The sequence below is a fragment of the Acidobacteriota bacterium genome, assembly GCA_039030395.1.
Classification (GTDB): domain Bacteria; phylum Acidobacteriota; class Thermoanaerobaculia; order Multivoradales; family JBCCEF01; genus JBCCEF01.
In genome coordinates this window covers 1-57,671 of record JBCCEF010000015.1, presented here as the reverse complement: position 1 = coordinate 57,671, position 57,671 = coordinate 1, and the positions used below count along the sequence as shown (strand labels likewise).

48 protein-coding genes and 1 tRNA gene (1 of these 49 running past the window's edge) are annotated in these 57,671 nt (G+C 66.5%); 14 read left to right on the top strand and 35 right to left on the bottom strand.

The window, feature by feature from the left end; all coding sequences use genetic code 11:
- From AAF481_14270 to AAF481_14260, 3 genes are all read right to left on the bottom strand, one after another.
- Positions 1-4: the 5' end (the start) of a cyclase family protein gene (locus AAF481_14270; protein ID MEM7482338.1), read on the bottom strand. Its footprint begins 785 nt before the window's first position; 4 of the gene's 789 nt are visible here — the first part of the coding sequence; the start codon lies at positions 2-4; the stop codon falls past the left edge of the window.
- Between the two features lie 293 nt (positions 5-297).
- Entirely contained in the window at positions 298-2,928 is a 2,631-nt protein-coding gene (locus tag AAF481_14265; GenBank protein MEM7482337.1) for an ABC transporter permease, read from the bottom strand.
- An 11-nt stretch (positions 2,929-2,939) separates the two neighbouring features.
- Entirely contained in the window at positions 2,940-3,263 is a 324-nt protein-coding gene (locus AAF481_14260) for a PadR family transcriptional regulator (GenBank protein ID MEM7482336.1), read from the bottom strand.
- 80 nt (positions 3,264-3,343) lie between these two features.
- On the opposite strand from AAF481_14260, the gene AAF481_14255 reads away from it, so the two are divergent.
- Complete coding sequence (locus AAF481_14255) at positions 3,344-3,865, top strand: pyridoxal-phosphate dependent enzyme (GenBank protein MEM7482335.1); 522 nt, start codon at positions 3,344-3,346, stop codon at positions 3,863-3,865.
- A 9-nt stretch (positions 3,866-3,874) separates the two neighbouring features.
- On the opposite strand, the gene AAF481_14250 is transcribed toward AAF481_14255, so the two are convergent.
- The 4 genes from AAF481_14250 to AAF481_14235 form a co-directional block, all read right to left on the bottom strand.
- The gene (locus tag AAF481_14250; GenBank protein ID MEM7482334.1) at positions 3,875-4,249 is read right to left on the bottom strand and encodes a hypothetical protein; all 375 of its coding nucleotides are present in this window, start codon (positions 4,247-4,249) and stop codon (positions 3,875-3,877) included.
- A 23-nt stretch (positions 4,250-4,272) separates the two neighbouring features.
- Positions 4,273-4,617, bottom strand: a complete 345-nt coding sequence (locus AAF481_14245; protein ID MEM7482333.1) for a DUF2628 domain-containing protein — start codon at positions 4,615-4,617, stop codon at positions 4,273-4,275.
- Positions 4,618-4,734: 117 nt separating this feature from the next.
- Positions 4,735-5,166, bottom strand: coding sequence for an SRPBCC domain-containing protein (locus AAF481_14240; protein ID MEM7482332.1), 432 nt, complete (start codon positions 5,164-5,166; stop codon positions 4,735-4,737).
- Positions 5,167-5,313: 147 nt separating this feature from the next.
- On the bottom strand, positions 5,314-8,127 hold the full coding sequence (locus tag AAF481_14235) for a winged helix-turn-helix domain-containing protein (protein MEM7482331.1): 2,814 nt from the start codon (positions 8,125-8,127) through the stop codon (positions 5,314-5,316).
- 491 nt (positions 8,128-8,618) lie between these two features.
- Between AAF481_14235 and AAF481_14230 the strand changes: the two genes are divergently transcribed.
- Positions 8,619-9,698 carry a hypothetical protein gene (locus AAF481_14230; GenBank protein MEM7482330.1) on the top strand — a complete coding sequence of 360 codons (1,080 nt, stop codon included), beginning with the start codon at positions 8,619-8,621 and terminating at the stop codon, positions 9,696-9,698.
- 130 nt (positions 9,699-9,828) lie between these two features.
- On the top strand, positions 9,829-10,065 hold the full coding sequence (locus AAF481_14225; GenBank protein ID MEM7482329.1) for a DUF2191 domain-containing protein: 237 nt from the start codon (positions 9,829-9,831) through the stop codon (positions 10,063-10,065).
- Between the two features lie 432 nt (positions 10,066-10,497).
- On the opposite strand, the gene AAF481_14220 is transcribed toward AAF481_14225, so the two are convergent.
- From AAF481_14220 to AAF481_14195, 6 genes are all read right to left on the bottom strand, one after another.
- Entirely contained in the window at positions 10,498-11,607 is a 1,110-nt protein-coding gene (locus AAF481_14220; protein ID MEM7482328.1) for a nitronate monooxygenase, read from the bottom strand.
- Entirely contained in the window at positions 11,604-12,083 is a 480-nt protein-coding gene (locus AAF481_14215) for a hotdog fold domain-containing protein (GenBank protein MEM7482327.1), read from the bottom strand. Before AAF481_14215 ends, AAF481_14220 begins: the two co-directional genes overlap by 4 nt.
- Positions 12,084-12,223: 140 nt before the next feature.
- Entirely contained in the window at positions 12,224-13,267 is a 1,044-nt protein-coding gene (locus tag AAF481_14210; GenBank protein ID MEM7482326.1) for a DUF2911 domain-containing protein, read from the bottom strand.
- Between the two features lie 167 nt (positions 13,268-13,434).
- A complete protein-coding gene (locus tag AAF481_14205) occupies positions 13,435-15,360 on the bottom strand; it encodes a TRAP transporter fused permease subunit (GenBank protein ID MEM7482325.1) in 1,926 nt (641 codons plus the stop codon).
- 62 nt (positions 15,361-15,422) lie between these two features.
- Positions 15,423-16,481, bottom strand: coding sequence for a TAXI family TRAP transporter solute-binding subunit (locus tag AAF481_14200; protein MEM7482324.1), 1,059 nt, complete (start codon positions 16,479-16,481; stop codon positions 15,423-15,425).
- A gap of 38 nt (positions 16,482-16,519) precedes the next feature.
- Positions 16,520-18,121: a PQQ-binding-like beta-propeller repeat protein gene (locus AAF481_14195; protein ID MEM7482323.1), complete on the bottom strand. Its 1,602-nt coding sequence runs from the start codon at positions 18,119-18,121 to the stop codon at positions 16,520-16,522.
- Between the two features lie 77 nt (positions 18,122-18,198).
- Between AAF481_14195 and AAF481_14190 the strand changes: the two genes are divergently transcribed.
- Entirely contained in the window at positions 18,199-19,254 is a 1,056-nt protein-coding gene (locus AAF481_14190) for an alcohol dehydrogenase family protein (protein MEM7482322.1), read from the top strand.
- Between the two features lie 37 nt (positions 19,255-19,291).
- Here AAF481_14190 and AAF481_14185 read toward each other — a convergent pair whose 3' ends face one another.
- On the bottom strand, positions 19,292-20,623 hold the full coding sequence (locus AAF481_14185; protein MEM7482321.1) for a mechanosensitive ion channel family protein: 1,332 nt from the start codon (positions 20,621-20,623) through the stop codon (positions 19,292-19,294).
- A gap of 111 nt (positions 20,624-20,734) precedes the next feature.
- Positions 20,735-22,105 (bottom strand): NAD-dependent succinate-semialdehyde dehydrogenase, encoded by a 1,371-nt coding sequence (locus tag AAF481_14180; protein MEM7482320.1) that lies wholly within the window; start codon positions 22,103-22,105, stop codon positions 20,735-20,737.
- A gap of 335 nt (positions 22,106-22,440) precedes the next feature.
- Between AAF481_14180 and ruvB the strand changes: the two genes are divergently transcribed.
- The gene (ruvB, locus tag AAF481_14175; protein MEM7482319.1) at positions 22,441-23,478 is read left to right on the top strand and encodes a Holliday junction branch migration DNA helicase RuvB; all 1,038 of its coding nucleotides are present in this window, start codon (positions 22,441-22,443) and stop codon (positions 23,476-23,478) included.
- 51 nt (positions 23,479-23,529) lie between these two features.
- On the top strand, positions 23,530-25,680 hold the full coding sequence (locus AAF481_14170) for an acetate--CoA ligase family protein (protein ID MEM7482318.1): 2,151 nt from the start codon (positions 23,530-23,532) through the stop codon (positions 25,678-25,680).
- Here the strand turns inward: AAF481_14170 and AAF481_14165 are convergent.
- The 3 genes from AAF481_14165 to AAF481_14155 are packed head-to-tail and all read right to left on the bottom strand — an operon-like array spanning position 25,669 to position 30,100.
- Positions 25,669-26,580: a glycosyltransferase family 2 protein gene (locus AAF481_14165; protein ID MEM7482317.1), complete on the bottom strand. Its 912-nt coding sequence runs from the start codon at positions 26,578-26,580 to the stop codon at positions 25,669-25,671. The genes AAF481_14170 and AAF481_14165 overlap by 12 nt on opposite strands.
- Positions 26,571-28,817 carry a hypothetical protein gene (locus AAF481_14160; protein MEM7482316.1) on the bottom strand — a complete coding sequence of 749 codons (2,247 nt, stop codon included), beginning with the start codon at positions 28,815-28,817 and terminating at the stop codon, positions 26,571-26,573. Before AAF481_14160 ends, AAF481_14165 begins: the two co-directional genes overlap by 10 nt.
- Positions 28,814-30,100, bottom strand: coding sequence for a hypothetical protein (locus AAF481_14155; protein ID MEM7482315.1), 1,287 nt, complete (start codon positions 30,098-30,100; stop codon positions 28,814-28,816). The genes AAF481_14160 and AAF481_14155 overlap by 4 nt, the downstream gene beginning before the upstream one ends.
- Before the next feature lie 129 nt (positions 30,101-30,229).
- Here AAF481_14155 and serS point away from each other — a divergent pair, with 129 nt between their 5' ends.
- Positions 30,230-31,513 carry a serine--tRNA ligase gene (serS, locus tag AAF481_14150; GenBank protein MEM7482314.1) on the top strand — a complete coding sequence of 428 codons (1,284 nt, stop codon included), beginning with the start codon at positions 30,230-30,232 and terminating at the stop codon, positions 31,511-31,513.
- A gap of 10 nt (positions 31,514-31,523) precedes the next feature.
- Entirely contained in the window at positions 31,524-31,985 is a 462-nt protein-coding gene (locus AAF481_14145; GenBank protein ID MEM7482313.1) for a GNAT family N-acetyltransferase, read from the top strand.
- A gap of 1 nt (position 31,986) precedes the next feature.
- Here the strand turns inward: AAF481_14145 and AAF481_14140 are convergent, their stop codons facing one another.
- The 8 genes from AAF481_14140 to AAF481_14105 all read right to left on the bottom strand — a co-directional run bounded on the left by AAF481_14140 (position 31,987) and on the right by AAF481_14105 (position 40,957).
- Positions 31,987-32,859: a decaprenyl-phosphate phosphoribosyltransferase gene (locus tag AAF481_14140; protein ID MEM7482312.1), complete on the bottom strand. Its 873-nt coding sequence runs from the start codon at positions 32,857-32,859 to the stop codon at positions 31,987-31,989.
- 6 nt (positions 32,860-32,865) lie between these two features.
- Positions 32,866-33,681, bottom strand: a complete 816-nt coding sequence (gene rph / locus AAF481_14135; protein MEM7482311.1) for a ribonuclease PH — start codon at positions 33,679-33,681, stop codon at positions 32,866-32,868.
- Between the two features lie 4 nt (positions 33,682-33,685).
- Complete coding sequence (murI, locus tag AAF481_14130; GenBank protein ID MEM7482310.1) at positions 33,686-34,543, bottom strand: glutamate racemase; 858 nt, start codon at positions 34,541-34,543, stop codon at positions 33,686-33,688.
- Between the two features lie 7 nt (positions 34,544-34,550).
- Complete coding sequence (locus AAF481_14125; GenBank protein ID MEM7482309.1) at positions 34,551-35,186, bottom strand: GerMN domain-containing protein; 636 nt, start codon at positions 35,184-35,186, stop codon at positions 34,551-34,553.
- Positions 35,183-36,694: an N-acetylmuramoyl-L-alanine amidase gene (locus AAF481_14120; protein MEM7482308.1), complete on the bottom strand. Its 1,512-nt coding sequence runs from the start codon at positions 36,692-36,694 to the stop codon at positions 35,183-35,185. Before AAF481_14120 ends, AAF481_14125 begins: the two co-directional genes overlap by 4 nt.
- A gap of 109 nt (positions 36,695-36,803) precedes the next feature.
- Positions 36,804-37,682, bottom strand: coding sequence for a hypothetical protein (locus AAF481_14115; GenBank protein ID MEM7482307.1), 879 nt, complete (start codon positions 37,680-37,682; stop codon positions 36,804-36,806).
- Positions 37,683-37,772: 90 nt separating this feature from the next.
- A complete protein-coding gene (gene ftsZ / locus AAF481_14110; GenBank protein MEM7482306.1) occupies positions 37,773-39,263 on the bottom strand; it encodes a cell division protein FtsZ in 1,491 nt (496 codons plus the stop codon).
- A 119-nt stretch (positions 39,264-39,382) separates the two neighbouring features.
- Positions 39,383-40,957, bottom strand: a complete 1,575-nt coding sequence (locus AAF481_14105) for a sulfatase (GenBank protein MEM7482305.1) — start codon at positions 40,955-40,957, stop codon at positions 39,383-39,385.
- A 336-nt stretch (positions 40,958-41,293) separates the two neighbouring features.
- Between AAF481_14105 and AAF481_14100 the strand changes: the two genes are divergently transcribed.
- The 3 genes from AAF481_14100 to AAF481_14090 all read left to right on the top strand — a co-directional run bounded on the left by AAF481_14100 (position 41,294) and on the right by AAF481_14090 (position 47,028).
- Positions 41,294-42,508, top strand: a complete 1,215-nt coding sequence (locus AAF481_14100; GenBank protein MEM7482304.1) for a GDSL-type esterase/lipase family protein — start codon at positions 41,294-41,296, stop codon at positions 42,506-42,508.
- Between the two features lie 415 nt (positions 42,509-42,923).
- Complete coding sequence (locus tag AAF481_14095; protein ID MEM7482303.1) at positions 42,924-45,647, top strand: glycosyltransferase; 2,724 nt, start codon at positions 42,924-42,926, stop codon at positions 45,645-45,647.
- Positions 45,648-45,657: 10 nt separating this feature from the next.
- Positions 45,658-47,028: a hypothetical protein gene (locus AAF481_14090; protein ID MEM7482302.1), complete on the top strand. Its 1,371-nt coding sequence runs from the start codon at positions 45,658-45,660 to the stop codon at positions 47,026-47,028.
- Between the two features lie 32 nt (positions 47,029-47,060).
- Here the strand turns inward: AAF481_14090 and hutI are convergent, their stop codons facing one another.
- The 7 genes from hutI to AAF481_14055 form a co-directional block, all read right to left on the bottom strand.
- Positions 47,061-48,329, bottom strand: coding sequence for an imidazolonepropionase (hutI, locus tag AAF481_14085; GenBank protein MEM7482301.1), 1,269 nt, complete (start codon positions 48,327-48,329; stop codon positions 47,061-47,063).
- Positions 48,326-49,024 carry a nucleotidyl transferase AbiEii/AbiGii toxin family protein gene (locus AAF481_14080; GenBank protein MEM7482300.1) on the bottom strand — a complete coding sequence of 233 codons (699 nt, stop codon included), beginning with the start codon at positions 49,022-49,024 and terminating at the stop codon, positions 48,326-48,328. Before AAF481_14080 ends, hutI begins: the two co-directional genes overlap by 4 nt.
- A 7-nt stretch (positions 49,025-49,031) precedes the next feature.
- Complete coding sequence (locus tag AAF481_14075) at positions 49,032-49,319, bottom strand: hypothetical protein (protein ID MEM7482299.1); 288 nt, start codon at positions 49,317-49,319, stop codon at positions 49,032-49,034.
- A complete protein-coding gene (locus AAF481_14070; GenBank protein ID MEM7482298.1) occupies positions 49,316-49,816 on the bottom strand; it encodes a DivIVA domain-containing protein in 501 nt (166 codons plus the stop codon). Before AAF481_14070 ends, AAF481_14075 begins: the two co-directional genes overlap by 4 nt.
- A 143-nt stretch (positions 49,817-49,959) precedes the next feature.
- Complete coding sequence (locus AAF481_14065; GenBank protein MEM7482297.1) at positions 49,960-50,736, bottom strand: YggS family pyridoxal phosphate-dependent enzyme; 777 nt, start codon at positions 50,734-50,736, stop codon at positions 49,960-49,962.
- 5 nt (positions 50,737-50,741) lie between these two features.
- On the bottom strand, positions 50,742-51,500 hold the full coding sequence (locus AAF481_14060) for a hypothetical protein (protein ID MEM7482296.1): 759 nt from the start codon (positions 51,498-51,500) through the stop codon (positions 50,742-50,744).
- A gap of 118 nt (positions 51,501-51,618) precedes the next feature.
- Positions 51,619-51,691, bottom strand: a tRNA-Ile gene (locus AAF481_14055).
- A gap of 289 nt (positions 51,692-51,980) precedes the next feature.
- Here AAF481_14055 and AAF481_14050 point away from each other — a divergent pair.
- On the top strand, positions 51,981-52,577 hold the full coding sequence (locus tag AAF481_14050; protein MEM7482295.1) for a hypothetical protein: 597 nt from the start codon (positions 51,981-51,983) through the stop codon (positions 52,575-52,577).
- A 9-nt stretch (positions 52,578-52,586) separates the two neighbouring features.
- The gene (locus AAF481_14045; GenBank protein MEM7482294.1) at positions 52,587-53,099 is read left to right on the top strand and encodes a hypothetical protein; all 513 of its coding nucleotides are present in this window, start codon (positions 52,587-52,589) and stop codon (positions 53,097-53,099) included.
- On the opposite strand, the gene AAF481_14040 is transcribed toward AAF481_14045, so the two are convergent.
- Positions 53,078-55,306, bottom strand: coding sequence for a transglycosylase SLT domain-containing protein (locus AAF481_14040; protein MEM7482293.1), 2,229 nt, complete (start codon positions 55,304-55,306; stop codon positions 53,078-53,080). The genes AAF481_14045 and AAF481_14040 overlap by 22 nt on opposite strands.
- Before the next feature lie 21 nt (positions 55,307-55,327).
- Positions 55,328-57,211, bottom strand: coding sequence for a hypothetical protein (locus AAF481_14035; GenBank protein MEM7482292.1), 1,884 nt, complete (start codon positions 57,209-57,211; stop codon positions 55,328-55,330).
- Between the two features lie 237 nt (positions 57,212-57,448).
- On the opposite strand from AAF481_14035, the gene AAF481_14030 reads away from it, so the two are divergent.
- Positions 57,449-57,671, top strand: a 223-nt coding sequence (locus AAF481_14030; protein MEM7482291.1) for a hypothetical protein, incomplete at its 3' end; no start/stop codon positions are given.

The following is a 57,671-nucleotide window of genomic DNA, read 5'->3' as shown; positions in this document are numbered from 1 at the left end:
GCATGTATCACCTCCTGAACTCGCGATGGGTGTCGCAACGTGGTCTACCGGCTTGCTGATGGGGCCGGTGGTGCCTAGTTTAGAGGGTACGAAGCTGACCGTGTAGGGATTGCCGGCTCAGCGGGCGAGTTCGCGCCACTGCGAAGCCGGGGCGAGGGTTCGCTTTAGGAGCGATGGTGGGGTGGCCCGGATCCGCAAAGGCGAGGATCGACGCCGGGACGCCGCTTTCGCAAGGGCTGGCGGCCTTTGAGTCGGGACGGAGTTTGAGTGGAGGAGAATCGCCGATCGAGCCGTCCCTCATTCCGCCCGGAGGGCAGCCATCGGATCCATGCTGGCGGCGCGCTGGGCCGGTAGCCAGCTAGCGACCAGCGCTGTGACCAGGAGCAGGAGTGCTCCGGCGGAGAACGCGATGGGGTCGAGCGGAGCCACTTCGTGAAGCGCTCCCGCCAGGGTCCGGGTCGCTGCGATGGCGCCGAGAAGTCCCAGCCCAATGCCGATCGTCGCCACTCGGGCACTGAAGCGAAGGATCATCGTGACCACGTCGACACGGCGGGCGCCAAATGCCATTCGAACGCCGATCTCGCGAGTTCGCTGGCCGGCCACGTAGCTCATCATGGCGAAGATTCCCGCGGCGGTGAGGATCAGAGCGGTCAACGCGAAGGCGCCGAGCAGTGCGAGCAGGAACCGGCGGTCCAGGACTTCGGCGCCGACGAGTTCAGCCATCGTCCGCTCGCTGTAGATCGCCATGGTGGGGTTGGCTTCCCAGATCGCCTTCCGGCCGGACTCGAGTAGGTCCGCCGGTTTCCCCTCCCCCCAGATCACGAAGGCATTGGTGCCGGTGGGTGCCTGCATGTGCGGCAGGAACACTCCTGGCACTGCGGATTGGTGAAGCGCGAAGTGACGAACGTTGCTGACGACGCCGACGACCTCGCGGGTCACCGGAGCGCTCCCCCAAAACTGCAGGGTGATGCGCTGGCCGATGGCGTTCTCCTGCGGCCAGTAGCGGCGGGCCAGCGCTTCATTGACCATCGCCACGGCGGGGGCGTCGGCGTGATCGCGGGTATCGAACCGGCGGCCGCTTCGCAGACCGATACCCAGTGCCTCGAACACGCCGGGGGTCACGATGGAGAAGTGGGTCTCGGGAGCTTCCACTCCCGAGGGCGGCGGCTGGCCTTGGACGACGAGAGGGCGATGGTCGGCGCCGAAGCTCTCCATCAGGGGAACCGACGACGTCATCCCGACGGCGCGGACTCCGGGGAGCGCGGAGAGACGCTCGACCGTCCGCTCGACGAAGGCCACCTTCTCATGGGGCTCCGGCTTCAGGTTCCAGCTTTGAACGGCCAGCACCACCACACCCTCCGTCCGGAAGCCGCGGTCCTCGCCCATCACCGAGAGGAAGCTGCGCAACAGGAGGCAGGCCGCGACCAGCAGCACGAGCGAGATGCCCGCCTGCGCGACGATCAGCCCACCCTGCGAACGGGAGACGAGCCGCCCGCCGGTCGCCCGCGCCTCGGTCGGAACGAGGGAACTTCGTAGCTTGGTGAAGAACAGCGGCGCCAGGCCTGTCACGAGAGCGACCACCAGGCTGACGGCGGCGGCGAGAAGCATGACCTGGCCATTGATCTGGAGCTTCTCGAGTCGAGGAAGGTCGGCTGGCGCAAGGATTCGAAGGCCTTCCATCAAGAGCACCGCAACCCCGACTCCAAGAGCCGCTCCGCCGAGTCCCAGCAGAAAATTCTCGGCGAACAACTGGCGGACCAAACGGCCCCGGCCGGCGCCGAGGGCTCCGCGCACCTGAAACTCCATCCTGCGACTGGTGGTGCGGGCGAGCTGCAGGCTGGCGATGTTCGCGGCGGCGATGGCGAGAACCAAGGCCACCGCGCCCAGCAGCAGTAGAAGGCTCTTTCGGATCTTTCCAACCATCTGCTCCCTCAGGGGGACGAGGGCGATATCCGTACGTGCGTTGGTGGCCGGGTGCTCCGTGGCGAGCTGGCCGGCGATGGCGGTCATTTCCGCTTGGGCGCGTTCGCGAGAAATCCCTGGGGCGAGGCGGCCGAAGACCGCGTAGAAGCCGCCGCTCCGTGCCCTTCTCTCCCAGCCTGTCCACACTTTGGGTGCCCAGAGCATGTTGTCGCTGGGGAACGCGAAGCCCTCGGCCATGATCCCGACCACCCGGAAGGGCTGCGCGTCGAGGATCAGGGTCTGGCCGACGATGGCGGGGTCGCCGGCGAAGCGCTCCTGCCAAAGCTGATGGCCGATCACGACGACCGCTGCCTGCCCGGCGGTGTGCTCTTCCTCGAAGAAGGTTCGGCCGTGGAGGGGAATTGCGCCGAAGACATCGAAAAACCCTTCGCTGACCAGGCCGGTGGAAAGGTAGATCGGCCCGTTTGGGCTCTGCCAGTCGAGCCCGACGGGTTCCATGGCCGCCAGCGGTTCGAAGGATTGGCTGCGCTCACGCCAGTCGAGGAAGTTAGCCGGCGACACCTCTTCGAGAGCGGAGTGTGCGAGGTCGTTCTGCATCACGGCCATGACGCGCCCGGCATCGGGGACCGGCAGAGGAGTGAGAAGAATTCCCTCCACTGTGCCGAACATCGCCGACGCGGCACCGACGCTGAGCCCGAGAATCACCAGGACCATGCCGGTAAAGAGGGGCTGCCGAGCGAGGCTTCGAAAGCCGAGACGAGTGTCGCGCATCAGGTCGTCAACGTGGCGCGTACCCCAGGTGTCCCGGCACTCTTCGCGAACTCGCTCCTGGGCACCAAAGGCTACGTGTGCTCGGCGCCGGGCTTCGTCCTCGCCTAGGCCGAGCCGACGAAGCTTGTCGACCTCCATTGCGAGATGGAACCGTATTTCATCGTCCAGCTCGTCATGGATCCGGCGACGGGTGAAGAGGGTTCGGATCAGCCGCGCTAGCCGTTGCAGGGGCATATCGGTACCTCCTAAGCTTCCTGAAGTACTCGCCCGACGGCGGCGGTGAATCCTTCCCAGTCCGACACCTCGCGCTCAAGCTGTAGCCGACCCGCCTTCGACAGGCGGTAGAACTTTGCTTTGCGTCCGGCCTCCGACACTCCCCACTCGGCATCCAGCCAGCCGGCGGACTCCAGTCGGTGGAGGGCCGGGTACAGCGACCCTTGGCCGATCCTCAGGTAATCCTCGGAGAGTTCCTGCAACCGCTGCGCAATCGCCCAGCCGTGCATCGGCCGGGGATGGAGGGTACGGAGGATCAACATGTCGAGAGTGCCCTGGAGGCGATCATTGCCCATCGCTCTTTCCCTTTCCCTGGAAGACTTTTGCACGGTTGATGACGACCGTCGACAACAACTGTAGACAATCTTGTTGTCGATTGTCAACAACAAGGCCTTCGGCGAAGGATCTCGAACTCTTCCGTGCGGTGGAGGGAATCGACGCGGTGTACGTTCCGGTCGGTCTGGGTTCGGGCATTTGCGGCATGATCGCGGCGCGGGACGCGCTCGGTCTGAGTACCGAGATTGTAGGGGTGGTGGCGGATCAGGCTCCGGCCTACGCCATGTCCTTCGCACAGGGCGAGATGATTTCGACTCCCACGGCCGACACCTTTGCCGACGGCATGTCCGGTCGAGTTCCGCATCCGGAGGCCATGGCGGCGATCTGGAAAGGTGTGGGGCGTATCGTGACGGTCAGCGAGAGGGAGATCGCGGAGGCCGTCCGCGTGTACGTCGCCGATACCCACAACCTCTCCGAGGGAGCGGGCGCGGCGAGCTTGGCCGCTCTCCTGAAGGACCGTGATCGCGTTGCCGGTAGGCGGGTCGCGGTGGTGCTCTCCGGAGGCAACCTCGATGCGAGCCGTCTGGCAGAGATCCTGGCCGGTTCGGTGCCCGCGCCCTGACGAGGCCGGCTAGTGGACCCACACCAGGAAGGCGATGGCGAGCAGAACGATCCACCCCGGGTGCCGCCCCTTGGTCCCGTAGAGGACCAGCAGGGAAGTGGCGAGCATGGCGAAGGCGATAACCGTTTCGACGAATCCCTGTGAGGCGCCACCGGGCGTCGCGAGCCGGAAAAGAATCGCGCCGAAGGCCCAGCCGAAGACCGTCAGACCGTGCCAGGTGGCCCACAGAATGCGCACATGTCGCGCTCGTAGCACCGTCCCGCCGTCCGAGGGAACGAGCCGGCCGCGGCGCATGCGCCGGAACAACAAGACCTCACCCAGCGCCGAGTGCACGATACCGAGGCCAAGGGCCAAAATGCCGGCGATCGAAAGCAAGGGTTCCATAGAGCGTGTCTCGGGCGCCCGGGCTATTCGATGGGCCAGTTGTTGCGCAGTCGAAAAGCCTTCTCGGCGTCCTGGGCGCTGGTCGCGGTGGACACTTCTTGGAAACCGAAACCGAGGCTCTTGAGGCGCTCTTCGCGCAGCCGGTTGCCGTTGAGGCCCAGCCAGATGCCGATTCCCAGGCCGATCAGATTGAAGATCACCCTGACCGCGAGCAGAACATCCGGATCGGACGTCTCTCGGATCCCCGCCACGAAGAGGCCCATCAATACGGCGAAGAGGAACAGACCCAGCGCGAGGAGCCACATGCGCTTGACCAACGCCCACGCCAGGCCGAAGAGAAAGGCCGGCCAGTTCCAGCCACTCTTCACCGCTTGGACTCCGCCGTGCGGATGCGCGTAGACGATGTACTGTTTCATCGTGAGTAACAGTCGGTGGGGTGGGTGAGTCGTTTCACCCTGATTGGATCCACAGGCCGATGAACTCGCTCAGGCGTCCAGGCGATCCTCGTAGGGTACGACCTCGCCGTATTCCAAATTCCGTCGCAGGATTCTCAGGTACATCGCCCAGCAGTTGCAGGAAATCCGGTAGTGCTCGTTCACCTCGGGCCAACCGGTGTGGTGAAACCTGAGCCACGTCTTGCCGCCTCGGTCCTCCAGCCCAAAACCCACCCGCGTGCCGGCCCAGTCGTCGTCGGCTTGCACCATCTCCAGCTCGAACTCGGAATCAGCGACTGAGCGCGTGACCCTCGCGGTCCAGAGATAGCCCGGTCCGAAATCCAGTTCGTACTCGGAACCTACGGTGGGCATGCCGGTGGATGCCTTCGTCCACCAGAGATCGAGACCCTCGGGGGTGCTGATGGCCCGGAAGACCCGCGAGAGCGGGGCTTGGATCGGGAGATCGTGGAGGATTTCGAGCATGGTGGCTCCGGGTAGAGATCGACAAGGTCGGCACCTCGGCGGACGGTCTTCCGGGTTCTCGGCATCGTATCGTAGGGGCGTCCTCCCGTGGATCGAGGTCATGCCGGAGAAGCCGAGGAGGCGGCCCCGGGTTGTGGCCGTAGAACGCTAGCGATGGAGGACGATCGCGGCCATCGCCTCGCCGGAGCACTTGGCAGCCAGGGCCTCGGCCTTCTCGGCCGTCCGGGACCAACCACGTGTTCGGGCATCCAGGGTGAGGGTGGTCATCGCCATGGCCATGTGGGACGGACACGATGCCGCGGATGCTTCTAGCTCTCCCAGGGCCAGGCGGGTCTCCGCAACCATTCGCCACCCGCCGCGCTCGACCGCCCATGCTTCGTTGGCCAGCAACCTCGACCGAGCGCTCTCGATCTTGCCGCCGGCCCCTGCGATCAACATCTCGAGGTTCTGCACTTCGCGCGCCTTGAGTTCTTTCCCACCGGCGACGAGAGCTTCGACAGCCGCCCCTCGTTGCAGCGCTTGGCTCGCGTCATCGAGCGCACCTTGTCGATAGAGAATTTCGGCCAGCAGGAGCCAGTGGTCGTCGGCCGCGTTCTCCGCCTGAACCGCCCGCCGAGCCTTCAGCTCCGCCGACGCAAAGTCGCCGGACTGAAGGTCCAGCCACGACCGCAAGGCCCAAACACGGCTCATCAGGTCTCCATCCCCTTGCTTGGCGGCGAGCTCAGCCAGCTTCTCCACCGCGCCGTGGGCGCCTGGTACGTTGCCTCGCTCCTGCTGCGCCAAGACCTGCAGGGAGTAGGCTGCCATCTCCAAATCCTGAGAGCTCCTGCCGACGGAGGCGTCCTCGAACTGCCGCAGCGCCGTCTCGACCACTGCGAGATCGCCGGCTTGCCAGGCCGACCAGGCGAGGCCGACCAGGACACGTACCGCCTGGGCGTAGCGTCCGATGGCTTGCGCTTGCGCTGCCAAAGTCTGGAAGCGGGTCTGCGCCTCGGTGACGTGGCCAAGATTGAGCGCCAGCCATGCCAGGTTCTCCTCGACCATCGAGGCTGAGAGGCCATCCCCCACCTCGTGAAACCCCGCCGCTGCGTCCGCCCAGAGACGTGTCGCCAGCGCGCTCTCGCCATTTCTCGCCGCGCGCACGCCCAAGCACGTGTCGACGCGGGCATTACCCGCGACATCGCCAAGTCGGGAGAATGTCTGACGAGCTTGCTCCAAATACCGAGAAAACTCGGCACGATCGCCACTGGCTCGCGCCAACAATCCCCGCGCCATCGCGATGTCTGCCTCGAAGGCCGGATCCGGGTAATCCCGGACGATCGAGCGGGTTTCGTCGAGCAGGCCCTGCGCCAAGTCGACTTCGCGGCGCTCTACCAGCTTGACGGCAAATCGTGCCAAGACCCGACCGGTGCTGACCAGATCACCGGACTCGGCAAACAGCTGGCGTGCGTTTTCGGCGGCGACCAACGCCTCGGGCAGGCGCCCGGCCGAGAGCAGCGAATACGCTTCGGCTTGATGTGCTCGCCCCGCCAGGTGGGTAGCGCCGAGCGCCGAAGCCAAGCTCGTTGCCTTGCGGGCAGCTTTCGCCGCCGCCTCGTGCCGCCCCATCTGTTCGGCGGAGGCAGCGGCGATCAGCTCGATCCGGGGGTCCTGCTGGGCTGCAGGGTTGCTGCGCAGGCGCTCGACGCTGTTGAGCGAAGCCTCGAGCATCCCGGCGCGCAGCTCGGCCTCGGCGGTTCGCAAGCCGTACTCGAGACTCTCCGGCGACAGCAACCAGAGCGCCCGATATCGTTCGAGAGCCGCTGCCCATGAGCGCGCCGCCCGGGAAGCGCCGGCCTCGACCCAGAGACGTTGCTCGTTGGGCAGGCCCGGGGCGAGCTCGAGCGCGGTTGCCGCGGCTCGCCGCGCCTCGTGGTAGTCGCCGAGCTCCGACCAGGCTTCGGACAGCGCCAGGTATGCCAACGGTTGGGACGGGTCTTCGGCGATCGACGTTTCCAGCTTGACGCGGGCCGCCGCGGCTCGATGACGCTGCAGCAGCCACTGACCCTCGTGAAACAGGCGCGCGGCCATGGAGGAACGGGAGCGAGCGTGTTCGTCGCCGAGCGGCCGTCGGATCGTTTCGCCACCCAGCCCCAAGCTGGCCCGCAGCCGAGCGCCGACCAGGGCCAGCGTCTCGAGCAGCTCATCAGCGGGGCGTTCTTCGATCAACACCTCCTGCAAACCGCCCGGCGCCGAGGTGTCCTTGACCCACACGTTGATGCGGAGAGCTTCCTGCTCCCCTTGGCCGTCGGCCAAGAACGAGCCGAAGACCACGAGATCCACGCCCAAAGCTGCTGACAGATAGCGATGCCCTCGCTCCTCGTTCGAGGGATCGGCCGACAGCTTTCGTTCGACGCTGCGCACCGCCGCCGTCGGCACGACCCGCAACTCCGGAGCCGCCGCCAACTCGGCCGACAGGCTCTCCGCGAGCCCGGTGGTCATCCAGTCATGCTCCGCAGCACCGGTCAAGTTCTCGAATCCCAGCACCGCAACCGTTCGTCGCGCTGCCATCGGCTCGTTCGAGACTTCGGTGGACACCGCGGCCCGTCCGTTTTCCGTTGCCGGGATGAACGGAGCGCCTCTCTTCAGCAGTCCGATGACGCCCCAGGCGCCTACCAGGACGAGCAGCGCCAGCAGCGCCGCGACCCAGGGAGACCGCCGTGGCCTTCGCTCCTCGGATGGCGCCTCGAGGGCCGCGGGGCTCTCGACGACGGCGACCAGGCGATAGCCGCGGCGCCGCACTGTCGCGATGTACTCCGGATTCTTTGCGCTGTCGCCCAGGAGCTGGCGCAGCTCGGAGACGCAACGCGCCAGAGCCCCTTCTTCGACCTCCGCACCTCGCCAAACCGCTGCCAGCAACTCAGCCTTGCTCACCAGCGCACCTGGACGGGCGCAAAGGAACACCAGCAGATCCATCTGCATGGGGCTCAAGGCCCGATCCTCACTTCCGCGTCGAATGCGCAGCTCGCGCGGTTCTACGGACCAGTCACCGACGGTGAAATCACTCGCTAACAGCGGTTTTTTCGTTACGAGCGCAGACATGAGGTTCGAACGACGATTCGCGGGCCTCGCCTGGTTTGGTGGACAGTGTCGACGTCGATCCTAGGATATCTCGAAGGATCTATTCGCTGCCCGGGACCCCGGCAGAGGGCGAAGCAAGGCGCGAAGGTCGGGCGAAGAAACCGCGGAGGAATCGCGAAGCGGAGGCGAAGGACCCGGCGGCTCCCATGAAGCCACAATCGAGCCCAGAACGCAATAAGGAACCGCGGACGTCGTTTCTCTTTCAGAGCCGACGTCCCCAATGACCTTCGGCGCTACCAAGGACCCGTGCAGCCAAGCGACCTCGACCCGCGTGATGCTGGCGATGTCGATGGAGACGGGATCGCACGCCGTAATCCACGCAGGAGGAAACCGTGAAGAAAAGAACCTGGATCGCTTGGAGCTTGTTCTTGTGTATCGTGCATCTGGCCGCGCAGGCCGAAGCCCAGACGATCATCGACCTGGGGCCAAACGCGATCGTTTCCGGGATGAGCGACGACGGCCAAGTGGTCGTCGGCTCCTTCGGGCTCGGCGGCTCTGCCTTTCGCTGGACCCAGGCCTCCGGCCTGCAAATGATCGGCGGCAGCGCGACGCCCTACGTGTCCGGCGACGGCTCGGTGATCGGTGGCACCATCATGGATGGCGCGATCGAAAAGGCGGCGATGTGGGTGAGCGGTACAAACTGGGAGCCGCTCGGCGAAGTTCCTGGTGGGGCGCCTTGCGACTCGTTTAGCACCAGTGTCTGGGGGATCAACGGGGACGGGTCGGTGATCGTAGGTTTGGCCTGGCACGACTGCGACAGCGCTCGAGCTTTTCGCTGGGACGAGGTCGACGGCATGGTCGACCTCGGTGCCGTGGGCCAAAACAGTCGAGCCAACGGCGTGTCGGAGGGTGGCACAACGATCGTGGGATGGGATGCGAACCCCGACACGGGGATATGGGAAGGTGTTCGCTGGGTTAACGGTATAGAAAGCCCTCTGAGCGCTGGCGAGGCCGTGGGAGAAGCGACGGCGACCAATTCGGACGGTTCGATCATCGTCGGCGGACGCGGCGGGAAACAATCCGACCAGGCGTACCGCTGGACCAGCACCACCGGTACGCAGCTGATCGGGGTTCTCCCCGACCTGGGCGGTAGCGCGCGGGCAAGAGATCTCAGCGAGGACGGCAACCTGATCGTAGGATGGAGTGGCGGGTCGCCCATCGAGCGCGCTGGCTTCGCCTGGACCCCAACGGACGGTATGGTCCGACTCGACGACTACCTGACGATGAAGGGCGTCGAGGGGCTCCAGCCCTGGTCGTTGGATACGCCCATCGCGGTTTCTCCGGACAAACGCTTCATCGCCGGCTGGGGCATTCGCAACGAGGCGTTTCATGGCTTTTTGGTCGACCTGAGCCTGTTCGCCGACGGCTTCGAGAGCGGCGACACGTCCGCTTGGAGCACAGTGGCTCCCTGAACCGGCCGACCTTGCAACGACGTCGCTGCACCGGCCGGCGCGGGCGGCGCCGTCGTTGCTCTCGGCGATCATCGGATGGTAATCATGGGTGCTCATTTCTAATGTTGTGGTCTCCCAGATGAAAACTACTGTGGAAATCTCCGGCGAACTCTTTGACCGCGCCAAGGAGACCGCGCAGGACGAGCCGACGACGCTGCCCTCGCTTATCGAACAAGGTCTGAGGCAGGTGCTCGAAGGCCGCCGTCGTTCTCCGGAATTCGAGCTGCGCGATGCCAGCGTGGACGGTGAAGGGCTCGCTCCGGAGTTTCGAGAAGGCATCTGGGAGCGGAACCGCGATGCCAGCGACTACTGGCGCGTGCTCGAATGAGTCCTCGCCACCGGCCAGTTGACCGGACCGGAGGTGCGCGACGCCCGGATCGCTGCCCTGTGTATCCACCACGGTGTTCGAGAACTTTGGAGCGCTGACCGCGACTTCGGAAGGTTACCCGATTTACGAGTTCGGAATCCGCTTGTCGGTTTTCGATTCCAGAGCCTGTCCCTGGGTATTTCGTGACGGCGGTTCTGCCAATCCTTGTCCTGATTCTTGACTCTGATTTTTGGGCCTACCCGGCCGCCGCCGCTCACCAAGGTCAGGGGGTGCGCCCGCGAGCGGAGCGCAGCCTGTCCGAGCTGAGAAGAGCTGAGAATCGGTCGATCTCGCCGGACTCACGACAGCGCCCTTCGGCGAGGTGAGGATCCGGCGAGTTCGAGCACCGTCCGCGGGCGCACCCCTCGACCGCTGACCGGTGTTCATTCGCCGTCAGTCGGAAGCGACCCCCTTCGCCGCCCCCGCAAACCGCTGAACGATCTCCCCCGCCGGCTCGATCTCGCGCACGCCATCGGCGCTCTTGCCTGCTTGCCAGTACTCGCGGCTCGCCTCCTCGTCCAGTGACGCCTTTTTGAGCTGGCGGATGGACTTCAAGGCGTAGAAGGTACGCATCCAGTGTTTGCGCTTGCGGCCGCGCAGCATCCAGCGGGCGAAGGGGCCGGCTTTGAGGCCCATCTTTTCGATGTAGGGGGTGTTGATCACCGCCACCGGCACGCCGGTGATGCGCTCGGAGAGGACGATGTCGTCGGCGTCGGCTTCGAGGATGGCTTGTTTGTAGGCGTCGGCGGCGCGGCACTCTTCGGTAGCGATGAACCGGGTGCCCATCTGGACGCCGGCGTAGCCGAGCTTTAGGGCCTCGACAAAGTTTTGCTCGGTACCGATGCCGCCGGCGCAGACCACCGGCAGGCCGAGGTCGGCGACTTCGTCGAGAAGTTCCGCCGGGGTGCGCTGGCCGGCGTGGCCGCCGGCCCGGTTGTTGACGGCGATCAGGCCGTCCACCCCTCCGGCGGCACCCTTCTCGGCCCATTTGCGCTCGGTGACGTCGTGGTAGACGACGCCGCCTACGGCGTGGACCTTCTCCACCACCCAGGCGGGGTTGCCGAGGGAGGTGACGAAGAACCGCACTCCTTCCTCCAGAGCGATGTCGATCCACTGCACCATGCGCTCGTGGTAGAGCTTGGAGGATTTCTCGATCAGCGCGTTCATCCCCACCGGCCGGCCGCCGGCGAGTCTGTGGATCAGACGCACCCCTTCCCGGAAGTCGTGACCGTGAACGTAGGTCAAGGAGATCGGCTGCAGGACTCCCATCCCCCCGGCGGCGGAGACGGCGCCCACCAGATCCGGGTTGCTGCACGGGTACATGGGGCCGCAGATCAGCGGTACTTCGATCCCCAGGTGGTCCGCCAGGGGGGTGTCGAGGAGCGGGTATTCGTCCGACCGATAGCGCACCGGGACGATCCTCTGCGTGTCGATCTGGTCCGGATCGACCACCGAGGCGTCCCCGGTAACTGCTTTGGCGTCGGGCTTTGGAGAGTCGCTCATTTGGGGGCCAGCCTCCAGTGAGTGGTCACCCGAGCCACCACCTCGTCGTCGGCGTTGCGGATCTCCGCCACCACCGGGTAGTCGGCCGTCTCGCGCACTTCCGGTGGACGGCATTGGCAATCGGCCATCAGCCGGCCGCGCGCTTTCTTGATGAACTCGCCGGAGAGTTGCGTGACGATGCCGCGCACACTGGTGGGCAGGCCGGTCAGCATCGCCAGGCCGCTGGTGAACTCTCCCAGGTTGATCAACGCCACGGCGTGGATCGAGGCGAGATGGTTGCGCACCCTGCGGCGATCGCGCAGAGACACCACGACGTGTCCCGGCTCGAGGGACTCGACCTTCGCTCCAATGGAGCCGGTGTAGGGGACGGTCAGGGAAACGAGACGGCTGTAGAGCCATTTACCGCCGGGTCGCCGGCTCAGGCGCCGCCAGGACTCGAGCGCCCGGGCGCCCGGTGAGGGATTCGCTTTGGCCATGGTGCGGCCATCATCCCCTAACCTTTCCATCTCGCCAAACCTCTGCGACCAGACGTCGGGGCATGGGGAGCTGGTGAGCGGACTCGCGGGCTCCGGAGCGGCGGCGCCGAAGCCCGCGAGTCATGGCTTCCGGAGGCGAACTACGACATGTTGTCGAGAATGCCCTGGATGCGAGGCTTCTGCCCATCCGGGGCCATTTCCAGGGCTTTCGAGTAGAGGTTCCGGGCCCTCTGGGTGTCGCCCTTGGCGGCGTAGGCCTCGCCCAGACTGTCGTAGACATTCCACGACTCCGGGTGGTCGTCGACGTTCTTCTGGAAGATCTCGATGGCTTGGTCGTAGTCCTCGGCCTGCATGAACTGGTAGCCGAGGAAGTTGACCTGGCCTTCATTGCCCAGCGGCACCGCTTCCACCATCATCGCCTCGGCTTCGGCCTCTTGCCCCATCATGCGGAGCACCCGCGACTTGGTGAATACGGTGGCGAAGTTGCGCTGCATGCCGAGCGCCTGGTCCGCCCAGGCGAGGGCCTGCTCGTGCTCGATGTCGTTCTGGACGAGGTAGTTGGCCGCGGAGGTGAAGCCGAGGAAGTTGAATCCTGCCCGCGAGCGGAGTTGGTTCTGCATCGATGCCAGGGCCAGCCCGTGGGTGTCGAACTCCACTTCGAAGGGAATCTTCGTTTCGGCCCACTGCAGGAACACGGTGGCCGAATCGTTGTCCAGGTTCTCGAAGTCGAAGGTCAGGCGCTCGGTGAAGGGCGCTTTGGAGGCGGTGGTGGTGACCCGCAGGGCGTCCTCGGCCTGGTCGTAGGAGAAGCTGCCCCAAGAGGTCGAGTTGTTGCTGAAGATGATCGTCCAGTCGTTGCCCTCGGGGATCATGTGCAGGCCGTAGGTGCCGGCGCCGATGCTCTGGCCCTGCACCTTGGCCGGCGCACTGAAGGTGATGGTGGTGTTCTCGTTGGCGCCGGCCCGCCACACGCCGCCGTCCGGCACCAGGGCGCCGAAGATGTCGCGGTCGTTGACCGCCGGGCGGTGGTAGGCGATCTTGATCTTCGCCACGCCGACGACCTGGGTTACATGGGCGTCGGGGCTGACTTCCGGCATGCCCCGGACCTGAGCGGACAGGGGGGTGGCGACCAACGCGATGAGCAGCACGAGGGCTGCGGTTCCTGGGTAGATTCTCTTGCTCATGGATTCGCTCCTCTTCGAAGGAAAGGTCTCGGAGGCCTCGCGACGGGTATGACGACGGATGGGGCGTGGGGTAGTGCCATCAGCCCGGGTGCGGCCGCGAGGCCCGCGAGAAAATCAGGTGACCCGAGGCTGATACGCGAAGGACGCCCGCGAGTTTCGTCGATCTACTACGTGGGTACGAGACGGCTCTGACGCCAACTCGCGACGGCGACGGCCACGAGCAGGGCGGCGCCGATGCCGTTGGCGAGGGAGAAACCAACACCGGAAGCCGGTGGGAAGAGGGCGAGGAGGGCGGCGAGCCAGAGCGCTCCCCGCGCGGCGGGGCCGAGGAGACCGAACAGGTAGCCGGAGACCGCGGCGGCCAGCGGCACGATGGCGACGAGGGCGGCCAGTAGGGAGACGGCAACGGTGGTCGCCGAGGCCGCCTCGCCGCTGCCGGTGAGCATCAGCAGGCCCGGCCGGAAGACGAACAGGTAGGGCAGGGTGAAGCCGGCGAGGGCGAAGCGGAAGGCCGCCAGCCCGCTTTCGAGCAGGCCGGAGCCGGAGATGGAGCTGGCGGCATAAGCGGCCAGGGCCACCGGCGGAGTGACCATCGACATCATCCCGAAGTAGAAGATGAACAGATGTGCCGCTAGCGGCGGCACGCCGAGTTGCCCCAGAACCGGCCCCACCAGCGTTGCCAGCAGCAGGTAGCAGACCGCCGACGGCAGGCCCATGCCGAGAATGATGGCGGACACCATGATCGCCGCCAGGGCGAGCAGCAGGTGGTCCGCCGCGAGCGGCAGGATCATCGCCGGCAGGCGGGTACCGAGGCCGGTCAGGGTGACCACGCCGATCACCACCCCGACGGCGGCGGCGGCGGTGATCAGGGCGACGCCGGCGCGGGCTCCCCCGTCGAAGCAGCGGGCGAGGCCGCGCCAGCGGAAGCGGGTGCGCCGGTGGAAGAAAGAGAGCAACAGAACGCCCGCCAGCGCCACCGTGACCGAGCGGAAGACGCTCACCCCGGAGAGCAGAAAGCCGATCAGTAGCCCGAGTCCGGCGAGGAACAGCAAGCCCTCGTAACGCCACAGGCTGTCGCGGGAGTCCTCTTCGGCGGAGTCGCCCTCTTCGGTTTCGTCCTCGGCGAGGTCGAGGCCTGAGGCCGGTGGAGCATCGGAAGCGATTTTCTCACCCTTGAGGGCCAGCCGCTTCGAGTAGCCGTCGACGATCAACAGGAGCGACAGGTAGTAGAGCACCGCCGGCAGCAGTGCCGCCCGCAGGATCTCCACGTAGGTCACCGGCGGATCGATGATCTCCAGCATCATGTAGGCGCCGGCGCCCATCACCGGCGGCATCAGTGCTCCTCCGGAGGAAGCCGCCGCTTCGAGGCCCGCCGCCACCTTGCGGCTGAAACCGCCGGCGCGCATCATCGGGATGGTGAAGGTGCCGGTGGTGGCGGTGTTGGCGACGGCGCTACCGGAGAGGGAGCCCAGGAGTCCGCTCGACAGCACCGCCACCTTGGCCGGCGCGCCGGCTCGGCCGCGGAACAGCCGCCGCACCCCCTCGAGCACCCAGCGGGTGGCGCCGGTGGCTTCGAGCACCGCGCCGAAGATCAAAAACAGAAAGACATAGCGAAACATCACCTGCAGAGCGACACCGAAGACCCCCTGGCTCTGCAGGAAGGTCTGGCCGACGATGCGTTCCCAGGAGTAGCCGCGATGGGGGAACAGAGCATCCGGTAGGGAGCTGCCGAAGACCGCGTAGAGCAGGAAGATGCCGGCCAGGATGGGCAGGGGCCAGCCCACCGTGCGCACCGTGGCGACGAGGATCAACAGCAGGCCGACGGTGCCGACCCAGAGGTCGATGGAGGTTTCGGCGCCGGCCCGCTCACCGAGGGTCCGGCCGGCGAGCCACAGGGGCTCGAACAGCGGTTCGCTCTGGACGAACAGGAAGAGCCCGACGGCGGCGAATAGCGCCGCTCCGACCCAGCCGACAACATGCTTCCCTTTCAGGAAGGCAATGCACACCCCGAGGGTGGCGAATGCCGCCAGCTCGCCCGGCGGGGTGAGCAGCGGGTAGTTGACCTCGACCAGGCAGAAGACCGAAAGGGCCACCGCCAGGGTCGAGGTCAGCCGTTCGCGGGGCGTGTTCGTCAGGGTCAGGAGCGATGCCCTCGTCAGGACTCGCCGGTGGGCGGATCTTCGGACTCGGAGTCACCGGTCGACGGCTCGGGCCAGATGCCGATCTCCCGGAAGTAGCGCTCGGCCCCCGGGTGGAAGGGCGTCCCGACATCGCGCACCACGATCTCCGGACGGATGGCGCGGCCGGCGGCATGGCGCTCGACCACCCGCTCGCGGTTTTCCCACAGGGTCTTGACGATGCGGTAGGCGGTTTCTTCGTCGAGGTCCGCCGCGGCGATGAGGTGCATCGAACCGACATTCAGGCCCTCGAATGCCTCCGTCTGGCCGCGGTAGGTGCCGGCGGCGATGGTGGCCGGGGCGAAGAACGGATAGTCCGTCACCAGCCGTTGCCGGATCTCCGGCGCGAAGGGCAGAAAGCGCACCTCCCGCGAGGCAGAGAGTTGGGTGATGGAAGGCGTCGGCACGCCGCCGCCGAGAAAGGCCGCGTCGGCGGCGCCGTCGGTCAACAGATCGACGGCGCCGCTCTGGGTGGCGGAGAGCGGCGTCAGGTCGTCCTGGGTGAGGTCGTGGGCCGCGAGAATGGGATTCACAAAGTGCTCGAAGCCGGCGCCGGCGGGGCCGATCACCACCCGCCTGCCGGCGAGGTCGGCGATCGTCTGAACCCCCGAGTCCGCCGGGGTGACAAACAGCGCGACGTTCGGTGCCAGGGTCATCAGCGAGCGGATCTCGAAGGGCTTTTCCCAGGCCGCCTCGCCGCGCACTGCGAAGTAGCTGATGGCGGCGTTGGCGAGGGCCAGATCCAGCTCGCCGCGATCGAGACGACGGATGTTCTCCTGGGTGCCCTTGGTGGCCTCGGCGGTCACCCGCCAGGATGCGCCACCGGACTGGTCGAGAGTCTCCGCCAAGGCGCCGCCCACCACGAAGAAGGTACCGCCCGGTGGCGCCGTGCCGACGGAGAGAAAGCGGCGTTCGTTGCTGTCGCCACCGCTGGAGTCACCGGTCGCGTTGGTATCGCCGTCACCACCGCAACCGGCCAGCGTCAGCAAGAGAGCCAGCAGAGTGGCGAAACTGAGGAAGAGAATCCTTCGGGGCATGAAACCGTCTCCTGTTGCTGAGTGAGGTTCGAATCGCACTAACCGCCAGCGGCTACGGTGGACGCCGAGGTGATCCGCTCGGGCGCGACGGGTAGTTCGTAGCAGACCGCCTCGCGGTGGTTGCGCACCAGCAAGTACGGTCCGGCGAGCGCAGGGTTGTTCCAGGTCTTGCCTTCGACGGCCGCGAGGCGGGCCAGCTCGCGATACTCCTCGGGGTCTGCCGCCACCAGCACGACCTCGCCCTTTTCGCTCACGATCACCAGCAGGTCGCCCACCAGCAAGGTCTGGCCGTGGCCGTAGCGGCCGCGCTTCCAGTGGCGCTCGCCGGTGGCCGGGTCGAGGCTCACCAGAGTGCCGTCATCGAGGCCGAAGACGGCGCCGGCGTGATGCACCAGGGTCGTGAACTTGGCCTTGAGACGCGGGCTCTCCCATTCGAGCTGGGGCGTCAGGGTACCGTCCGCACCGGCGACGATGCGGAAGAGCTTGGCGCCGATGCCGTAGCCCGAGGAGAGCAGAACGCGATCCCCCGGCAGCACCAGCGGCTGGGCGACGTTGGGCTGCGCCTTGGACCACTCCACCCGCCATAGTACGCGACCGTCCGCCGGATCGTGGGCGGTGGCGCTGGCGACATTGAAGGTCAGGATCTGCGGCCGGCCGGCGAGGGTGACGAGCACCGGCGAGGCATACCCGGAACGGCCCTCGCCGCCGCGCCAGCGGGTTTCGCCGGTGGCGGCGTCGAGCGCCATCAGCAACCCGCCGTCGCCGGCCGGCGACGTGCCCACCGGCACCACCACCAGCTCTTCGCCGGCGATCTCCATCGCCAGCGGCGAGGCGGCGACCCCCCAGTCCGGTAGTTGTGCGCCCGTTTCTCGGTAGAGATGGCGGCTCCATAGGCGGTCGCCGGTGCGGAAGTCGACCGCCGTCAGGCGACCCGTCGAGCCCATGGCGAAGACCCGCTCGCCGGCGATGGTGGGAGTGGCACGCGGTCCGTTGCCGGCCACCGGGCTCTCGTATTTCTCGGCCTCGCCGTGGGACCACACCGGTTCGCCGTTCGCCAGCTCGTAGGCGACGATGTGTTCCTCGTCGCCATACTGTTCCTGGGTGACGGCCAGCCCGCGATCCACCGCGAAGGCGGACCAGCCCTCGCCCATCGTCCGCCGCCAAACTTGCTTCGGCGGGCGCGCCTGCCAATTCGCATCGAGAGGCGGGCCGGCGAGGGTGGCGTCGCGGTCAGGGCCGAGGAACTGCGGAAAGGAGACGGTCGCGAAGTCCTGCGGATCGACGTTCCGGTCCACCGCCCGTACGGCGCTGTCGTCGTCCGCCACGGTTCTCTCCCAGCGCCAGTCGAAGATCGGCACCAGATCGCCGGTGACGCCGGTCACCCGCAGGGTGGCGAAGGCGAGAGTCGAGACGGCGACCAGGGCCACCACCCACCCGAGGCGCACCCACCAGCGCCAGCCGGAGGCGAGGAGCATCCACAGGAAGAGGGCGATGCCGCCCAACAGCAGGGCGAGCACCGACTGCGTGAACTTCTCCTGGCCGGGCCAGGGTGCGAAGAGGCGAACCCACAGCAGGCGGGCCAGCACGAGCAAGACCACCGCGGCGGGAAACCAGCGGCGAAGGGCGCGGAGAAAGCTCATCGGAAGGGGCTCATCGGAGTCGGGTCCAAGGGTAGCGAATTCACCCGCCTGGCGCTACGGCCCTGTACCATCTCCCCATGCGAGCGTTGACCTTCCAAGGGGTAGAGCGGTTGTCCTGGGAAACGGTTCCGGATCCCTCGATCCGGTCACCGGGCGATGCGCTGGTGCGGGTCGAGTTGGCCGGCCTGTGCGGTTCGGATCTTCACGTGTATCACGGTCGCGAGGCGGGCCTCGATGTCGGTACGGTGATGGGCCACGAGCTGGTGGGGGAGGTGGTCGAAGTAGGCGCCGAGGTCCGCTCCTTTCGGCCGGCAGACCGAGTGGTCAGCCCGTTCACCACCTGCTGCGGAGCCTGCTTCTACTGCCGGCGGGGCCTGACCGGCCGCTGCTCCGCCGGCCAGCTCTACGGCTGGGTGGAGGGTGGAGAGGGCCTGCACGGCGTGCAGGCAGAGTACGCGCGGATACCGCTGGCGGACTCGACCCTGGTGGCGGTGCCGGCAGGTCTGGCGCCGGAGGTGGCCCTGTTCACCGGCGACATCCTGGCGACGGGATTCTTCTGCGCCGAGCTGGCCGGTTGCCGGCCCGGCGAGGTGGCGGTGGTGCTCGGCTGCGGCCCGGTGGGCCTGATGGCGGTGGTGGGCGCCCGGGAACTGGGGGCGGAGCGGGTGCTGGCGGTGGACTCGGTGCCCGGCCGTCTCGCCCTGGCCGAAGGCTTCGGCGCCGAGGGCCTCGATCTCGGTCGCGGTGAGGAGTCGGTGGTGGCGGCGGTCGGCGCCGCCACCGAAGGTCGCGGCGCCGACGCCGTGCTCGAAGCGGTGGGCAGTCCTGGAGCGAGCCGTCTGGCGATCGATCTGGTGCGACCGGGCGGTAGCGTGGCGGCGGTCGGCGTGCACACCGCACCGACCTTCGCCTTCAGTCCGGCGGAGGCTTACGACAAGAACCTCACCTTCCGCACCGGCCGCTGTCCGGCCCGGGCCTACATGGACCGGCTGCTGAATTTGGCCGTCACCGGTCGCTACGACCTGTCGGCGATCGTCTCCCACCGCATGCCCCTGGCGCGCGGTGACGAGGCCTACGCAATGTTCGCGGCGCGGACCGAGGGCTGCACCAAGGTACTGCTGGAACCGGCCTGAGGTGCCGCCGGTGATGGAGCGAAGCCGCGCCGCGGTCCTACTCCGTCGGTCCGCTCTCGGACAGGAGATCGGTGCCACCCTCGTCGGTGGCGCGGTCTTCGGCGATCTGGCGTTCCACGTCATCGTCCGGTGTGAGGTCCGCGACGTGGTCCCGGTTGGGCGGCGCGGCCGGTGGGGTGGCCGGTTCCGGCGCGCCGCCCCGCACCATGTGGATCCGATAGATCGGCTCCGGTAGGTCCATGCCGGCCCCTTCGAGCACCTTCTTGACCCGTCGGATGGCCTCCCCTTTGACCTTGCCGAAATCCGCTTCGCGCTGGTCCACCCAGCCCCAGAAGCGCAGCGTCACGCTCGAATCGCCGAGTTCGGTGATCAGCGCCCGTGGACCCGGATCCTCGAGCACGCTCTCCATCGTGACGAGGGCGTCGACCCCGAGCCGCTGTGCCTCCACCAAGTCCTCACCCACCCCCACGCCGACGCCAAAGTCGAAGCGGCGGTTGGGGTTGCGGCTGTAGTTGAGGATCACGCCCTTGAACACCTGCGAGTTGGGAATCCGCAGGTGGTTGCCGTCGAGGGTCATCAGAATAGTCGCCCGGGAGGTCAAGCGCACCACCTTGCCTTCGAGGTCGTCGATCCGGACGTGATCGTTCGGCGCGAAGGGCTGGCGCAGGCTCATCAGGACGCTCGCCAGGTAGTTTTCCACCAGGTCGCGGAAGGCGAAGCCCAAGGCCAAGCCGAGAACGCCGGCGGCGCCGAGCACCGCGCCGACCAGAGCGGTGGCGTCGAGCAACTCCAGCGCCACCAGGATGCCGACCACCAGGATGCCGGTGCGCACCGCCTGACGCAGAATGTCCTGGGCGAAGCGGTTGTGGGCGATGCGGGCATACAGGCCGTCCCAGCGGCCCACCCAGCGGGCCAGCAGGTAGAAAAGAACGACGATCACCAGCGCGATGAGGAAGAGCGGCAGATAAGAGATCAGCGTACGCAGACGATCCGTAGCTTCATCCAGAGCCGGGGCGAGGCGTAGCCGCGGATCGAGCTCGACCTCGATCCGGTTCGAAACGCCGGCCACGCCTTCGATCTGCCGGGCCAGTTCCTCCGCCTCGAGGCGGTCCGCTTCGGAAAGCACCTTGCCGGCGAGGGTCACCACGCCGGCTTCGGCGCTCGCCTCCACGCCGGCCAGATCGTCGATCTGGTCGAAGCGCTGCTCCAAACCGCGGGCCAGGGTTTCGTCGTCGGTGGTTTCCACCTCGGCCCTGAGGGTGCCGGTGGCTGCGGCTTCTTCGCCCTGGCCGCGCGCCGTCGGTGCCTGGAGCAGGAGAAGAGCGAGGGCGAGGGCCGCCGGCAGCGGGCGGATGAAACGGTGAATCATGCGGTAGATCTCCTGAACGCTGGTCGCTGCTGGCTGGCAGGGCGCTGAAGAACTCCGACAGGCCGTTCAGCACCCTGCAATCGAGCCCACAGGGCTTTTTTCAGCAACCTGCTAGCGGACATAGACGGTTTTGGTGTTGACGAACTCGCGGATGCCGAAGCGCGCCAGCTCCCGTCCGTAGCCGCTTTGCTTGATGCCGCCGAAGGGCAGCCGCGGGTCGGACTTGACGAAATCGTTGACGAAGCAGCAGCCGGCTTCGAGTCGTTCGGTGGCGATGCGCTCGCCGCGTTCGGTGTCGGCCGTGAAGACCGCGGCGCCGAGGCCGAAGTCGCTGTCGTTGGCTACCCGAATGGCTTCCTCTTCGTCGCTCACCGGAATGATCGCGGCCACCGGCCCGAAGAGTTCTTCTTCGTAGGCCGCCATGCCGCGGGCGACATCCGTCAGCACCGTCGGCGGGTAGAAGGCGCCGTCGCCGGCGGGAATCTCGCCGCCGAGGAGGCACCGGGCGCCGGCCTCTAGGCTGCGCTCGACCTGCTCGTGCAGCTCGTCGCGCAGATCCTCGCGTGCCTGGGGGCCGAGATCCGTTGCTTCGTCCATGGGGTCGCCCATCTTCGCCTCGGACATCTCCGCAAGCAGCAGGCGCTCGAAGGTCTCCCGCACCGACTCCACCACGATGAAGCGCTTGGCGGCAATGCAGCTTTGGCCGGAGTTGATCAGCCGGCTTTGGGCGCAGATGGCGGCGGCGGCTGCGAGATCCGCGTCGGCGAGGATCAGGTAGGGGTCGCTGCCGCCGAGCTCCAGGACCGTCTTCTTCAGTTGTTCTCCGGCCTTGGCGGCCACCGCCCTGCCTGCTGGCGTGCTGCCGGTGAGGGTCGCCGCTCGTACTCGGTCGTCTTCCAGCACCGCCGCCACTTGGTCCGAGGAGATCAGCAGGGTGCGGAAGATGTGCCGTGGGAAACCCGCCCGGCGGATCAGCTCCTCGATGGCGAGGGCGCAGCCGGGTACGTTGGAGGCGTGCTTGAGCACGCCACCGTTGCCGGCCATCAGGGCCGGTGCCAGGAAGCGGAAGACCTGCCAGAAAGGGAAGTTCCAGGGCATCACCGCCAGCACCACTCCGAGCGGACGATAGGCGACGAAGCTGTGCGTGGCGTCCGTTTCGGCGTCCTCGGGCTCCAGGAATGACTCTCCGTGGTCGGCGTAGTAGTCACAGACCCATGCACATTTTTCCGCTTCGGATCGCCCTTGGGAGACCGGCTTACCCATCTCTTCGGCCATCCGTTCCGCCAACTCGCCGGCGCGTTCCCGGAGCGCCTCGCCGGCGACCCGGAGGTGCCGAGCCCGTTCGGCGAAGCGGGTGGTGGACCACTCTCTTTGGGCCGCGTCGACCTGACCCAGAATGCTCTGCACCTGTTCGGTCGAGTGCCCCGGGTAGGAGCGCACGGATCTACAGGTGGCGGGATTGACGACTTCGAAACTGGACATGGGCTCTCCTGTGTTCGAACGCGAAGCAAGGGACCATGCGGAATGCTATCTCGCGGGCTAATTGGCCTCGAAGGTGATCCTCGGCCTGCGGCCGGGAAGGCGAGGCAGTGCAGTCTGATACCGAGCAGGCCCGGTACAGAACGACTGAAGGAGAATCTACGACCGAGCCCAAAGGGCGAGGCGGCGGCTCGGCCGCCGTGGGATGGGGTGAGCCCGAAAGCTGTACCTTCGGGCGAGGGGGCGCCTAGCCCCCTGATCACAACGGTAGCAGCGCTGCTGAAAGCGTCCGCGCAGCGGTTCTTCAGCGGTCTGCTAACCGGGCTACAATGCCCTCCATGGACTACGAACGGGAGGTGCTGTCGGCGGCGGCCTTTCCGGAGGACCTGCGCAGCGAAGCCAGCCTGCGCCCCCGGGAGCTGACCGAGTACATCGGCCAGGAGAAGCTGGTCGAGAACCTCCGTATCTTCATCAGCGCTGCCCGCGGCCGCAACGAAGTTTTGGATCACGTTCTGCTGTTCGGACCGCCGGGCCTCGGCAAGACCACCCTGGCGCACATCATCGCCCAGGAGATGGGTGCTGAGATCCGGGTCACCTCCGGCCCGGTGCTCGAAAAGGCCGGCGATTTGGCGGCGGTGCTGATCAACCTCGAACCCGGCGACGTCTTGTTCATCGACGAGATCCACCGCCTGGGACCGACGGTCGAAGAAATCCTCTATCCGGCGCTCGAAGATTTCGCTCTGGATCTGGTCCTCGGCCAGGGCCCCTCGGCGAGCACCGTGCGGCACGACCTGCCGCGCTTCACGCTGGTCGGCGCCACCACCCGCGCTTCACTCATCTCGTCGCCCCTGCGGGCGCGCTTTGGCATCGTCCATCGGCTCGACTTCTACTCCTCGCGAGAGCTCTCGACCATCGTCGATCGCTCCGCCGCCATCCTCGGCGTACCGATCGACGGCGCCGGCGCCCAGGAGATTGCCCGCCGCAGCCGCGGCACGCCGCGCATCGCCAACCGCCTGCTGCGCCGGGTGCGCGACTTCGCCGAGGTCAAGGCCGACGGCGAGATCGACCGGGAGATCGCCCGCCAGGCTCTCCACCAGTTGGAGGTGGACGACTTCGGCTTCGACGATCTCGACCGCAAGCTTCTCGGCATTCTGATCGAGCACTACGACGGCGGCCCGGTGGGATTGAAGGCGCTGGCCGCCGCGGTGGGCGAGGACAGCAGCACGCTGGAAGATCTCTACGAACCCTTCCTGATCCAGGAGGGCTTTCTGCAGCGCACGCCGCGTGGCCGGGTGGCGACCCGCCGTGCCTACGAGCATTTGGGCTATCCGACGTCACCGAAAAGTCCAGGGACATCGCTGCCCCTGTTTGAGTAACTCACCTCCGGGCGCTCTCGCCCTCACAGCCCTCGAACGGAGTATTCATAGATGACTTCCCCTCGCTCGCTGGACCCCATCTTTTCGCCCCGCTCCGTCGCCGTGGTGGGCGCTTCGCGGGATCGCGGCTCGATCGGCTATTCGCTGATCCACAACCTACTCAAGGCACAGTTCGAGGGAGCGGTATTTCCGGTCAACCCCAAGGCCGGGGCGATCCACTCGCTGAAGGCCTACGGCTCCGTCGGCGAGATTCCCGAGGCGGTAGACCTGGCGGTGATCGCGGTGCCCAGGGAGCATGTGCCGGAGGTGGTGGACGACTGCATCGAGCACGGTGTCAAGGGTCTGGTGGTGGTCACCGCCGGCTTCGCCGAAACTGGCGAAGAGGGGGCGCGGATGGAGCGCGAGCTGTGCGCCAAAGTGCGCGCCGCCGGCATGCGGATGGTCGGTCCCAACTGCATGGGGGTGATCAATACCGATCCGGCGTTCTCTCTGAATGCCACTTTCGCCCCCACCCCGGCGGTGGCCGGCTCCATCGGATTCGTCAGCCAGTCAGGCGCCCTCGGCGTGGCGATTCTGAACGTCGCCCAGGAGCTGGGCATCGGCCTGACGCAGTTCGCGTCCATGGGCAACAAGGCGGACGTCTCCGGCAACGACCTGCTGGAGTATTGGGAGCACGACGACGGCACCAAGGTCATCGCCATGTACCTGGAGTCCTTCGGCAACCCTCGGCATTTCACCCAGATCGCCAAGCGGGTGAGCCGCGAGAAGCCGATCCTGGTGGTCAAGTCGGGCCGCACCAGCGAGGGGGCGCGGGCGGCCTCCAGCCACACCGGCGCCATCGCCGGCGCGGACGTCACCGTGTCCGCCTTCCTGGAGCAGTGCGGGGTGCTGCGGGCGGACACCATCGAAGAGCTGTTCCACATCGCCCGCGCCCTCGACCGTTGTCCGCTGCCGGCCGGTTCGCGGGTGGGCATCGTCACCAACGCCGGCGGCCCGGCGATCATGGCGACGGACGCTTGCGTCAACCTCGGCCTTTCGATGGCCGAGCTGTCGGCGGCCACGGAGGCCACCCTGGCGAGCTTTCTGCCGGCCGAGGCCAGCGTCCACAACCCGGTGGACATGATCGCTTCCGCCTCGCAGGAGCAGTATGCCCGCACTCTCCAGGCGGTGCTCGACGACGACTCCGTCGACCTCGCCATGGTGATCAACGTCACGCCGCTCCTGACCAACCCGATGGACGTCCTGGAATCCATCTCGGAGGTCTGCCAGGGCGCCGAAAAACCCGTTCTGGTGGTGATGATGGCGACGGAGGAGTTCTACGAGACCATCAAGCACCAGCCGCACCATCCCCCGGTCTACCGCTTCCCGGAATCCGCCGCCCGAGCGATGAAAACCCTCGCCCGCTACGCTGAGTGGCGCCGGCGGCCGGTGGTCGAGGCGCCGAAGTTCGAAGTGGACGACGCGGCCGTCTCGGAGATTCTGCGGCGCGCCGGCGAGGGCTACTTGCCCTCCGACGACGCTTTCGCCGTGCTCGACCTCTATGGCGTGCCGCGGGCCGGATCGAGCTTCATTCGCACCACCTCCGATGCCTCCGAGGACGAAGGCACCGAAGCGGTGGTGGCGGCGGCCCGGGGGCTGGGTTTCCCGGTGGTGATCAAGGCGGACGCCGAAGGCCTGGTCCACAAGAGCGACCTGGGCGGCGTGGTGGTGGGTTTGGAGGACGAAGCGGCGGTGCGCCGGGCGGTTGTCGAGATGCGGCGGTCGTTGACCGAAGCCGGCTATCCGCCGACCGGCTACCTGGTGCAGGAGATGGTGCGCGGCGGCCACGAGGTGATCTTCGGCATCTCCACCGATCCGCGTTTCGGGCCGCTGGTGATGTTCGGTCTGGGCGGCAAATATGTCGAGGTGTTCAAGGACGTGCGCTTCGGCGTCACCCCCCTGGACCGCCACGAGGCGGAGGAGATGGTGCGCGGCATCCGCGGCTTTGCGTTGCTCGAAGGGGTGCGCGGCGAAGCCGGCGCCGACCTCGACCGCCTGGTCGATACCCTGCTCCGTCTCGCCCAACTCGCCGAGCGTCACCCGGTGATCCGCGAGCTGGACATCAACCCCTTCCTCGCCGGCCCGGACGCCGACACCGCCAAGGCGGTGGATGTTCGCATCCGGGTGGACACCGCTGGCAGCGAGGGGCCGTCAAGTCCCTAGTGGAGGGTTCCCGTGCCGAAAGCCTCTCAGGCGCTTTCCGGCACGGCCCCAGCCGAGCAAGATGCCGGCGATGCGGCGGGCATTCAGGGTCGCAGCGGCCCGCACCAGGTCGCGCAAGTCCCTGGTCAAGAGTCGGGGCAGCTCGCCTCGAAAGTCCTCGCCCAAAAGCGCCGCCGCCGCCAACCAGCGGTTGCCGTGGATCCAGCGCCAGCGGCGGACGCTCATCGCGCCGCTGGTGGTGGAGCCGGCGTGAAGGGCGCGGGCCGCGGGCACCGACCGGGCGCGCCAGCCGGCCCGCCGCAGGCGCACCGCCAGCTCGGCGTCCTCGTAGTAGCTCCCGAGGCGCTCGTCGAAGAACTTGCCGTGTCGATGGGCCGCCGCATCGAGAGCCTCGCGGCGATAGAGTGCGGCGGTCGCCGACACGCCGAAGACCTTCCGCGGCGCCGTCGACTCGTCGAACGGCTCCCCGTGGCCGAGCTGAATCGCCTGCCACCAAGAGTTCCATTCGAGCCCCGCGCCATCGATGACCGCCGGTGTGTCGTAGCGAAGGTTGACCCCTTGTACCGCACCGAGGGCGGGGTCCTTCTCCAACTCGGCGTGAAGGGTGGCGCACCAGCCCGGTTGGATCACCGCGTCGTCATTGACGGTGGCGAGGAACGGCGCCGTGGCGGCGGCGATGCCGGCGTTGGTGGCGGTGGCGAATCCGGCCGGTTCGGGGAGGCGCACGCGCCGGTCCATCAGCCCTGCGATCGCTGCCGGTAGTTCGAACCCCGCCGGCAGGACCAGGACGATCTCCAGCGCCGCGCCGCCGTCCGCCCGCAGCGCTTCCAGGCATTCCGCCAGCAGCGGGCTGCGGCCGAGAGTGGGGACCACTGCGGAGATCTGCGGTGTTACGGCCACCAGGTGAACTCCACCCGGTCGAGGATCACGCCGTTCGGCCGCCCTTCCTTGTTCGGCTTGCGGGCGACGACCACCAGATCCTCGCCCGCCGGCCAGAACACCGGTCCCACCTCGATCCAGGACCACTCCCGGTCGTCCCGCGCCCGCCAGGTGTCGAGGATCACGTCGCCGGCTCGCACTTCGAGGTCGAGGGGCGCTCGTTGGTTGCGCACAAAGAGCACCTTGAGGCGTAGGGTGGCGGCCCGGCCGCCGGCGACCACCGGCGCCGTGGCCCGCTCGCCCTCGCGCAGGGTCCAGCCGCCGTCGAAGCGCCGTCGCTCGATGATCCAGCGTTCCGGGTAGACGTGGCCGCCGGATTTGGCGATCTGCGGGTCCTCGAAGTGGATCACCCGGTTCGGCAGGGTGCTGGCGGCGGTGAACAGGCCGGCGGTGAGGGCGAGCAGCGCACCGGCTCCCCACGAGGCGGGTCGCCGCACCTGGGCGCGCAGGTTCCACAGGAGCCACACGACCACCCCGCCGACGATGGGCCACAGCCAGGTAGCCGGCCGCAGTCGGATGGAACTCGGGAACAGCCGGGCCATATCCAGGCCGGTGCGGGCGGACAGGGCGTCGAGCACATAGCTGCGACCGTCGGCGAAGCTGTAGGTCCAGCCGGGCACCGTCACCCACAGCACCGACAACACCAGCGTTGCGAAACCGAGGAGGGCGAGCAGGATGCGGGCGCCGCCGTAGTGCCGGTTGATCGCTCCGGCGTGCGAACGGCGGTAGCGGTCAAAGAGTGGCACCAACAGCAGGGTGAGGAGCGGCAGGGCGACCAGGGCGTAGCGGAAGGGTGGCGACCAGCCGCCGTACCACTCGGAACGCGGCACCACGATGAACAGGTACGGGAACGAGAACACCGCCAAATCGAACAGGATGCGCCCGGTACGGTCCGCGAGCGCGGGGGAAGCGCCCGGCCAGGGAGGGTTCCAGCGCCGCATCACGGCGGGAATGAGCAGGAGCCACAGCGGCGCGCAGGCAAAGAGGCCGAAGGCGCTGTCCCAGAACAGGCCAAGGCTGCCTTTCACGTACTCGATCACTCCGTAGGCGCTGGGCTCCAGTTCGCCCCAGCTATGGATCTTCAGGGGATTGCCGTAGAGGGCTTGGTTGTAGAGCAGGATGCCCACGCCCAGCAGACCGAGGGCGCCGCCGAGGGCGAGGGCCGGCCGCATGCGGCGGCCGGAATACCACCAGGCGAGGGCCAGGAGCGGTACCGCCAGCAGCATGAACCGAATCTTCAGGAGCGGCAGCAAGAACACCGGCACGGCCAGGGCCAGCCAGCGCCGGCCGCTCCAGTGCGGCCGACGGCCCGCCAGGGCGGGAGCCCCGCCGTGGATCAGGTCGAGGGCGATCATCCCCAAGAGCGCCGCCGGCACTTCCACCCACACCTGGTAGCTGTAGAGCAGCAGCGGCGGCGCGAAGGCGAAGAGCGCCCAGGCGAGGAGCGCGCCGCCGGGGCGGTGCGGCGTGTAGTGCCGAGCGAGGCGAAGGGTAAGCCAGGCGAGGGCCGCGGCGAGGGCGGCCATCATCAAGAGAGCGCCAAGTTTTCCGTAGAGTGCGTAGGCCGGCACCAGCGCCACCGGCAGGGCCTCGTTGTGGCGCGAGAAGAGCTGTCCTTCCGGCCCCACCGGATCGCCCGGCTGCGGCTCCAGCGGGCGGTCGAGAAAGTAGCGCCAGTCGCCATCGGCATAGTTGTTGGTCAAGTCCGCGTCGAAGTCATGCGCCAGGCTGTGGGTGATCAGCAGGTAGAAAGGCTCATCGCCGTCCGGTGGCCGGTGGTGGGTAGACCACGGGATGAGCGCCGCATAGACCACCAGCGGCAGGGCGAAAAACAGCCACGAAGGCGACCCCGGCAAGCGTTCGCCTAAGAGCGGCCGCAGCGCCATTACCTGGTGGGCCACTCGGTGGACGAGCAGCAGGAAGAGCCCCGCGGCGAGGAACTCCGGCGACAGATCGATCGGCAGCAGCGAGCGGCCCGCCGCGACGAGCCCCAAGGCCGCGGCGAGCCCCGCCTGGGCGCGAACCACCGCCGGCCGAAGGCGGCGGCCTCCTCGCCGCCGCGCGGCCCGTTCGAGTCCGTGCAGGGCGGCCATCACCAGCGGCAAGGCCAGCAGGGTGCCGGAGAGCGGGTCACCCGCGGGGAGCGGATCGATCCACCGCAGCACAAGAGCCGCGACCAGCAAGATCAAGATCGTCACGGCGCCACCTCGAGGCGGTGGATGCGCACCAGCACCTCCGGCGGTAGATTCGGAGATCGGATCCAGCGCAGCGCCGCGTCCTCACCGCCGGGCAGAGGGTCCGGAGCTTTCACCTCGGCGCGGTACACGGTGCCGAAGAAAGGACCATCGTTGTGCGCACTGAGCCAGTGGAAGGCGGTGGGGGTATCGTCCGCCGCACCCTCCAGGGCGGCGCGCACGTCCGGCCGCCGGGCGGCCCACTCGGCGGTATCGCGACCGGCCAGCAGAGACGCCTGGAAGATCACCCGATCGCCGTCTCCGCCGGCCGCCGGGGAGAGCCATTGGAGGCGGGCGACCTCGGTGCCCGCGGGCAACTCCACCGAATTCGACAGGCTGGTCGAAAGGAGCAGGCGGGTGCTGTCGCCCTCCGGTACGGCGAGGCGGATCTGCGGTCGCTCAACGGTGAGGGAAGCGTCCACCGGCAGCGGGACCACGCCGGGCGCCGGCGGCAGGCAGGCGAGGGCCGCGAGCGCCGCCACCGTCGCGCCTAGGACTCGGATCCAGCCGCGCCGCATCGGTCGAGCCGCCGCCGACCCGGCGACCAGGAGCATCACCGTCAGAGCCGGACGTGCGTTGAAGGCCGCGCTCGAGGGGTGCGCTGCGAGCCAGGGGTACGCGGCGGCCGCGGCAGCGAAGAAAAACAGCACCAGAACCCCGCCGCGCGCCCATCGCTCGACAGCCGCCGGCAGGCGCGATGCGACCCAGGCGGCAGGGGCCACGAGAACGGTAGTGGTGAGATTCCAGCCGGGGCCGAACAGCACGACGAGGGCCGCGACGGTGGCCGCCCGCCGGGCGTCGGTTAGAAACGCCAGCGCCGCCGCGGCGGCGACCGGCGGGGCCAGCAGCCGAACGGCCGGGAGCAGCCACGATCCCGTGGCCACCCCATCCTCGAACAGCGTCGCGCCGCGCCAGACGAGCTGGGCGGCGAGGGCCAGCGGCGCGAGCACCGCGAAGCGTTCAATCCAGCTCTGATGCTGTTGCTGCAGGGCGTGAATGCCCTCGGCGATCACCAGGGCCAGGGCCAGCGCCAACACCGCCGTGGACCGGCTCGGCCCCGGCGGCAGAGCGATGAGGACGGTGCCGAGGGTCACTGCACCCGGCGCCAGCCAACGCCCGCCGAGCGCGGCTCCGAGCACCAGTCCGAGCACCGCGGTCGTCCCCAGCCAAATCGTTTCGAGGATGCCTTCGGGGGTCCGTTCCAAGGCGGCGAAACCGAAGGCGAGAAGGGCTGTCACAGCGCACATGGCAAGACGCCCGAGGAGGGTCCTCGAGGTCGCAGAATGGGTGCTGTAGCGAAGCATCGACACGGGTTGCGGCATCTTACTTCGGTCGCGTATCGGTCTCGTCAGCATCGCTGCTAGACTCCTGCGATCATGCTCTCCCGAGACCTACTTCGCAGTGATGCGGAGCGCGTGCGCCAGGCCCTTGCCAGCCGCCGCGCCGACCCGCAGTTGATCGACCGCTGGAGCGAGCTGGACGGTGAGCGCCGCTCCTTGTTGGTGGAGGCGGAAGACCACAAGCGCCAACGCAATGAGTCCAGCAAGGCGATCGGCCGGATCAAGCAGCAGGGGGGCGATGCCTCCGAGGCGATCGAAGCCGTTGGCCGGCTCAAGAAACAGATCGCCCAGGCGGAAGAGAAGCTCGCCGCCATCGAGCGCGACCTGTCGGTGATCGAAGCCTCCCTGCCGAACGTGCCGCACGACAGTGTGCCGGAGGGCGAGGACGAATCGGACAACCGCATCGAGCGGGTGATCGGCGAACCGACGGAGTTCGACTTCGAACCCCAGGCCCACTGGGATCTTGGCACCCGCCTCGGCATCCTCGATTTCGAGCGCGGGGCGAAGGTCACCGGTGCGCGATTCACCGCTTACTTCGGCCTCGGCGCCCGGTTGGAGCGCGCCCTGATCGGCCTGATGCTCGACCTCCACGGCGAACGCCACGGCTACACCGAAGTGATCCCCCCCTACATGGTCAACGCCGATTCACTGTTCGGAACCGGCCAGCTTCCGAAATTCGAGCACGACCTGTTCAAAGTCCGCGAGCACGAGTACTACCTGGTGCCGACGGCGGAAGTGCCGGTGACCAACCTGCATCGCGACGAAGTGCTCGACGAGGCGGAGCTGCCGCTCGCCTACTGCTCGTTCACGCCCTGCTTCCGCAGCGAGGCGGGCTCCTACGGCAAGGATGTGCGAGGCCTGATCCGGCAGCATCAGTTCCACAAGGTCGAGCTGGTGCAGTTCACCACCCCGGAGTCGAGCTGGCAGGCGCTCGAGGAACTCACCGGCCACGCCGAGCGGGTGCTCGAGATGCTGGAGCTGCCGTACCGGGTGGTCACCCTCGCCACCGGCGATCTCGGCTTTTCCTCCGCCAAGACCTACGACCTCGAAGTATGGCTGCCGGGCCAGCAGGCCTTTCGGGAGATCTCCTCCTGCTCCAACTTCGGCGACTTCCAGGCGCGCCGCTCCAACCTGCGCTACCGCCCGACGGACGGCGGCAAACCGCGCTTCCTCCACACCTTGAACGGCTCCGGCCTGGCCGTTGGCCGCACGGTGGTGGCGATCCTCGAGAACTACCAGCAGGCAGACGGCTCGGTGGTGATTCCGGAGGTGCTGAGGCCGGCGATGGGTGGGGTCGAAGTGATCAGGCCCTCGGCCTGAGAACCAACCGATGATTCGACCCGCTGAGTCCGGCGACCGTTCGGCGCTTTTGCACCTGGCCGAAGCCAGCGGACTTTTTCCGCCGTCTGAACTTCCAGGTCTCGACGCCCAGCTCTCAGAGTACTTCGATGGCCAACGGGAGGAGCACGCCTGGATTGTCGATGACGACGGTGGTGTGCAGGCGGCCGCCTACTACGCGCCGGAAATCTTCACCGACGGCACCTGGAATCTCTACTTCATCGCCGTCCTTCCGGGCGACCAGAGAAAAGGCCGCGGCGCCGCGTTGCTCCGCCACGTCGAGAACGACCTGCGCGAGGGCGGCCAGCGCGTTCTGATCGTCGAAACCTCCGGCCTCGACGGCTATGAACAGACCCGGACCTTTTACGACAAGAACGGCTACACGGAAGAGGCGCGCATCCGCGATTTTTACCAGGCCGGTGAGGACAAAGTGGTTTTCTGGAAGGCCCTGTAGGCTACGCAACGTAGACGATCAGCACCACCGCGGTCCCCCACAGCGCGAGATTGGTGAGGAACGGCAGATCCTCCATCAACGCCTCGGTGGGGTTGCGCTTGCCGGGCTTCTGGTACACCAGGTAGAGGTATCGAAATACCCCGAAAAGCACCAGCGGCACGGTGTAGAGCAGGTAGGTGCCGCCGAAGGCTTCCGTCGCCTCCGGCGAGACGGCCCACAGGGCGTAGGAGACCACCGCCGAGGCGGTCACCACGTTGATCATCTGATCGAGGAAGGTCTCGCTGTACTGGCCGAGCACCAACCGCTGGTCCTTTGCCCGGTCGGCCAGCAGGGTGATCTCGTGGCGGCGCTTGGAGAAGGCCAGGAAGAGCGCCAGGAAGATGGTGCACAGCAGCAGCCAGTTCGAGATCGCCACCCCGATGGCGGCGCCGCCGACCAACACCCGCAACACAAAGCCGAGGCTGATGATCATCACATCGAGGATCACCACTTCCTTGAGGTGGAGGGTGTAGAGCCCGTTGAGCACCAGGTAGATGCCGACGACCAGGGCGCAGACCGGGTTGAGCATCCAGGCCACCACCAGCGCGACGATGGCTGCTGCTGCTGCGGCGCCCACCGCCACGGAGACCGGCAGGGTGCCGGCGGCGATCGGGCGGTGCTGTTTCAAGGGGTGATGGCGGTCGCGCTCGCGATCCTTGACGTCGTTGAGCAGGTAGATCGCCGACGCTGCCAGGCAGAACGCGCCAAAGGCGGCCAGCGCTCGGGGTAGCGCGTTGCCGTCGAGCAGCAGTTCGCTGAACACCAGCGGTGCCAGCACGAACAGGTTCTTCGCCCACTGGGTGGGGCGCATGGAGCGAATCAGAGCACCGAACATGGGCGGCTACGGCGCTCCCCAAAGATCTTTTTCGTCGCGCGGCTCGGCGGGCCGGCGGTCGGGCCTGTCGCGCAGGGCGCGCACCTCCGCCATCACCGGTTCGAGGGCCTGATCCTGATACTCCCCGAGGCGGGCAATGCCGCCCAGGGCGAGGTCGATCAGTTGGTCCAACTCGGCGCGGCTGAAACTGCGCGTCTCCCCGGTGCCCTGGATCTCGATGATCGAGCCGTCGCGAGTGGCGACGACGTTCATGTCCACGTCGGCGATCGAGTCCTCGGAATATTCGAGGTCCAGAAGCGGAATGTCCTGCACCACTCCGGCGCTCACCGCGGCCATTTGGCCGACCACCGGCCAATTCTTGATGTCGCCGGTCAAGAAGAGGTGCCCGAAGGCCTGCACCATCGCCACCCAGGCGCCGGTGATGGCCGCCGTCCGGGTGCCGCCGTCGGCTTGCAAAACATCGCAGTCGATGTACAGGGTACGGTCCGGAAAGGCGCTGCGGTCCACCACCGCTCGCAGGCTGCGGCCGATCAGCCGCTGGATCTCCGACGAGCGGCCGGAGGGCTTGCCCTTGGTCACCTCCCGCGCCGAGCGGGTGGAGGTGGCGCGCGGCAGCATGGCGTACTCGGCGGTCACCCAGCCCAGCCCCTTGTCGCGCAGGAACGGCGGCACGCGGTTCTCCACCGAGGCGGACACCAGCACCCGCGTGTCGCCCATGTCGATGAGGGCCGAGCCTTCGGCGTATTTCATCGGTCCTAGCTCGACGCGGACCGGGCGCATGGCGTCGGCGGCGCGGTCGCCGGAGCGGATCGTTTCGTTCATCGGGCTATCGTACCCCTTCGGGGAGGCCGAATTCCGTCACATCCACCCATTCCATCGGTGGCCGCGGCTGATCGAGGATGCGGCCGGCGAAGTTGCGGAAGGCTTCGTCGCCATCGGTGACGCACAGTTCTAGGAAGGGTTCGGTCATCTCGGTCAGGAGATCCGCCGTCGCCAGGCCCTCGGCCACCGCGTCGGCGACGGCGTCCGCGGAGTCCACCAGGGTGACCTCCGGCCCCGCGACCCGCGCCAGCACCGGCCGCAGCAGGGGGTAGTGGGTGCAGCCGAGAACCAGCGTGTCCGCCCCCCAGTCGAAGAGCGGCGCAAGGTAACGCCGGGCCACCTCTTCGGTGATCGCGTCGTCGTGCCAGCCCTCCTCGACCAGCGGCACGAAGAGCGGGCAGGCGCGGCTTTCGATGGCGAGGTCCGACCGTTCGGCCTCCAGGGCGCGCTGGTAGGCGCCGGAAAGAACCGTGGCGCGGGTGGCGATCACCGCTACGCGGCCGCCGGAGGTCTCCGCGGCGCGCCGCGCGCCGGGTCCGATCACCCCCCAGATCGGCACTTCCGGGTGGAGTTCATCGAGGGCGAGTGCGGAGGCGGTGTTGCAGGCCACCACCACCGCTTTGACGCCGCGGTCGAGGAGAAAGTCCACGTTGCGGCGGGTGTAGCGTCGCACCGTCTCAGGAGATTTGTTGCCGTAGGGCAGGCGCGCCGTATCGCCCAGGTAGACGATCGACTCCATCGGTAGCCGGCGCCGCAGGGCGGCGGCGACGGTCAGGCCGCCAATGCCGGAGTCGAAGACGCCGATCGGGCGCTGCCGATGCTCGACGAGGGACGTGAGATCCCGCGGTCCTACCGGGTGCAAGAGGACCTCAAGCCTGGGGGTCCGCGTCCGCCTTCGGCCGCGCGATCAGGTCCGGCGCCGCGGCCAGCGGGCGGGAGGTGTCGAGGTGGCCGGCGAAGGTCATCGATTGTTCGCCCATCCACAGAGGCACCACGCGGGTGACTTCCGGCACGTTGAGTACCACTGAATTCACCAGGCTGTAGGCCATCTGGATCTCCTGGAGGGATCCGGCCTCAGGAGTCCAGGTCTCCACCTCGGGGGTTTCCACCGGCCCGTCGCCCTCTTGCGTCGCTTCGGCTTTGGCGGTCACACCGGCCGGTGCCAGGTCGATGTAGGCCAGGCCGGAATCCGTCAGGTACACCCCGACCACCTCCGTCGGGCGGCTGAAGATTGCCTGGAGGGATTCCTGCCGTGGGCCTTCGAGGAGTGCATCGAGCACCCGGCGTACCCGCTCTTCCGGCGAGCCGGTGAGGGTGAGGTCCCGCGGGTCCGGATAGAGTAGGCCGCCCTCGCCCGGAAAGTAGAGGTTGATCGTCTGGCCGGAGGTCCGGGTGTCGTCCGCCGTCGTGTCGTCTTCGGCCGAGGGTGCGGCGCCGCCGCAGCCGATCCAGATCGTGACCAGCAGCGCAAAGCCCCAAAGGGGTCCGCGCCGGAGGGCGGTCATTCCGTCGGCTCCGTGGCCTCGTCGTCTACGGAATGGCCTTCGATCATCGCCCGGAAGCGCACCACCGCGCGGGTTACCGCGTCCACGAGCTGGGAGCGGTAGCCGGCGTCCTGCAGCTTGCGCTCCTCCTCGGGATTGCTGATGAAGCCCAGCTCTACCAACACCGCCGGCATGGCCGCCCCCATCAGTACCCGGAAGGGCGCCTGCTTCACCCCGCGGTCGCGCAGGCCGAGGGCGCCGTTCAGCTCTTCCTGGATGAGGGCCGCGAGGCGCTGGCTTTCGATCAGGTGTTCGCTCTGGGCGAGGTCCCACAGGATGAGCTGGAGATCGTAGAGCGGGTCGCCGGCGTCCGACGGCGGCGGTGTCTCGCTGCCCGCATCGGCGCCCTGGTTTTCCCACTCCGCCGAGCGCGCCGCTCGGGCGTCGCTCGCCTGCAGGCTCAAGAAATAGGTCTCGGCGCCGTGGGCGCTCTTGCCGCCGGCGACGGAGTTCAGGTGGAGGGAGATGAACAGGTCCGCTTTGTTCTGGTTGGCCAGGGCGGTGCGGCTGTCGTGGGCCAGTTCCGTGTCCTCGGTACGGGTGAGCAGCACCCGTACCGGCAGGCGGCTCTCCAAGCGCGTCTTGAGGGCCCGGGCGAGCAGCAGGGTGAGATCCTTTTCCTGCGTGCCGGAGGGACCCAGGGCGCCGGTCTCGCCGCCGCCGTGACCGGGGTCCAGCACGATGGTGCGAAGGCCGGCGCTCGGCCGCGGGGGCTCGATCAGGTCGTTCGAGGGCAGGGTCGCCGAACGCTGACTGCGCGGGTGCACATCGAACACCACCCGGAAGGGGGACTCCAGAGTGTAGGTGTCGTAGGAGGCATCCACGGAGATGTCCAGCTCCACCCGGCGGTCGCGAATCTTAATGTTGCGTACCAGCGGATCGCTGTCTTCGAAGCGCCAGGCGGTGGGGGCGATGCGGTCGTCGAGCAGGTGGAGCACCGGGCCGCCGAGGGAATCCTCCACCCGGTAGCGCGGGGCTTCGGGAAACTGCAGCACCACGGTGGTCAACCCTTGCAGGTTGACCACGTCCACCAGTACCGGCAGCTCCCGCGAGCCGCGGGGCTCGATCACCAGCCGAGATTCCGCCTCGATCCAGCCGAAGCGGTAGCCCATCACCTCACCGAAGGTCGCCCGCAGGAAGGCGAGGGGCACCTGAATTCCCTGCGACCCGCCGATGGGGGCGGGCCGCAGCGGCACCAGTTCCTCGTCGTCCACCACCAGCGAGCCGCTCTCCGGGCCGAAGATGTAGGTGTGCTCATCGAGCTGCAGGCGAAAGCCCTGATCATCGGGTCCCGGCGTCAGCGTGCCGCCGAGCTGATCCACCAGCGGCTGCAGTGGGAACAACGGTCCTTCGGCGGTCATCACGGAGGACACCGAACTCACCGAGGTGGCGGGCTGCGCCAGGGCCGGGGAGAGCGCCAGAACGGCGGCGGAGCAAACGAGCAGAAGCCTGCCGGCAAGAGCCTTCACGGCGGCGAGGATACCATCGGGGGGTGGGCGCGGACGGCACGGAACGGGTTCTTCCGGTGGCCGGACCCGCGCTGCGGGTCAACCCGCTCTCGAGCCGCGCTGTCGCTTCTCACGGTGGGTTGGAGGAGTTCTGGGTGTCCGAGTTCCTTCGCTTGGTCTTCTCGGTTCCCGCAAGGGCGAAGACGCTGTCCGGGATGGGCTGATTCACCTCAAGGTCCGTCACCAACACTTCGGCTCGCATCACCGGCTGGCCCTGGTCGTCCAGAGCGCTCGCCGAAAGGCTTTGCGGCAGGACGATTCCATCGACCGACCGGTAGTCCTTGAGTTCGATTTTGCCGAGAATTCCAGAATCGCTCTTCCTCTGAGAGATCGTCTCCGGCACCCACATTTCGGCATGCCGCGCGACGCTGACTTGGTAACTTCCACTATCGTCTTTCGCGACGAACGCGAGCTGACCTGCCGTACTTGCCGATGCTGCGGCCGGGATCGGCTCGGCATTCTCGACTTGGCCGGCTCGTTCGACGACATCCGACAATCGAAGCAGCAGATCTCCGGAATCGGCAGTGCGAAGAAAATCCACCGGTAGGAAGAGGGGATTCATCATCGCAGCCGTTGGATTTCTGGAGTCCTCTTTGCCCATCGACAGGATGTCCGACTCCAAGAGCCAGATTTGAAATTGTTCCCCGTCGAATGCGACATCCGTATCCTCTGCTAGACCGAGCTCTTTGTCGGCTCGGCTGTTGATTCGGTATCTGTTGTCGGCCTCCCAGTACTCGAAGGAAACATTTCCCTCGCGAGTACCCTCCGGTGTGCCGATGTAGACGACCGCCGAGGCTTTCATGTACACGCTTTCGATGCTGGAATACTGGTCGACGAACGGAGCGAGGCTTGGTGCCTCTTCGCCCTCTGCGGTCGACGTGAAGATCGTCGTTGCAATCACCGCAAGGGTGATGAGAGTGTTCGCAAGAACGTTTTTTTGACGCGTCATCGTGACTCCCGTTTCATGGTTTGCTTCTTCTGATCTACGAACAGGAGACGGTCTCCGTTCCCGTCGGTCTCCTTTTGATTCCTGTCGGATCTACTCGGCTGTCCACATTTTTGTTCCGCTGAGGCTGGTCAATTCGCTGTTGACATCTGTATATCCTGTCGCAACAACAGTTACACGGATTTCCCCCTTGAGTTCTTTTGAGATCGCAGTGCCCGTTATGACGGTGGCTTCCGGGAAGCGTCGGCCGATCTCGGCTCCCGCAAGCTCGATGTCTCCAATCGTCAGGTCCTCACCTCCGACGACATTGACTAGGACGCTCTGCTCGCTTCCGGGTACAAGGTCTTCGGTAAGAGGGTTTTCTAGCGCTGTTAAAGCTGCCTCTCTGGCTGTTGCTGTTTCCTTTGAGATGATGCCAGTTCCCATCTTTGCGTATCCCTTTGCCTTCATGGCCGTTCGAAGGTCGGCGAAGTCGACGTTGATGAGGCCTGGTTGAAGTAGGAGGTATGAGATGCCTTCAACAATCCATCTCAGTACTTCGTTGACACGAGCGAAGGCTGCATGGAGGGACTCCTGAGAATCTACTACGGCGAACACCCTGTCGTTGGGAATCACTATCAGAGAGTCGACGTATTTCAGTAGGTCTTTGATTCCGGTGCTGGACACTCTCGATCGTACTTTTCCCTCAAAGCCGAACGGCTTTGTGACGACTGCAACGCAAAGAACGCCAAGATCCTTGGCGATTCGTGTCAAAACCGGAATGCCACCTGTACCGGTTCCCCCACCCATGCCGGCGGTTACGAATAAGAGGTCTGTCGGAGCGAGGAGGTTTCGTATTTCCTCTTCGGATTCGAGTGCCGCTCGATTTCCAATTTTGGGGTCGCCTCCTGCTCCGAGTCCTCGGGTGAGATTTTTGCCAATCTGAATCACATGGTCAGCAGATCGTCCCGTTAGCGCTTGCACGTCGGTATTCAAGCATGTCAGCTCAACTCCCTTGAGCCCTCGTTCAGCGATATGTTCGATCGTATTGCACCCACCTCCACCAATTCCTACCGCTTTGATGACGGGTCCTGTGGTGGCCTTTGAGACGGTAGGGCTTCGATCGGCGGTCGTGAGGCCGAGAGGTGATAGACGCTTCAGCTCTTTCTCGATACGGATAGCAAGATTCAAGAAGACATGCTCTTGCTCGGCCTTGCTGATAGCCAAGAGTGGACGAGACGGATTGTTGACGGATTGAAACTGAGAGAGTTCTCTGGTTTCAAGAAATCTGCAGGGACTGACGACAACTGGCAGGATGAGAGTTCCCTCTCGCTCGGCTTTCTCGAGCAGAGGGGGCAGTTCGTTGTCGGCTATGAAGTCAGATCCTAGGAAGTCGGCGCTAACGAGCAATATCGCCACCCGAGCCTTGCGGATGGCAGCATCTATTTCGCCTTGCCAGTCTGCGCCGGCCTCGAGTCGGGTGTCGGACCAAACGTCGAGACCGAACTTCCGTACAAGCGGGCGCAGATGTACGGTCAATCGATTGAGCCAAAATATGTCTTGTTGGCTATAGCTTACGAAAACGTGTGCGGTTTCTGTGGCCATACCTTCTGCCTCTCTAGTCCAAGCTACGATCTTGTGCAGCGGCCGAGCAAGCTCGGGGCTGCCAGTAACACCAGATCTGCCCGCTTGCCGGCCTCACCAGAGCCGAACCGTTGAGTGGGTCAGCCCGGGCAACCTTCCATGGTCACCGCGACGGAGCGCGACGCGAGAACCTCGCCGAGGCTGGGCGAGACGACGAAGAATTCCATACCGTCGGTCACCCAAGAACCGGTGGCAATCGAACCGACGGTTGGGACGGACCCCAACAGATTGCCGTCCGGCGCACCCACGCGGATCTCCAGCGGTCCCGTGGCGTCTTTGAACCGCCATGACAGCAGGGTGCGCCCGATCATCAGACCTTCGCAGGCCAGGATCGGATCGGGTTCGGCCCAAAGCCCTTCGCCCGATTCTCTGGGTGACGCTGCTCGGTTGCCGCCACCTAAATACCCAAGGGCGATGAGGCCTTCGCGGGTCTCTTCGTCCAGTCCAGCGTCTTCCGCCCGGCCGCCAATCGCCTGTTTGACCGCCCGACAGGGGGAGCTTCCCAGGCGCTCGGTGACTTCGCCGATCAATTCATGGTACCGGCGGCGCCTGCGGTCCACTAGGTTGTCGTGCTCGCCGGGGTCGGCGGCTAGATCGTAGAGCGCACCTGTCGCCTGACGGCAGTCGACGATCACTTTCTCGTTGCCCCGCGCCGCCGCGACGAAGTGGTCGGTGCGATGGGTCATGGCGATCGCCAGCCGCAACCTGTTCTCGTCGAGCGGACCGAGCAGCGAGTCGCCGTCGAGCCCGGCCGGCGGCTCCAGGCCGGCCATCTCGACCAGGGTTGGGAAGAGGTCGACGTTCGAGACCGGTAGATGGCTGCGCTGCGCGCGTCGGGTGGTGGGATGTCGGATCATCAGTGGAATCCGGATGACCTCCTCGAAGACCGTCGAGTGCTGGACACCGCCGTGGTCCATCAGCTCTTCGCCGTGATCGGTACTGAGAACGACCACGGTGCTGCCGGCCAGCCCCTGTTCCTCCACCGTGTCGAGGAGGCGGCCGAAGGTGCGGTCGGCAAAGAGTACCTGGCCGTCGTAGAGATCCCGGACTCGCTCCAATTCGTCGTCCGTCTCGATCGAAAAGGTGTGGCCGGTGGTGGTAGCGAAACGTCCCGTATAGCCTGCCCGGTAGAGATGAGCCGATTGTGGCCGAACGCGATAGGGGGAGTGGGGAGCCATGAAATGAATCCAGGCGAAAAACGGCGGCCGAGCCTCTTTGCGGAGCCAGTTGACGAAGCGTTCGAGCACCGCCTCGTCGTCGACTACGTTGTCGTTGTCGGCATCGTTCTCCGGCGTCCTCAGCATGATCTCGTAGCGTTCAAAGCCACGGCCGAAGCCGCGCACCGGCACCAGTTGCACTTGAGCCGAGACGAATCGGGTCTGGTAGCCGGCAGCGGCGAAAGTCTGGGCGACGGTCGGGACGTCGGGAACCAACTCCCAGCCTTGAAAGACGCGGCTCGGCCAACGACCGGTGAAGGCGGCGGCGAAGGAGGTCGGCGTCGCCTGTGCCGTCGACCAGGCGCGCTCGAAGACCACTGCCTCGTGGGCGAAGTCGTCGATCCTCGGCGAGGTGGGCCGCTCGTAGCCGTAGGCACCGAGCCGATCGGCACGCAGGGCGTCAAAGGTGACGACCAGGACGTTGGTACCCGGTGCCACCGGAAGAGCTTGCGCCAGTTCGGAGACCGGAGGTGGTGGCCCGCAGCACAGGGTGGCAGCACCAACCAGCAGCGAGCAAGCCGTCAGGCAGTGCCTGGCGCGAGCATGGAGCGGCGGCCTGGAGGGCGAAGTCAAAGTCTGCATCGTGAGAGGCCCTTTGGCGAAAGTTCGGCAGAGGGTCGCCGATCAGCGGCCGGCGCCATCGTCGGCGATTCGGCGTAATATAACCTCCCGCATATCAACCTTGACCGAACGGAGAAAAATATCAAGGCAGTCCCGAAGCGACGAGAGCCGTACAAAGACCCTTTTCTCGACGTTCCCGATCCGAGTCCTGGCATGAGTCGGCTGAGTAGAAAAATACGCACCTTGGCTCTGGGCCTGATGATCTCGCTGACGACGTTCGAAGTTTTGGCAAGGGTGCTCTTTCCGTTGGCCGACCTGCCCCATTTCAACCGCCTCGGCTACGCCAACGCCGGTGCCGGCGCCGGTGGAGCGAACTTGGCTCATCGAACCCTCTGGTGGTGGTCCGAGCCGGACGGTACTTCCTTTACTCGCCAGCTCAATCTCTACGGTTTCCACGATCGTCAATGGCGCCTGAGCAAACGCCGGGGAACCCGCCGCGTTGCCTTCATTGGGGATAGCTTCGTCGAGGGATACGGCGCCCCCGGCGGCGCTACCCTGACCGCCGAGTTCGAGCACTTCCTGCGCCGCCGAGGAGACCGGGTTGAGGCGCTCAATCTGGGAGCCGGGGGTTTCGGCCTCGACGAATACCTGGCTTTAGCTCGCGACGCTGTGTCGACCTTCCGACCCGACGATCTGGTGCTCGTGCTCTACATGAACGATGTTTATCGGATTCCCGAAGCTCCCGAGACCCTGCTGACCGGCGAACCCGATCTCGGGCGCACCGAGCGCTGGAAACCACGTTTGATCGAGGTTGTTCGCCGGTTGCGCAGCGGCCACCAGATGCCGCTGCGTTGGCACCGACCCGCTAGCGCTACGCCCACCCCACTGGCAATCGAGCCTCGGCTCGCCGCGGATCCGCAGCTGGTGAAGAACATCCACCGGTTCGTCGAGCCCGAGATCGCTGAATCGATGCTGGCCGGGCGGCTCAACCCCGCGATTACCAACCTACTGCGCCGCAGCGAGCGAGTGCTCGTCGAGCCGGTGGATCTTTCCCCGGTGTTGAGCGCTCTCGATCGCTTCACCGACCGCCAGGGTACTCGCTTGTGGGTGGTGTTTCTCCCCTCCCTCAACCAAGTGACGGACCGCTACCTGCCCGAGCAGAGACGGATGTCCGGGCCGATCGCCGCGGAGACGCTGACGGCGCCAGCCTTCCAACGCCATGCCCGCGATCTCGCATCGACCTGCCAACGGCTCGCTGTGCCGTTTCTCGACCTGACGCCGGCTCTTTCACGGGCCGAGGCGGAGGGGCAGCGCCTGTACTGGCCTTACGACGCTCACATGACCGCAGCGGGATACTCGGTGGTCGGCAGGAAGATCGCCGATTGGTGGCTCGAATCCGGAAATCGTGATTTAGAAGTCGATTTCTAGTCGCCTCAAAATTGAGACTTGCTTGCGTCTTTTAAATCCTGGCCGGCCTGGTTCTGGACCAGATAAGTCGAATCAAACCATATTAAATTTGTTATCAATATTTTAATATAAATTTTGTCGCAAGGTATACTGCGAACTCTGATTTGGATGTTGTTTTCGTTGAGGAATTGCAGGGAAATGCGCGGGCCCGCCAACTGAGTCACTCGTACGGCGACGGGAACGAAAATCGAAACTTTCTCGAAGGCCTTCTTCCAAGGTTAGATTCAAGATTCACCCTGAGATTCGCCGAGAACGGGCTGAAACGAGCCTGTTCGGTGAATTGAATTAAGCGATCGGTCCGGTCGGCTGTCCGGGGAAGGGGTGAAGCGCAGATGGGTGGACCGAACGGTGCGGACTTGGGGACGGGGAGAGTCTGATGTTCGAACTCGAATTCACCGGCGAGCGGGTCGTTCCGGGCAAATTAGACGGCGAACTTCTTCTCGAGCATGTCTCTCGCTACGGATTCGCGGCTCGTTTGGTGCGCGATCTCGAGGTACTCGACTTTGGCTGCGGCACTGGCTTCGGTTCGTCGATGCTACGCCAGGGAGGCGCCCGCCGGGTTGTCGGTTCGGACGTTTCAGCAGCCTCTATCCTCTTCGCCAGGTCGCGATACGAGTGCCCTGGTGTGAGCTTTTGCGTTACGGACTGCGAGATGGCTGGACTGGCTCCCGATTCCTTCGACGCGGTGGTGTCCTTCGAACTCATCGAGCGCCTGGCGTCCTACCGCCGTTTCCTCAGGGAAACGAAGCGACTCCTGCGGCCCGGCGGTTTGTTTGTGGTCTCGACGCCAAACACCCGCCTCAACCGTCGCGAGCCGGGGGTCGAGCCGAATCCCTTCCACACCCATGGGTTCACTCCCGATGAGCTGAGGCAGGTTCTGGGCGAGGACTTCGCGCAGGTTGAGCTGTTTAGCCAATCGCCGACGGAGGGTGCCTACCGTCGCTGTGCCGCACCCACGATCAGCTCGCAACGCTGGTCCGCCCGTTCGGTCGGGCCGCCGACCTCGTTCCGGCTGGCGGGGAACGGCGCTGCAGACGAGTCTCCATACCTCCTCGCCCTGTGCTCGGACGAGCAAGGCGATGTCGCCAGTATTGTCGGCGAGGACTCGTTCCACGTCAGCGAGACCGATGCCGTTCGCCGATGCGATGGCCGCATCGTCGAGTTACAGGCGGAGCTCGAGGAGCGCACCCGCTGGGCGCAGCAAGTCGAGGAAGAGTCGGCCCGCCGCGGCCACCAGATGGTCCAGCTCCAGGCGGAGCTCGACGAGCGTACTGACTGGGTGCACGAGCTCGCGAGTGAGTCCGAGGCCCGCGCCCGCCGCATTCTCGAGCTGCAAGGGGAGCTTGAGGAGCGCCTGTGTTGGGCGACCCGGGTCGACAAAGAGCGCCGGGAGCGCGGCCAGCGCATCCGCCAATTGCAGGGCGCGCTCGAAATCCTCGGCCAGTCGATCCAGCGACTGTCGGAAGTCGAAGAGCGCTTCGAACGGCGGCTGGTCGGAGTCGACGAGCGACTGGACCATCTCTCTTCGCAGGAGATCGTGAAATCCGAGTGCGACCGCCAGCGCGACGATGCCGTGAGCTGGAATCGAGACAGTCTCATCTTTCAGCAACAGGAGATCGAGCGACTGGCCGGACGGCAGGCTGAGCGTGAACACCGGCAAAGGTCGGGTCGCCGCTCACTGGAGCAGATTCAGCGCGCTGTCGACGGACTCGAGCGCCAGGTTGCGGTGGTTTCCCAGCAGACCGAGCGGCATTTCGACGATCACGTGTACTGGGCTGAGCAGTCGCGGGCGATCGAGTTTGCCGCGAACCGGTCCCGCGAGCTGATCGATCTGCTCTGGGGCAGTCGTTCTTGGAAGGTCTACGCCGGCATCACTCGGTGGCTGACCTCCTTGCGGCCGAACTGGTTTTCGGCGAATCGACGGCAGGTCGAGGTTCCCGCAGCGAAGCCGCTAAGGGTAGAGCAGGTGGCGCTCGAGCCGAGAAGCCAACGACGGGTTCTGATCATCGACCACCGCCTGCCCACGCCGGACCAGGACGCCGGCTCGCTACGCATGATGGAGCTGATCACCGTCTTCCAGCATCTCGGCTTCGAGGTCACTTTTCTGCCGGAGAACCTGTTCGCCGCGCAACCGTACTGTCGCCGCCTCGAGCACAGAGATGTCGCGGTGGTCGCGACGCCGCATGTCTCGTCGGTTCGTTCGTACCTGCTCGAGAACGGTCGCCGGTTCGATCTCGTGCTGGTGTCACGATTCCACATCGCCAAAGGCTGCATCGACATGATTTGCGAGCTTTGTCCGGAGGCCCGCTTGGTTTTCGACACGGTGGATCTCCAATTCCTCCGCCTGGAGCGCCGGGCCGCCATCGAGGCGAACGAAGCGCTCGTTGCGGACGCGGAGCGGGTCCGCGCCGAAGAGTTCGCCATTGCCGCGCGCGCCGACGCCACACTGGTCGTCAGCGAGGTCGAAGGCGAGATGCTGGCTCGTGAGCTGCCTGGACACGACGTCCACCTGGTCTCGCTGATCCACGGCGTGCGCGAGCAAGTGCCAGGCTTCGACCGACGTCAGGGGTTCTATTTCGTCGGCGGCTTCGAGCATCCTCCCAATGTCGACGCCGCCCTGTGGTTGATCCGCGAGGTGTTGCCCAAGATTCGCCTCGCGCTCCCTTCGGCGGTGTGCTATCTGGTCGGCAGCAAGGCGCCGGACTCGATCCATCGGCTGGCCAGCGATCAAGTCGTGGTTCGCGGCCACGTTCGCGATCTCGAGCCCTATCTTTCGGGCTGTCGCCTATCGGTGGCTCCGCTGCGCTGGGGGGCCGGAGTCAAGGGCAAGGTGACCCAGAGCCTGGCCGAAGGTGTGCCGTGCGTGATGACCTCAGTGGCGGCGGAGGGCGTCGGTCTGAAGCACCGCGTCGATGGAATGATCGCCGACGACCCTGTCGACTTTGCCAACGCGGTGGTCGAGGTCTACCGTGACCGAAGGCTCTGGGAGGGACTGTCGCAAGCCGGGCAGGAGCGAGTCCGGACGCGGTTCTCTCGTACGGTGGCTACTGAAGCTGTCGAAGGTCTACTCGACCAGCTCGAGATCGGTTGCCAGAGCTGAGGCGCTGACGATGACCTTCAAACAAGGCAACGGATCGGCGCCGCGGGTCGGTGTGGTCCTGGTCCAGCACGATCGGAGCCGGTACCCCCACACCCTGCCGCGGCTGTTCGCGGCGCTCTCCGGGCTTACCGCCGATCCGTTTTATGTCGTCGTTGACAACGCCATGTCCGGCGACTGGGAGCATCAGGTTTCGGGCTCGCTGGTTCACATCGGGGGCGACAATTCCGCCTGGGAGTTCTCGGCCTTCGACCGTGGTATCGACTGGCTCTCTCGTCGCGACGAGCCGCCCGAGGTCTATATCCTGTCCACCGACGCTTTGCCGGCCTATGGTGACACCGTACTCCAGCTCATCAACGACCGTATTCTCAACGTCTGCCGCCGCCGGCAGGCTTGTATCGGCTGGGTCGATAGCTTCATGCAGACCTGTCGCATCCTCGACTACTGCTATGAGGCCTGGCTCAGGACCAGTCTGCTCTTCCTTCCGGCAGAACGGATCGCCAATCTGCGGCCGGTCGCCTTTCCGATCGAAGACGAGCTCTTCTTCAGCAACGATCCGGGGCAGCCGTTTCTCTCCGATGCTCCGTTGAGCGAAAACCTGCAGCACCTCCTGCGCGAGTGGCTTACCACGAACCCTGCGGACGCGAAGGTGCTGGCACAAGGTTGGCACTCGCAGTTCCGGCTCGACCCATCCACGTTGGCTTTGTTTCGGGGCAAGAGCAAAGCGATTCTGCGTGAGCATCTGCTCTCGGCGCGATTGGTTGCCCTCGGCGCCCCATGCTTCGACTTTCGGGCGATCGAACGTGCCTCGGAGCTCGACCTGCTGGATGAGGCGCTCGGCGACACCGCCTGGCAGTGGCTCGGTTGGACCCGAGCGGCGAGCGTCGCGGTGAAAGCGCAGGGGAACAGCCGGAGCGGCTGGTCGGCCGCGATCAGCCATCTTGGAGCTGCGGTAAGTTCCCTCGCGCCTCGTCGCGGAAGCGGGCCGACCCTGGTGTTGCCGATGCTCGAAGATGAAGCCGCGATACGCCAGGAACTCGAGTTTTTCGAGAAGAACGTGCTGCCACTGGTGCTTCAGCGCTTCGGCGACGTTCGAATCGAGGTCGACGACGGGCGCAAATCAATTTCCGCCCCGGCGGTTGCCTGCCTCCTCCCCAGGAAAGTCTCCCCGGTGTCCTCGGCGATCGCCCGCGCCGCGGCGCAGGGCGCACCTCCGATCGGTTGCTGGAGCAAGGAGGTCGGCCGCGAGCCGGCCGATGGCCTCCACTTTTTGAAAGCCGATCGGTCGTCGGAGTATGCCGCCGCCTGCTGTCGGTTGATCGAAGAGCCGGAGCTTCGCGCCAAGCTCGCCTACGAGGCCCACCGCCTAACCGCCGAGAGCTGAACCGAGGCCCGTAGAAGAGGCGTAGCGGCGTTCTACCGTTCTACCTTGGCGGCGCGATAGGCGATACGTCCGTGCTTGATCACGGTCTTCACCGGGTTCACTCCGTAGTGGTAGGCCATGTGGAGCAGGTTGGGGGCATCCAGCAGCACCAGATCGGCTCGTTTGCCGGCCTCGATGGAGCCGATCTCTCCTCCCAGGCCGAGGCAGGCGGCGGCGTTCAAGGTGGCGGCGGTGAGGCTCTCTTCGATGGATAGGCCCAATTCGAAGACAGCGAGGACGAAAACCATCGGCAGGGACTCGGTGTAGGAGGAGCCGGGGTTGCAGTCCGTCGCCAGGGCCACCGGTACTCCGGCTTCGATCAGGCGGCGGGCTGGGGCGTAGTGGTGCTTCATCAGGAAGAAGCTGGTGCCGGGAAGGAGCACCGCCGTCACGCCGGAGCCGGCGAGGGCGGCGATGCCGGCGTCGGAGATGGCGATGAGGTGGTCGGCGGACAGTGCGCCCAACTCCGCCGCCAGCTCGGCACCGCCGGAATCGACGAACTCGTCCGCGTGCAGGCGAGGCTTCAACCCGTGGACTGCGCCGGCGGTGAGGACCCGGCGGGATTCTTCGGCGGAGAAGACGCCTCGCTCACAAAACACGTCGCAGAAGCGCGCCAGGCCCGCTTCGGCGGTGGCCGGCACGATCTCTTCGCACACCAGGTCGACGAAGGCATCCCGCCGGTCGCGATATTCGAGAGGTACCTCGTGCGCGGCGAGGAGGGTGGGCACCAGATCCACCGGGTGAGCCTCGGTCGCTTGCTGGATGGCCCGGAGTTGTTTGAGCTCGTCGTCCAGGTTGAGGCCGTAGCCGCTCTTGGCCTCGGCGGTCGTGGTGCCGTGGATGAGCATGTGGTCGAGGCGTCGGAGAACTTTCTCAGACAGCTCGCCTTCACTCGCTTCGCGGGTGGCGTGGACGGTCGCCAGGATGCCGCCGCCGGTTGCGGCGATCTCCTGGTAGGTGGCGCCGGCGAGTCGTCGGGCAAATTCGTCCTCGCGGTTGCCGGCCCACGGTAGGTGCGTGTGGGGATCCACGAAACCCGGTACCAGGGTGCCGCCTTCGCCGTCGAGGCGTGGCGTCTCGACCAGGTCGCCGTGCTGCCGCTGGCGCTCTTCGGGGGTTCCGACGAAGGCAATCCGCCCGTTGCGAACGAGGACTTCGTGGCCGGCGAGGCGGTGAACGGCCGCTTGGTGCGCGCCGCTTCGCGGGCCGTTGCCCACTGGGGTGGCGACTTCCGACAGATTGTGGATCAGTAGGTCGGTCATGGAGTCTCCGGGGGGTGCCAGTCGAGGCCGACATGGGCTCGGCCGAGGCGTCGTACCTGGTCATCGAACCAGCTCTCGATCTCCTCGCGCTGCAGGGTGTTCCCAGAATCGGGATGCGCCATCTCCGGAAAGGGCTGTCGCCGGGCAGTGGAGCGGTCGGCCAGGCCCTTCAGGGCCTGCAGCGGAAAGTCTCGCACATGGGGGAACTTCTGATTGGAGCAGGCGAGCAAATCGTCCAGGGGTATCCGCCGGCAGATCAAGAACAGGTCGAGGAAGTCGCGCCAGGAGCCGCGGCTGATGATGGCGCCGACTTTCATCAGGCCGAGGTCCATCAGGCTCGATACGGCCAGGCCGGCGTGGTGGTCGTGGGATTCGATCTGGGGGTAAGGGTAGTAGAAGAACTTGAGGCCGCAGTGCCCAGTTTCCTCGCTCCCAAAGCCGGTGCGGGTGGAGAGATAGCCATCGCGAGCCGTCTCCACTCGGAGTTTTGGATCGAAGCGCAAGAGATCCTCCATGAGATCTCGGCGATGCTGGCTGGCGAGGGTGTTGCCGGTGCTCATCAGATCGAGATCGCGTACCGGCCGATGGCACAGATGGAGGGCGAGGGCGGCAGAGCCGGCGAGGTAAAAGTCGTCGCTCCAGGGGCGCTCCGCGAGGGCGGCGAGGAGTTCTCGGCTGGCGGGGGTGAGGTGCACCGGTGAGCTAGCGGTCGAGGGGCCAGACTTCAGAGTGGGTTGCCACCGGTTCCATATCGAGCAAGAGCTGCCAGAAAGCCCGACTGCGCCGGCTCAGCTCGCTTTTCGGATGATCCGCGGCCGCTCGCAAGGCGGCCTCGTCCACCTGGGAAGCTAGCCACCGCAGGTCGTCGCCGTCACCTTCTTCGAGCAGGCGACCGGCGATGAAGGGGGACGAGGGGTCCAGCCGCTCGGCGTTGTAGCCGAAAAACCATCGGCGGGTCTGTGAGGGTAAGGGGCAGGAAGCGGGGGTCAAGCTTCTTTTTTCTTCAGCGGCAGGGTGCGCACCACGGCCGTCTCGCGATCCTCTTCCATGTCCGCTTCGAGGATGCGCTGGAACAGGTCGATGGTGTTCTTGAGCTTGAGCTGGAGTTCCCGTCGGGCCACCCGCAGGCCGTCGACCTTGCTCTCGATGCGGGTGGACTGCTCGATGGCCTGGCGCACTACCTTGTCGGCGGCGATCTCCGATTCCTTGACCATCAACTTGGCCTCGCGCTTGGCCGCGTCGGTGATCTCGTCGGACACCTTCTGGGCCCGCAGCAAGGTTTCCTGGAGCTGATGCTCGCGCTGACCGGCGTCTTCCAGGCGCTGGCGGTAGTAGCGGTTTTCGCGCCCGAGGCGGTCGATCTCAGCGAGTTGCTTGGCCAGCTCTTCGGCCACGATCTCCAGGAAGTCGTTGACCTCCTGGGGGTCGAAACCGCGCAGCTTCTGCGAGAAACGGGTCTTCTGGATTTCGAGCGGAGTCAGTGCCATTGGGTCTCCCAGCGGGGGATAAGCGCCGATTCTACCACCACTTAGCAGGGCGCTGAAAACTCCTCATCCCCTTGCAGTCCCCGACAGAAGAAAGCTAGCAGGGTAGCTGAAACCGTAGGTCGAAGGCCTGGTTCAGCACCCTGTTAGCTCTTTCGAGGGCCGAACAAGGCAGTACCTACTCGAATGTGGGTGGCACCCTCTTCGACGGCGAGTTCGAAATCACCGCTCATGCCCATCGAGAGGTGGCGCAAGCGTCCGGCCCATTCGGGACGGCGATCGAGGTCATCGCGCAGGCGGACGAGTTGCTGGAACCACTGCCGGGCGCGATCTTCGGACCCCTCCGGCGGCGGGATCGCCATCAGGCCACGGATGTCGAGATGTTCGAGGTCCGCCAGCGACCGGGCGGCCTCGGCCACGGCTGCCGGCGCAAAGCCGTGCTTGCTCTCCTCGTTCCCCAGGTTGATCTCCAGAAAGGCGATGGCCCGCCGATTCGCCTCGCTGAGATGACGGTCGAGGACGCGTCCGATCTTCACCCGGTCGACGGCGTGGAACACCTCGAAGAGCTGGGCCGCTCGCTTGGCCTTGTTGGACTGGAGGGGGCCGATCAGGTGCCATTCGAGAGCTTCGCCCGCCGCCGAAGGGGTCAGCAGATCGCGGTGCGCCTCGCCTTCCCCGACCTGGTTTTCGCCGAATACTCGCAGGCCGGCATCGCGCACCGCCCGCAGGCGTTCGGCGCTCTGTCGTTTGGAGGCACCGACCAGGGTGACCTGGTGAGGAGTTCGGCCGCTGCGTTCGCAGGCCTCGGCGATTCGCTGGTGAATCCGGCGCAGCCGGTCCGCAGCGGAGTCGGTGTCGACCCCCTCGGCGTCGACTCCATCGGTCCCGGCCCTTTCGATCCCGACCCCTTCGGCACCGACCATGGTGGTCAGACGGTGCCGTTCTCGTTCTGTTCCTCGAGGTAGAGGATGCGCTTGCAGCCATCGCATTGCACGATGGCCGAGTTGTTGCGGATGTCGACCACCGCCTGCGGCCGCACGCGGTAGTTGCAGACGGCGCAGTGCCACTCGCGGGGACCTTTGCCGCCGGGGCGCTCCATGATCCGCACCGCCGCCAGGGCGACGCCGGCGCTGCGGTCGCGGATGCGCTCGAAAAGGGAGGCGATGGGGCGCGGCACGGCCTTGCGGGCTTCGGTTTCTTCTGCTTCGAGGGCGGCAACGCGCTCGGCGACGCTCGGCTTCTCGGCCTCCCACTTGGCGAGCTCGCTGCTGTAGCGGTCGTCGAGTTCCTGGAAGCTGGCGCGCTTTTCCTCGGCTTCCTTGCGCGCCGCTTCGGCGCCTTCGAGGGCGGCGATGCCCTGCTCCTCTTCGCCCGCGATCTGGTTCTTGACGGCGTCGATCTCGGACAGCAGGGCGCCGTACTCGCGCTGGGTGGTGACGGCGTTGATCTGCTGTTGGTAGCGCTTGAGTTTTTCCTGCGCGTCCTCGATGGCGGCTTCAGCGGCGCGGCGCTGCTGGCCCGCTTCGTCGGCCTTGGCTTCCAGTTCTTCGATCTCGAGGCGGATGGCGGTGTGCTCGGCGTGCAGTTCGCTCATCCAATCGGGAATCTCGTTGAGCTGGCGGCGCGCCTCCTCGAGGGAAACCAGCGTGTGGTGAAGCGCAATGACGTTTTCGAGATCTCGGCTCATGCTCGTCTTTCTTCGCTTGCCTGCGGCATCGTGGCGGCGACTTTCAAATGCGGTCCCTCGACCTCCGCGCGACGTGGGTTCACCCGTTGCGGCCGACTGCCAGGTTTCTTGACAGCCGTGGGTCCACCTGGATTCGAACCAGGGACCTGCCGGTTATGAGCCGGACGCTCTAACCGCTGAGCTATGGACCCAAAATCCCCGACCTGGGGAAGGGCTGACTATACCATCGGAAAAACGGGAATTTCGGCCCGCGAAACGCTCTCTCCGGAGCTGTTCGGGGGTTGCCCCGGCGGCCTCCAGCTCTCGCCAACGGGCGGCCATGTGAGCCGCCTCGGGGGTCTCCTCCGGGCGGCCGTCGGAGATCGTTTCGACCCTCCCGGCCGGCAACCAAACCCGCGAGGTCTCCGCCACCGGCCCACTGCCGATGAAGGCCGGGGTGGTGGCGAAGGCATCCGGTGGGAAGGAAACCCGTCGCACCAGTTGGCGGTCGTCCTCGACCCACGAGAACAGGTTTTCGCCGGTCTCCGTGCGGTACAGCTCCGACAAGGCTCCCGCCGGTGCCGGGCGGAAGAGCGATGGCGCGATGGCGGGCGGTACCTCACCGCCGGCCGCTTCGACCAGAGTGGCCCACAAGCGGGCTGCCGCCACCGGCTGATTTTCCGGTACGGCGAGCGGCCGGTTCCAGCCCTGCGGAAAGCGGATCCACAGGGGCACTTCGATGGCTCCGCGGGCGAGGGATTGGCCGTGGCCGGCGCGGCCTTCCTCGCCCAGTTCGTCGCCGTACAGGGACGTCGCCACCACCAGCGTCTCTTCGCCCAGGCCACTGCGGTCGAGGGCGGAGATCAAGCGCTCGAAGAGGGTGTCCGCGTAGGCGGCGTTGAGGCGATAGAGGGCGCTGAGTCGTTCGCCGGCGGCGGGCGAGTCGAAGCGGTAGTCCTGGAGATCTGCGGTGGTCAGCCGCTCCGGCAGGTCGGGAGGGAGCGGTCGGTCGAGCTTCTGTTCCAGCCAGGGTCGATGGACGTAGGGGCTGCGGGGCGCGTCGAGGTCGATCCACAGGAAGGTCGGTCCTCGCTCTAGGCTTTCGAGATGGCCGGCGGCCCGGCGCGCCCGGCCGGTGGCGGCGAAGGTTTCGAATCCTTGCGCCAGGCCGAATTTCGAACGGAACCAACGGCCGCCGGAGTAGCCGCCGGTGGTGAAGCCGAGGGCCCGAAAGGCTTCGGCGAGGGTGCGGTATTCGGACCCCAGGCCGGCGCGGTCGTAGTGCAGCACGCCGTGGGACCAGGGCTGGAGTCCCGTCGCCAGGGTGGCGAGGCTCGGCCCGCTGCGGGTCGAAGCGGCGATCGCCGTGCCTCGCCAGGTCGCGGATTCGGCAAAGCTCTGGAGACTTGGCGTTGCCGGTCCCAGGGCATCGGCCCGCAAGCCGCTGAAGGTAACGAGGAGGACCGGGCCGCGGTGCACACTCGGCGCCGGCGGCTCGGCGCCGGTGCCCGGCTCCGGGTTGCCGCACCCGAGGAGCGCAACACCGAACCACAGGATCGCGAGCGCTCCGCCGCGGCCCGTCAGGTGTGCTCTTCGAATCAAGAAACCCGCCGTCGATAGCTGTCCGACAGCAGCAGAATGCGCTTGACGTAGTTGCGCGACTCTTCGATCTTCAAGCCCTCCACGAAGACGTCCAACTCGCCATCCGGGGACTGTCGCCACAGGCGTTTGATGCGGTACGGACCGCCGTTGTAACCGGCGAGGGCGAGTTCGACGTTGCCGTCGAACATCGCCAGCACTTCGCGGAAGTAGGCGGTGCCGAGCTGCACGTTGAATGCCGGGTCGGCCAAGCGGGAGCGCGACCAGCGCAGGCCGAGGCGGCCGGCGACCTCGCGGCCCGTCGCCGGCATGAGTTGCATCAGGCCACGGGCGCCGGCCCAGCTTTGAGCCTGGAGGTCGAAGGCGCTCTCCTGGCGGATCATGCCGAGGACCAAGTGCAGGGGCAGGCCCTGGTCGCGGGCGTGGCGTCGGATCAGGTCCTCGTACTGGACCGGGTAGTACAGCTCCAGAGCGCGCTCCGGCACCCCTGCCTGCTCGGCGCTGCCGAGGGCCGGGAACGCCTGCCGGATGCGACGAATGCTCTCGACCCGCTTTCCCTGGCGGGCGAAGACGGCGGATTGGTGCGCCTTGTAGGTGCTTTCGGGAATTGCGTCGCCGTGGGCCTCGATGACCGCGTCCATCTCGGTCATCGCCAGGTGGTCGAGGCCGAGATCGCTCAGCAGGAGGGCGCGATCCAGCCGCGGATGGCTCGGCCAGGGCCGCGCCGCGGCCGGGCCGGGGTTTTCCGCCGGCAGGTCGAGCCGAGTCAAGGCGAAGCGGCGGTAGAAGTCCGTCGTGTCGGCGGCGGCGATGGCGTGGAACACCTGGTCCGCCCGCTCCTTTTCGCCCAACCGCTCGAAGGCGCGGCCGGACCAGTAGGTGCCGGCGCGGCGGTAGCGGCTCTCCGGGTAGAGGGTTCCCAGTTCCGCCCAGTAGCCGATCGCCCCGGAGGCGTTGCGCCGCTCGAATTCGCGCCACCCGAGTTGCCACAGGAACTTGGCGCCGAGGGTGTTGTCCGGGTCCAGGGTCCGCAGCCGCTGGAGTACGTCGAGGGCCTGTTCGAACTGCTCCGGCTCATCGAGCAGCCGGAACATCCGCGTGAGGGCCGTTGCCGCCAATTCCGGGCGGCGGGCGGCCCGGTCGAGGTAGACCAGCGCTTGTTTCCGCAGTGCCTTCCGTTCCGCCGTCGGCAAATTGGTGCGGCCCTTGCGCGCCGTCGCGGCGTCGAGGGCCGCTTCCGCCCGGGCCAGGTTGAGGCGCCCTTCGACGACCGGGTCGGCGGTCTCCTGCGACGCCAGCACCTGGAGCGCCCGGGCGCCTCGTCGGTCGGCGGTCAGGGCGCGGGCGGCCAGCAGGCTCCAATCCGCTCCGCGCTCCCCATCGGGCAGGCTGTTGAGGGTGGTCCAGGCGGCTCCCGGCAGGTCGACCTCGATCAGCCGCACCGCTCGCCGCGTGAGGTCCGACGGTTCAAGGAGTAGTTCCCAGGCGATCTCGCCGGACGGCTGACGCAGCGCCTCTGCCAGTTCGAGATCCTGGGCGACCAGCGGCTCCTCGGTCAGCAGATAGCGGCGCGCGGAACGCAGCAAGTCGAGATTCTGTTGTGCGGTTCCGAGTTCCCAGGCGATCCGTTCCAGCTCACCGCGCAGCGCCGCCGGCAGGTCGGCCCGGCGGCCGCGCTCGATGCGCTCGGCGGCGGTGAGGGGATCGTCCCGCAGGTGGGCCAGTTCGGTGGATCGCAGCAGGGCGCGGGGGGCCAGATGAGAGGTTGGGAAGGCCGACAGCAGCGCTTCGAAGGCCTCTTCGGCGGCCGCGCCGTGTTCCGCCGCCGCGGCCGCATCGGCGAGCAGGTAGAGGCGCCAATCCTCCAGCTCGCTGCCGTTCCAGCCGGCGGCGAGGAGCTGCTCGGCGGCCTGAATGTCCTCGCAGGCGTGGGCGTGGAAACCGCGCGCCAGGCGGACGGCGGCTTGCGGAGCCTCCCCGGCGGCGGCCGCGGAGAGGGACTCCATGGCGGTGGAGCAGTCGCCGGCTCGCAGCGCCTCGGCGGCGTCGCCGAAAGGCGCCAGGTGGTCGCGCAGTGAGATTTTGGCGAGGACTCCCGGCGGCGGGGAATCGGTCGGGGCGGGCCGCAGCGCCGGGACGAACTCTTCTTGTGACGATCCCGACAAAAAAGAAGCGGTCAGGATCAGCGGGGCGAACAGGAGAAGGCGTCGAATGATGATCGGACTCACCCCAATTGAAGGTTGTGTGCGCTACATGCCGAGGGCGTTGGCGTCTCCGGCGCCCAGGATGCGCACGAGTTCTTGCTGAAAGTAGTCGGAAGAGTCGGCGATGGTCTGGCTCACCCGCTCCCGGTACATCTGGCGTGAGCGGTCGATATCGTCCTTGAGCCGGCGGTAGATATCGCCGTGACGCCGGCCTTCTTCCACTTGCTCTTCGTTGTATAGGCGGATCTCGCTGACCAACAGGCGGGCCAGGCGCCGGGCTTCTTCGTGCTCGGCATCGCCGGCGGCCTCGTTGGCAGAGGCGCTATCGAGGCTGGCGAAGGCCCAGCCGGGACCGTCGACATCCTGCGGCGGCACCACCTGAGCGCCGGAACTGAGAGTGGATTCCCTGGGATCTTCCGGCGGCGCCGCGGCGGCCGGTGGCGGATCTCCGAAGGTGCCGGCGAAGCGCGAGCGGTCGATCATCACCGTCTCCTGGCCCACCTCGCCGCCCGTCGGTGCCGGCTCAGCGACGGCTTCTTCGGTGGGTGCGTCCACTGCTTCCCCTTCGTCCGCCTGGGTGGCGGCCTGTTCGTGTTCCTCGCGCACCGCTTCGAGGTCGACGTTGCCCAGTTCGAGGGTCGAAGAGATGGGCGGCGGTTCGGCGGGAACCTCGTCCTCCTCGAACAGGTCTTCCGGCGAGGCCCCCTGGTCTTCGGCCTGCGCTTCTTCGATCTGCGCGCGACCGATCGACCCATCTCCGATCTGCGAGTGGCCGATCAGGGTCTGGTCCGCCACTTCCTGGGGCATGGACCAGAAGCTCGAATCGGCATCGGCCAGCTCCATTTCCTGGAGTTCCTCGAGGGCCGGTCCGGAATCGCCGGAGGCGTCTCCTTCCTCCGCCGCGCTTTCCTCCACCGCCGGCTCCGGTTCCTCCGGCTCGGGGGGCGCCGTCGGTGGCGGGGTGGGGATATCGGTGGTCTGGAACCCTGTTTCCTGAACGCTCGCGGCGGCGCTTTCCGAAGCGTCGGCGTCGATACTCTCGGGAGTCCCCGTCGCCGGTTCTTCGGTCGCCGGTTGTTCGGTGGCCGGTTCTTCGGTCGCCTGGGATTCTTCCTGGGCGGGCTGCGCCGGAGTCGTGGGCGCTGGAGGGGTGGCCGGCGCGGAACTGTCCCATAACGCCAGTGCCGGCTGTTCTTCCGGCGACTCGCCCTGCAGCCACAGGCTGGGGGTGGACGGACGGTCGCGGAAGGCCAGCGTCTCGATGCTCTGGGCGGCCAAGTACACCAGCGCCTGCAGGCCGGGGATGTCGAAGGAATCGTCGTCCGACGGACGATCGGCGTAGAGCGCCGCGGCGATGCGGTCGCGCAGAACCAGCGGGACGATGACCCCTTCCTGGGGCACCGGGGCTTCGAGGCGGCTGCACAGGGCGGCGCAGCGCGCGGATCCGAGGGCGATGGTGCCGCCGCTGTCGCGCAGCCGCGCCCATCCGTCGTCCGCATCGAACGGGATGGAAACGCCCCGCATGGTCTCGCCGGAGCCGTCGTCATCGGACCAACCGGCGCCGCTCCAGCCGGTCGCCTCCTCGCTCCGGGTGAGGAAGATTGCCCGCCGTGCGGCGAAGGCTCCGCTCTCCTCTAGCAACACCTGGAGGACCTCCGTCTGGCTCTGGCAGCGGTCGAATCGGCGCAAGGTGGCGAGAAAGGCCCGCTGGGCTTCGCTGCGCGATTCGCCTTTCACGGCTGCCGTCAGGGAGGCCGGATCGACCAGGCCTTCGGGGAGGGCTGGCGGCGCTTCTTCGAGGGACCGGAGGAGTTCTTCCTGGCCCTCGCGCAAGCGTTGCTTGAGGCCTTCCCGGTGCTCTTGGAGAGTCTTCTCGAACAGGTCTCGAATCTCTCCATCGAGCTGCGCAAATTTTTCGGTCAACGACATCTGAAAATCTCCCCGCGCGACGGATTCCATGAAATGCCCGAAAGGGCGTTTGATTATTGGGGACGGGCGATCATCGTGTCAAGCCGTTCGGGCGCCGAAACTACTCGATTCGTGAAGCGTTTACAGCTTGCCGACGAGCCGCTCCAAACAGGCCGCGGGGCGCGGAATCGGGTTGTCTGGGCAGCGCCCCTATGGTACCTTCCCGAGCGAATTCCCGAGCACGAGAGGAGGCGTTCAATGCAGCGTTCAATAGGTATCTGCGTAGTTTTGGTTCTGTTGTTGGCCGGTGTCGGCTGTGGTCCGAGCATCGAAGAGCAGGCTGCCGCGGCGCTCGACGCGCAGTGGGAGGAGCTTCAGCAGGCGAAGGCCTCGCTGGACGACAAGCGCGCCGAGCTCGCTGCCGCTCGCGAGGCGGCCGAGGCCGCGATGGAAGAGGCCGCGGAAGAGGTCGAGGGTGAGG

Bases quoted from the DNA above. Each gene is read 5' to 3' on its own strand.
- AAF481_14265 (MEM7482337.1), bottom strand. From the start codon at position 2,928: ATGCCCCTGCAACGGCTAGCGCGGCTGATCCGAACCCTCTTCACCCGT.
- AAF481_14260 (MEM7482336.1), bottom strand. From the start codon at position 3,263: ATGGGCAATGATCGCCTCCAGGGCACTCTCGACATGTTGATCCTCCGT.
- AAF481_14250 (MEM7482334.1), bottom strand. From the start codon at position 4,249: ATGGAACCCTTGCTTTCGATCGCCGGCATTTTGGCCCTTGGCCTCGGT.
- AAF481_14240 (MEM7482332.1), bottom strand. From the start codon at position 5,166: ATGCTCGAAATCCTCCACGATCTCCCGATCCAAGCCCCGCTCTCGCGG.
- AAF481_14235 (MEM7482331.1), bottom strand. From the start codon at position 8,127: ATGCAGATGGATCTGCTGGTGTTCCTTTGCGCCCGTCCAGGTGCGCTG.
- AAF481_14220 (MEM7482328.1), bottom strand. From the start codon at position 11,607: ATGAGCGACTCTCCAAAGCCCGACGCCAAAGCAGTTACCGGGGACGCC.
- AAF481_14215 (MEM7482327.1), bottom strand. From the start codon at position 12,083: ATGGCCAAAGCGAATCCCTCACCGGGCGCCCGGGCGCTCGAGTCCTGG.
- AAF481_14210 (MEM7482326.1), bottom strand. From the start codon at position 13,267: ATGAGCAAGAGAATCTACCCAGGAACCGCAGCCCTCGTGCTGCTCATC.
- AAF481_14200 (MEM7482324.1), bottom strand. From the start codon at position 16,481: ATGCCCCGAAGGATTCTCTTCCTCAGTTTCGCCACTCTGCTGGCTCTC.
- AAF481_14195 (MEM7482323.1), bottom strand. From the start codon at position 18,121: ATGAGCTTTCTCCGCGCCCTTCGCCGCTGGTTTCCCGCCGCGGTGGTC.
- AAF481_14190 (MEM7482322.1), top strand. From the start codon at position 18,199: ATGCGAGCGTTGACCTTCCAAGGGGTAGAGCGGTTGTCCTGGGAAACG.
- AAF481_14185 (MEM7482321.1), bottom strand. From the start codon at position 20,623: ATGATTCACCGTTTCATCCGCCCGCTGCCGGCGGCCCTCGCCCTCGCT.
- AAF481_14180 (MEM7482320.1), bottom strand. From the start codon at position 22,105: ATGTCCAGTTTCGAAGTCGTCAATCCCGCCACCTGTAGATCCGTGCGC.
- ruvB (MEM7482319.1), top strand. From the start codon at position 22,441: ATGGACTACGAACGGGAGGTGCTGTCGGCGGCGGCCTTTCCGGAGGAC.
- AAF481_14170 (MEM7482318.1), top strand. From the start codon at position 23,530: ATGACTTCCCCTCGCTCGCTGGACCCCATCTTTTCGCCCCGCTCCGTC.
- AAF481_14155 (MEM7482315.1), bottom strand. From the start codon at position 30,100: ATGTGCGCTGTGACAGCCCTTCTCGCCTTCGGTTTCGCCGCCTTGGAA.
- serS (MEM7482314.1), top strand. From the start codon at position 30,230: ATGCTCTCCCGAGACCTACTTCGCAGTGATGCGGAGCGCGTGCGCCAG.
- AAF481_14145 (MEM7482313.1), top strand. From the start codon at position 31,524: ATGATTCGACCCGCTGAGTCCGGCGACCGTTCGGCGCTTTTGCACCTG.
- AAF481_14140 (MEM7482312.1), bottom strand. From the start codon at position 32,859: ATGTTCGGTGCTCTGATTCGCTCCATGCGCCCCACCCAGTGGGCGAAG.
- rph (MEM7482311.1), bottom strand. From the start codon at position 33,681: ATGAACGAAACGATCCGCTCCGGCGACCGCGCCGCCGACGCCATGCGC.
- AAF481_14125 (MEM7482309.1), bottom strand. From the start codon at position 35,186: ATGACCGCCCTCCGGCGCGGACCCCTTTGGGGCTTTGCGCTGCTGGTC.
- AAF481_14115 (MEM7482307.1), bottom strand. From the start codon at position 37,682: ATGACGCGTCAAAAAAACGTTCTTGCGAACACTCTCATCACCCTTGCG.
- ftsZ (MEM7482306.1), bottom strand. From the start codon at position 39,263: ATGGCCACAGAAACCGCACACGTTTTCGTAAGCTATAGCCAACAAGAC.
- AAF481_14100 (MEM7482304.1), top strand. From the start codon at position 41,294: ATGAGTCGGCTGAGTAGAAAAATACGCACCTTGGCTCTGGGCCTGATG.
- AAF481_14095 (MEM7482303.1), top strand. From the start codon at position 42,924: ATGTTCGAACTCGAATTCACCGGCGAGCGGGTCGTTCCGGGCAAATTA.
- AAF481_14090 (MEM7482302.1), top strand. From the start codon at position 45,658: ATGACCTTCAAACAAGGCAACGGATCGGCGCCGCGGGTCGGTGTGGTC.
- hutI (MEM7482301.1), bottom strand. From the start codon at position 48,329: ATGACCGACCTACTGATCCACAATCTGTCGGAAGTCGCCACCCCAGTG.
- AAF481_14070 (MEM7482298.1), bottom strand. From the start codon at position 49,816: ATGGCACTGACTCCGCTCGAAATCCAGAAGACCCGTTTCTCGCAGAAG.
- AAF481_14065 (MEM7482297.1), bottom strand. From the start codon at position 50,736: ATGGTCGGTGCCGAAGGGGTCGGGATCGAAAGGGCCGGGACCGATGGA.
- AAF481_14060 (MEM7482296.1), bottom strand. From the start codon at position 51,500: ATGAGCCGAGATCTCGAAAACGTCATTGCGCTTCACCACACGCTGGTT.
- AAF481_14045 (MEM7482294.1), top strand. From the start codon at position 52,587: ATGGCCGGCGGCCCGGCGCGCCCGGCCGGTGGCGGCGAAGGTTTCGAA.
- AAF481_14035 (MEM7482292.1), bottom strand. From the start codon at position 57,211: ATGTCGTTGACCGAAAAATTTGCGCAGCTCGATGGAGAGATTCGAGAC.